Here is a 51090-nt window from a genome sequence, read left to right on the forward strand (position 1 = left end):
TCACCCAGACCACGTCGTACCCGAACAGTGACACCACGACCCTGCAAGTCACCGGCAACGTCAGCGGAACCTGGGCGATGCGCATCCGCATCCCGAGCTGGACCGCCGGGGCCACGATCAGCGTCAACGGCACGGCACAGAACATCGCCACCACGCCCGGCAGCTACGCCACCCTGACGCGCTCCTGGACCTCCGGCGACACGGTCACCGTCCGTCTGCCCATGCGGGTCATCATGCGAGCGGCCAACGACAACCCGAACGTCACCGCGATCACCTACGGCCCGGTGGTCCTGTCCGGTAACTACGGTGACTCCGGGCTCAGTTCCCTCCCGTCGCTGAACACGTCCTCGATCACACGGACCAGCGGCAGTTCGCTCGCCTTCACCGCGACCGCCAATGGCTCCACCGTCAACCTGGGCCCGTTCCACGACGCACACGGCCACAACTACACCGTCTACTGGAACACCAGCGGCACCGTCCGGCTCGCCAACGTGGGCAGCGGTCTGGTGCTGGGCATCCAGAACATGTCCACGGCCGATGGTGGCCGCGCTCTGCAGTGGAACGACTCGGGCACCGCCGACCACGACTGGCAGATGATCACCGACGGAAACGCGGTCCGCTTCCGCAACGCCCACAGCGGCAAGGTGCTCGGCGTCTTGAACATGTCGACGGCAGACGGCGCGACCGTCCTGCAGTGGTCGGACACCGGCACCGCCGACCACCGATGGACGCTGCTCGACCAGGGAGACGGAACCTACAAGATCCGCAACGAGAACAGCGGCAAGTTGCTCGCCATCGCGAACAACTCCACCGCTGTGGGTGCGTTCGCAGTCCAGGACTCGGACAATGGCACTGCCGACAACCGGTGGCGCATCGTGAGGAACTAGGCCGCCACGGAAGCACATCCTGGTCGGTCTCCGTCCTCCACCGCGCTCGACCTTTCGTCCTTCGTTCGATATCGAGAACAAAGGAGGTCGAGGCGCAGCACATCGACAGTCAGGACAGCCTCTGACGGGGCCGAACCGGAAACGCTCACTCAACGAATGAGGCCCGCATTGCGCAGACTACGTTTCAGCCGCAGACATCTGTCCGTGGTGCTCGCGGCCCTGGTCGCGTCGGCGGCGACGCTCGTCGCCAATCCGGCTCAGGCGGCCACCACCGGCGCCGTGCGCGGTGTCGGTTCCAACCGGTGTCTCGATGTACCGGGTGCCGCCCAGACCGACGGCACGAACCTGCAGATCTGGGACTGCCACGGCGGGACCAACCAGCAGTGGACGCTGACGGACAGCAACCAACTGACCGTGTACGGCAACAAGTGCCTGGATGTCCCGGGCCACGCGACCACGGCCGGTACCCGGCCGGTGATCTGGTCCTGCAACGGCGGTACGAACCAGCAGTGGCGGGTGAACGCCGACGGCACGATCGTCGCCGTGGAATCCGGGCTGTGTCTGGACGTCAGCGGCGGCGCTACGGCCAACGGCACGGCGGTGCAGCTCTGGAACTGCAACGGCGGCAGCAACCAGAAGTGGACCGGCCCGTCCGGGACGCCCAACTCGTGTTCTCTTCCGTCGACATACCGGTGGACGTCGACCGGTCCGCTGGCGCAGCCGGCGAACGGCTGGGTGGCGCTCAAGGACTTCACCACCGTGACGTACAACGGCCAGCACCTGGTCTACGCGACCACCTCTGACGGATCGTCGTGGGGCGCGATGACGTTCCGGCCCTTCACGAACTGGTCGGACATGGCCTCGGCCGGCCAGACCGGGATCAGCGGGTCCGCGGTGGCGCCCAAACTCCTGTACTTCGCGCCCAAGAAGATATGGGTGCTGGTCTCGAATGGGTGGGGCACCGCCTGGCCCTTCACCTACCGCACGTCCAGCGACCCCACCAACCCCAACGGCTGGTCCGCGCCGCAGGAGCTGTTCACCGGCAGCCTCCCCACAGGCGGCCCGATCGACCCGACCGTGATCGCCGACGACCAGAACATGTACCTGTTCTTCGCCAATGACAAGGGCAGCATCTTCAGGTCGACCATGCCGCTCGGGAACTTCCCGAGCAGCTTCGGCTCGTCGTACACGACGGTCATGAGCGACACGGAGGACAAGCTGTTCGAGGCGCCGGAGGTCTACAAGGTCCAGGGCCAGAACCAGTACCTCATGATCGTTGAGGCGAAGGGCGTGGGCGGCCGATACTTCCGCTCGTTCACCGCCTCCAGCCTGAACGGTCCGTGGACCCTCCAGGCCGGCAGCGAGAGCAGCCCCTTCGCGGGCAAGGCCAACAGCGGTGCCACCTGGACCAACGACATCAGCCACGGCGACCTGGTCCGCACCAACCCCGACCAGACCATGACCATCGACCCCTGCAACCTGCAGTTCCTCTACCAGGGGTACGACCCCGACATCCCAAGAGAAACCCCCTACCAGCGACTGCCGTACCGGCCGGGCCTGCTCACCCTTCAGCGCTGACCTGCGCGCACATGATCACAAGCTCGTGACCTTGCCCCTTGAGGGAGGCAAAGCAGCTTCCGCTTTGCCTCCCGGGAAGGACCTCCCATGGTTCCCATACACAGACGACTGCTGCGTCTCCTCACAGCCACTGCACTGACGCTCACCGCCACCGTCACCGCCTCCGTCGGCACGACCGCCGCGGCCGCGCCGGGCAGCCCCGCGCTCACCCCTCCGCTGGGGTGGAACAGCTGGAACAGCTTCGGGTGCGGGATCACCGAGGCGCAGGTCCGCGAGGCCGCCGACGCGATGGCGTCCTCCGGTATGCGGGACGCCGGCTACCGGTACGTGGTGGTCGACGACTGCTGGTTCGACCCGCAGCGTGACGCGGCCGGCAACCTGCGGGCCAACCCGACCAAGTTCCCCAGCGGCATGAAGGCGCTCGGGGACTACATCCACAGCAAGGGCCTGAAGTTCGGCATCTACCAGGCCCCCAACGAGAAAACGTGCGCGCAGGGCGTGGGCACCTACCCCGGCTCCACCGGCAGCAAGGGCCACGAGGCCCAGGACGCCACCACGTTCGCCTCCTGGGGCGTGGACTACCTCAAGTACGACTGGTGCTCCGGCAGCGGCACCCTCAGCGAGCAGATCGCCCAGTTCACCCTCATGCGTGACGCCCTGCGCGCCACCGGCCGTCCGATCGTCTACAGCATCAACCCCAACAGCTTCCACGCCCCCACCGGCGACAAGTACAACTGGGGCGAGGTCGCCGACCTGTGGCGGACGACCGAGGACCTGCTCGACATCTGGCAGAACAACAACACCAACAGCTACCCGATGGGCGTCGGCAACGTCCTCGACGTCACCGCCCCGCTCGCCGCGCAGTCGGGTCCCGGACACTGGAACGACCCCGACATGCTGGTCGTCGGCCGCCCCGGCCTGTCCCTGACCGAGTCCCGCTCCCACTTCGCCCTGTGGGCACTCATGAGTGCCCCGCTCATGGCAGGCAACGACATCCGCACCATGTCCGCCGACGTGAGCGCCATCCTGCGCAACCCGCGCCTGCTCGCGGTCAACCAGGACCCGCTGGGAGCGGGCGGACGCCGAGTCCGCGACGACGGCGACACCGAAGTGTTCGCCAAGCCCCTGTCCGACGGCTCCGTCGCGGTCGGCCTGTTCAACCGAGGCAGCAACACCGCGACCGTCACCACCACGGCCGCACAAGTCGGCCTGTCCGGCGGCGCGTTCACCCTCACCGACCTGTGGACCGGCGGCACGTCGACTACCTCCGGGCAGATCTCGGCCAGCGTCCCCGCGCACGGTGTCGCCGTGTTCAAGGTGACCGGCGGCAGCCCCCTGGCCTCCACCACCGCACGCCTGCGCGCTACCGGGTCCGGCCGCTGCCTGGACGTGGACGCTGCCGCCACCGCGGCCGGGACCAAGACGCTGATCTGGGACTGCCACACGGCCGCCAACCAGCTGTGGACCACATGGGCCGGCGGCGAGATCCGCGTCTACGGCGACAAGTGCCTGGACGCCTACAACCAGGGCACCACCAACGGCACGCCGGTCATCATCTGGTCCTGCAACGGCCAGAACAACCAGAAGTGGACCGTCGGTTCCGACGGGTCGATCCGCAACGTCCATGCCGGGCTGTGCCTCGACGTCAACGGGGCCGGCACCGCCAACGGGACCCCGCTGGTTCTGTGGACCTGCAACGGCCAGAACAACCAGAAGTGGACCACGCTCCCGTAACAGGCAGACGTCCGGTCGGAGGAGGGCAGTCCCACGACAGCGGACCATCCTGACACCGCCCATGTTGGCGTACCCGCCGGTGGCCGCGTTGGCCCGGATCCGTACGAACCCCACGCTACGGGCGGGCCATTCGGCCACCTTGGTGGCGAGGTCGCCACCGGGTGGGCGGCCGGCCGACGTGAACTTCGTCGAGCGGGGCTTCGGCAGCCGGGGCGCGCTGGGCGTCAGCCAGGCCTGCTCCGATGGAACGCCGTGCTGACCGACTGCGACACCTTTTCAGGTCCCACGGGCTACAGCTGCCGGAGGTATTGACGCATCCCGCTCCTCGCACTTAGCTCTGCCCGATCTTACGAACGCCGTTCGATTTATCGGACAACTCACCTCGGCGGACAGGGAATCGGACACGGAGGCTCCACCTCCCCGCCAGTGGAGACCGAGACCCCGCTCGCATCGACAACCGCTCGGTCGGCCCCCGCACCCCGACCGCCCCACTGGGGTGACAAGCGTGCCGTCACCACGGCGAAGCACACCGCCTACGGGAGACATGCGTCACCCGGAATCAGTCGGCCCCTTCCGCGCGCCCGGTTGTGGCCTTTGCAGAACGACAGGAGACATACATGTCCGCGCTTCGCGCCCGGCTGTCGGCGATACTGCTCGCCGCGTGCCTGCTCTTCACAGGCCAAGCCTTGATCACACCGGACCGGGCGGCCGCCGCCGACCCGGGCTACCTGATGACGCACTTCATCGGGGAGGGGTCGAACGGTCAGCAGATCTACTTCTCGTACAGCACGGACGGCCTGAACTGGACTGAGCTCAACGGCGGCGGAATTGCCCTTCGCTCCACGGTCGGCACGAAGGGGATGCGGGACCCCGCACTGGTGAGATCCCCGAACGGTGACAAGTACTGGATCATCGCGACCGACCTGTGCATCAGCTGCGGGCAGAACTGGGAGGCCGCCGTGTACAACGGCAGCCGCAACCTCGTGGTGTGGGAGTCGACGGACCTGATCCACTGGTCGGAGCCGTGGCTGCTCAACGTCGCCGGCGCGATCCCCGACGGCCGCAACGCCTGGGCGCCGGAAGCGATCTGGGACCCGGCCTCCAACGACTACGTCCTGCACTGGGCGACGAACAAGCCGGTCGACGGCGTAAAGAAGCACCGCATCTACTACGCCCACACCAGCGACTTCCGTTCCATCACCACCCCGCAGCTCTACATCGAGCGCCCCGGCACCCAGGAGATCATCGACACCCAGATCGTCGAGATGCCGGCCGGCGTCGGCAACTACCGCTTTGTGCGGGCCTCCGGCGACGGGCAGATCACCCTCGAAGGCAGCGACTCGATCCTCGGAACCTGGACCAATCTCGGCAACCTCTCCGGCATCGGCCTGACCGGTGCCCAGGTCGAGGGCCCGATGTGGATGAAGTTCCGCGACCGCAACGAGTGGGCGCTCTACCTCGACCAGTACTCCTCCGGACGCGGGTACATGCCGGTCACGACGACCAACCCCTCCGCCCCCGGCACCTACCGGATTCCGGCGTCGGGAACCTACTCCATGGGCGTCACGAAGAAGCGCCACGGCTCGATCCTGAACCTCACGGCCGCCGAGGAGTCCCGCGTGCTCGCACGCTGGAGCGGCATCCCGGCCAACCGGCTCCAGTCGTACAACTACCAGGACCGGTACGTGCGCCACACCAACTTCGACGTGCGCATCGACCAGAACATCACCGGCCCGGACGCCCAGTTCCGGCTGCGGCCCGGCCTGGCAGGCACCGGCACCGTCTCCTTCGAATCGGTGAACTACCGCGGCTACTTCCTGCGGCACTCCGGATACGACTTCCAGCTCGCCCACAACGACGGCACCGCCCAGTTCGCCGCGGACGCCACCTTCCGGCAGGTCGCCGGACTCGCCGACTCGACCTGGTCGTCGTTCCAGTCGTACAACCACCCCGACCGTTACATCCGCCACTACGCCTACCAACTCCGCCTCGACCCGATCACCACCGCGACAGGACGCAGCGACGCCACCTTCCGCGTGACGAACTGACCCGCACCGACAGGGACGCCGGCGCCTCCGCGAGAGGGCCGGCATCCCCTTCCTTCACGTGTGGCGCACGTACCGGTCCTGGAAGTTGTACGACTGGAGGCGCTGGGCGGGGGTGTTGGGCCAGCGGGCGAGGACGCGGCTCTTCTCGGCGGCCGTCAGGTTCATGATCCAGCCGTGGCGCTTCTTGGTGCCGCCCATGTTTTAGCTGGTCGACGGCAGTTTCTGGTAGGTCGCGGGATCGGACGGGCCGGTTGTCACGACCGGCATGTAGCCGCCCCTGGTGGCGTACTGGTCGAGGTAGAGGGCCCACTTGTCGGTGCCGTTGAACTTCATCCACATCGGGCCCTCGACCTGGGAGCCGGTGAGGCCGACGCCGGAGGGCGTCTCGATGATCTGGGTGTCGATGATCTCCTGGGTGCCGGGGCGGTCGATGTAGAGCTGCGGGGTGGTGATGGTGCGGAAGTCGCTGGTGCGGGCGTAGAAGATGCGGTGCTTCGTCGCGCCGTTGAAGGGCACGTTCGTCGCCCAGTACAGGACGTAGTCGTTGGTCTCGGGGTCCCAGATCGCCTCGGGCGCCCACAGGTCGGTGGCGATGATCCAGTACTTGCTGCCGTCGGGGGATCTCACGAATGCGGGGTCGCGCACCCCCTTCGTACCGACCGTGGAGCGCAGGACCATGCCGCCGCCATTGAGGTCGTTCCAGTGCAAACCGTCCGTGCTGTGGGACAGGTACATCTGCTGGTTGGTCGCCCCCTCCCCGATGAAGTGCGCCATCAGGTAGCCGGGATCGGGGGCGACCAGTATCGCCGCCAGCCGGGAGAGAAGCGTGCGCATGTACATCTCCTGTCGTTCTGCCACCACCGGGCGAAAGACGGTCCCGTACGTGATATCGAACAGCGTTCGCAAAAGCGGGCAGGCACCAAGGGGGCAAACAGGGCGCGTCAATACATCCGACACGGAGCAGCGCGAGCCTCACTTCTCGACGGCGGGAAGACGCTCCGGATACTTGTGTGACAAGTGTTGACGGAGAGAGGTGCAGAACTTATTTTCTGGCCGAGCTTACGAACGGTGTCCGATATATCGACCCGCCGTGAAGAGGCGTCCGCCGCACCACCAGCACCAGAGGGAGTACTCCGTGAGACCTGCGCTCACCCGTCGAACGGTCCTCGGCATGATCGCCGGCTCGGCCGCCGCCACCGTCACCGGTGTCTCGGCCGGTACCGCCCACGCCGCCGTGCCTGCCTCCCCCGGTGTGACGTACACGAACACCATCGCCGAGCAGCGGGCCGACCCGCACATTTTCAAGCACACGGACGGTTTCTACTACTTCACCGCCACGGTCCCGGCGTACGACCGGATCGTGCTGCGCCGGGCCACCACGATCCAGGGGCTCACGTCGGCCGCCGAGACGACCATCTGGACGAAGCACTCCACTGGTGAGATGGGCGCCCACATCTGGGCTCCGGAGATCCACTTCATCGATGGCAAGTGGTACATCTACTTCGCCGCGGGCGCCACCAACGACATCTGGAGGATCCGGCCCTACGTCCTGGAGTGCACGGCCGCGAACCCGATCACGGGCACCTGGGCGGAGAAAGGCCGTATCGCCCTGCCGCTGGACACCTTCTCCCTGGACGCGACGACCTTCGTCGTCAACGGCACCCGCTACCTGGCCTGGGCGCAGAACGACCCGGCCGTCGGCCGCGGCACCAACATCTACCTGGCGCGGATGTCCAGTCCATGGACCATCACCGGCGCACCGGTCATGATCAGCCGGCCGACCGCCGCGTGGGAGACCGCCGGAGGGGAGACGGTCAACGAGGGCCCGGCCGTGATCCAGCGGGGCGGCAAGGTCTTCATGACCTTCTCGGCCAGTGCCACCGACGCCAACTACTGCATGGGCATGCTGACCGCGTCCGCCTCGGCCGACCTGCTGAGCGCGTCGTCGTGGGCCAAGAGCACAGGCCCCGTCTTCGCCAGCTATGCCGCCACCAGCCAGTACGGCCCCGGGCACAACCAGTTCACGGTCTCCGAGGACGGCAAGTCGGACATCCTCGTCTATCACGACCGCAGCTACAAGGACATCAGCGGTTCCCCGCTCAACGACCCCAACCGCCGCACCCGCGTGCAGAAGATCTACTGGAAGGCCGACGGCACACCCGATTTCGGCATCCCGGTCGCCGACGGCCTCACACCGATCCGGCTCTCCTCGTACAACTTCCCCGACCGGTTCATCCGGCACTGGGAGTACCGCGCCAAGATCGAGCCGAACGTCTCCCCGCTCGCCGACTCGCAGTTCCGCGTCGTCGCCGGTCTCGCCGGCACGGGCACCGTCTCCCTGGAGTCGGCGAACTTCCCCGGCTACTTCCTGCGCCACAAGAACAACGAGGTGTGGGTGGAGAAGCACGACGGGACGTCGCTGTTCGCCGCTGACGCCTCCTTCACGGCCCGGGCCGGCCTCTCCGACTCCGCCGGGGTCTCGTACGAGTCGTACAACTTCCCGGGCCGCTACATCCGCCACTACAACTACCTGCTGTACGTCCAGGCTCTCAGTACGACGACCGACCGGGCGGACGCCACCTTCTACACCCAGTGAGCCGGCGCCGCCCGCCCGTCACTTCCGCTCTGTCGTCCAGACTGGGAGGGGCTCGGCCGAGCGCAGGTGCTCCCTCAGCCACTGCTCGGTGTTGCTCACGTGCAGCAGTGCGGCGGCCTGGCTGAGGGCGGCATCCCGGGTGGACAGCGCGTTGAAGATCGCCTGGTGTTCGGCCAGGGTGCGGCCGGCGGCCTTGTCGTCGACCAGACCGCGCCAGATGCGGGCGCGCAGAGTGCGGCCGGAGATCCCTTCCAGGAGAGTGAGGAGGGTCTCGTTGCCCGTGGCCGAGACGACGGCGCGGTGGAAGGCGGCGTCATGGGCGTTGAGCTGTTCCACGTCGTCGCAGGCCTCGCGCATGGCGTCCAGGTGCCGTTTCACTTCGGCCAGCTGGGCGTCGGAGATCCGGGTGGCGGCAAGGGCCGCAGCCATCGGTTCGAGGAGCCGCCGTACTTCCATGAGGTCCTGAAGGGCGACCGAGTCACCTTGGAGCAGCTCCACCGCGCCCCCGAGTCCCTCCAGGAGCAGGCTCGGCTGCAGGCTGGTCACATAGGTGCCGTCGCCCCGCCGGACCTCCAGGACCCGCGCGACGGCCAGTGCCTTGACCGCTTCCCGGGCGAGGTTGCGGGACAGCCCCAGCTGGGCGGCCAGATCCGGCTCCGGCGGGAGCCTCGCGCCGGGCGGCAGCGCACCGGTCCGGATCAGCTCACGGATCTGCTCGATGGCCTTGTCCGTCAGAGACACCGCGCATCCCTCCCCCACCGTGCCCCGCGAGCACGTCCGACCTGATCAGCCCCTGAGCACGGAGATCGTCCCAGAGGCCGTGGGGACGCGCTGATCATGGAGTTGCACGTTTCGTCCAGCCTGTTCCGCAGTCCGCAGTCCGAGGGTGACGTTGATGATACTGGCGTGTACGGGAAGGCGATCGCGGCAGCGGGCAGGGCGGTCCCGTGCGCCTCGCATACCTCGGCGATCGCCGAGCGCGGACCAGGGCAGGCGGGGCGTCCTGGTAGTCGTACTTCATGCCTGGGTGTTGTCGGTGGCGATATAGCCGGGGACGGTGATGCCGCCCTGGAAGGTGAGCAGCGACGCCGTGAAGATGACCTTCCCCTGGCCGCGGGCCACCATCGATGCGCCGACCGCCCGGGTCAGCGCGAACTGCGCGTTGAGATTGACCTGGAGCACCAACTCCCAGTCCACATCGGTGTGTTCGGCGGCCGGAGTGCGGCGGATCGTGCCCGCGTTGTTGACCAGGACGTCCACCGGTCGCTCGCGTCCGGCCAGGTCCGCGCCCAGGGCCCGTACGGCCTCGGGATCGGCGAAGTCGGTCCGGATCGCCTCGAAGGTGCGGCCCGCGGCGAGGACGTCGTCCTTCTCCACCGCGCTGCCGGGCTCCTCCAGCGAGGCGCTGACGCCGATGACGTCCGCGCGCCGGCCTCGGCGAGCGCGCGGGCCATGGCCCGTCCGATGCCGCGCCGGGCTCCGGTGACGACGGCGAGCTTCCCGGTGAGGTCGAAGGCGTTCCTACGGCGGCTCCCTGGGCGTCGTCGGTGCAGTCCACGAGGATCTTCATCGCGTCGCCGCCGCCCTCCAGGGCCTCGAAGCCGGCGGGTGCCTGGGTGAGCGGTACGGCCTTGCTGATCAGCCGCTCGGCCGGGATGGTGCCGTCGGCGACCAGGGTCACCGCCTTCTCGAAGTCGGAGCAGTCGTACAACCGGGCGCCGACCAGGGTGAGTTCGCGCCAGAAGAAGCGGTGCAGGTTGACCTCGCGGGGGCGGGGATGAATGGCGACGAGGCAGAGACGGCCGTGCACCGAGCACGTCGACCGCCGTGTTCACGCCGCCCGCCGCACCGGGCACCCGAAGGCGACGCCCGCGTCCGCGCTCCACTGCCGCACCAGCTCCGGCACGTCGACGTCGGCCGGGTTCCCACGCCATGAGTCCCAACTCCTCGGCGAGCAGCCGACGGTGGGCGCTCAGTTCCACCACCCGGACCTCGGCACCCGCGGCTCGCGCGACCAGCGCGATGAGGATTCCGACGGGGCCACCGCCGACCACGACGGCCCTCTCGCCCTCGGCGACCTCGGCCAGGCCCACGTCGTGCACGGCGACCGCCGTCGGCTCGACGAGCGGGGCCTGGTCCAGGGAAAGGGTGTCGGGCATCCGGATCGGGGTGGAGGCGGGCACGGTCCAGCGCTGCTGCATCGCGCCCGGCGAGTCGATGCCGATGAAGTCCAGGTGCTGGCAGACATGTTGGTGGCCGGCGCGGCAGGCCGGGCAGGTGTCGTCCCAGCGCAGCGGCATCACGGTGACCGCGCCACCCGGCCGCCAGCCCTCGACGCCCTGGCCGACGCGTACGACGCTGCCGGACATCTCGTGCCCCAGGACGGCGGGCGCAGCGACCCGGGCGTCCATGTCGCCGTGGAAGATGTGCAGGTCGGTGCCGCAGATACCGACATAGGCGGGGCCAGCTCCACCTCGCCGGGACCGGGTGGCGCGCTGAGTGCGGGCGCGCCGTGTCCAAGGTGCGGGCGGAGGTGTAACGGACGGCGAGTGCCATCGTGTCGTCAGGGTCCCTTCAGCGCGGACGCCGATGGTCAGCAGCAGGTTGGCGTACGTACGGGTGTCGGCGGTGACGATCGCCAGGGCCAGGTCCGGCGAACGGGCGGCGTCGTAGAACTCGAAGCGGCCGAGCGTGCCGACCGGGGCGGGTGCCGATCCGGGACGAATGCCGAACACCGCGAAGGCGCGAGATTCATCCCATCAATCATCGCCGATGGACGGTCCCAATCGGCCACGAGACCTCGACAGACATGCCATGTTCCGATGGTCTCAAATCGCACCAGACGATGTGCAAGTGGAGTCAATTACCAGGCCACAGAAGGCTTTTCATCCCCGTACGCCAGTTGACATCCCACGGAGACATGGCGGACCTTCATGCGTAACAAGCGACGCCCTGCATTCCCCTGTCCCCTCCTGCATCAGGGATGTCTCCATGTCGAGTTCGATCAACAGACGCCACTTCCTGGCCGGCGCAACCTGCGTTGCCGCGGCCGCCGTTGCCGGAGGTCTCTTCGGCGCGAACGTCGCCCAGGCGGCGCCCAGCACGTACACACCGGACTGGGACTCGGTCGACCAGCACCCGCCGGCTCCGGAGTGGTTCCAGGACGCGAAGTTCGGCATCTACTTCCACTGGGGCGTCTTCAGCGTTCCCGCCTTCGGCAACGAGTGGTACCCGCGCAACATGTACCGGGCCGGAGACGGCGCCAACGAGCACCACATCGCGACCTACGGCCAGCCGTCGGCGTGGCCGTACCACAGCTTCATCAACGGTGCTCAGGACCTGGCGGGCAACTTCGTGAAGTTCGCGCCGAAGCTGAAGTCGGCCGGCGGGAAGTTCGACCCCGACGAGTGGGTGCAGTTGTTCGTCGACGCCGGCGCCAGGTTCGCCGGCCCGGTCGCCGAGCACCACGACGGCTTCTCGATGTGGGACAGCCAGGTCAACGAGTGGAACTCGGTGAAGAAGGGCCCGGGGCTGGACCTGCTGACGCTCTTCTCCACGGCCATCCGTGCGAAGGGCCTCAAGCTGCTGGTGGCCATGCATCACGCGTACAACTTCACCGGCTTCTACGAGTACGTCCCCGCCCAGACGGACCCGAGCCTCAAGAAGCTCTACGGACAGCTGGACTCGACCGCGGCGAACCAGCTCTGGTTCGACAAGCTCAAGGAGGTCATCGACCGCGCCCAGCCCGACATCCTGTGGCAGGACTTCAACCTGGACGCCGTCGAGGAGCAACAGCGCCTGAACTTCCTGGCGTACTACTACAACCAGGCGGGCAGCTGGGGCCGTGAGGTCGTCGCCACGTACAAGGACGGCATGAACGGCAAGGGCGAGGTCTTCGACTACGAGCGCGGCGGCCCGGCCGACCTGACCTCCCCGTACTGGCTGACCGACGACAGCATCTCCAGCAGCAGCTGGTGCTACACCCAGGGCATCGGCTACTACACCATCCAGCAGATGCTGCACTCGTTCATCGACCGGGTCAGCAAGAACGGCAACGTGCTGCTGAACATCGCGCCGATGGCCGACGGCACCATCCCCCAGGCGCAGAAGGACATCCTGCTCGGCATCGGAGACCACCTGAAGCGCTTCGGCGAGTCGGTGTACTCGACCCGCGCCTGGACGGCATACGGCGAGGGCCCGACGAAGATGGGCGGCGGCTCGTTCACCCGGCCGACGGCCGGCACGGCGCAGGACATCCGCTTCACCCGGAGCAAGGCGAACACCGTCCTGTACGCCACCGTCCTGGGCTGGCCGGGCAGCTCGCTGACGATCAAGACCCTCAGCTCGGACCGGATCAACCTCTCCTCGCTGACCTCGGTCAAGCTCCTCGGCTCCACCGCCGGCACCTACATCGACCTGCCCACGCCGACCCAGACCTCCTCCGGCCTCACGGTCACCCTGCCCTCCTCGGCGCCCTACAGCGCGACCGCCTACGTCCTGAAGCTGGCATTCTCCGGCACGATCCCGGGCCTGCGGCCGCTCGCCGGCGCCATCGGCTTCAAGGACGTCAACTACACCGGCGACTACGCCCTGCTCCCCCTCGGCGACCACACCGCGGCCGACCTGACCGCGCTCGGACTGGGCGCGGGCACCCTCTCCTCCCTCCGGCCGGCCCCCGGCTACCAGGTGATCGGCTACTCCGGAGACAACTTCACCGGCACCTCCTGGACCTTCACCGCCGACAACCCCGACCTCAGGGTCACCGGCAACAACGACCAGATCACCTCACTGAGGGTCCAGTTCAACCCGGCGACGTACTTCCGGATCACCAACGTCACCAACGGCCTCGCCCTGGACAGCGGCGGCAACGTCGCCTCCGGGTCCAACCTCAAGCAGTGGACCTGGGACGGCAGCAGCAACCTGCAGTGGCACGCGGAGCCGATTTCAGGCGGCTACTACCGGCTGGTCAACCGCACGAACGGCATGGTCGCCGACGGCTGGGGCGCCACCGACAACGGCTCTCCGGCCCGACAGGCCGCCTGGAACGGCGGCACCAACCAGCAGTGGAAGATCACCCACCGCGGCGGCGACAGCTACTCGATCGCCAACCGCACCACCGGCCTGGTCCTCGACGGCGGCGGCAACGTCTCCTCGGGCTCCGTCACCAAGCAGTGGGCCGACGGCAGCAGCACCAACCTGATGTGGACCTTCACGGCCCTCTGATCCTCGGGACATGCGAGCGCTGCGGAGGCGTGACCCCCTACGCCTCCGCAGCACCGCCCCGCCCATCGGCGGTGCGCAGCACCAAGTCGTGATCACGTGTCAGCTGGGGTCGCAGCGACAGCCCGCCGCCGGCGCCCATGCTCCGGACGACGGGGAACACGCTCACGTCCTGACGGTCGGCGAGGTCCCCGGTCACCATCGCCAGGCGGATCTCCGGCCCGCCGTACGCGCTCAGGAGCAGGTCCCACAGCGCCTCTCCTCCGGCGTCGAGGTCCGCCACCACGTCGACCGGCATAGTGATATGGAAATCGCCGTGCGGATCGACAGGGCAAGGGGCGTCGATGAGGTGCCCGCCATCCGCCCGGAGGCGGGCCACGAAGCGATAGCGGTGCGCCCGTGCCCTCCTTCCATGGAGCGATCCCCTCAACCGGATCGCCTCGTCGCCGACTTCGACGGACGTGACCTCCGCATCGCGGGCCGGAGCCAGGCGCGCACAGCTAGACGCCCGTCCTCGGTGGCGTACGGGAACCATGTCCGCGCTCCCTCGTCCGCCGGCCCGAGGGCTGCGGGATCCAGGAGGCACGCGGTCTCGATGAGCCCTGCCCGACCGGTCATGACCGGCTGCCGCCGGCGCGTTGGAGGAGTACGTCGAAGTCGCCCTCGGCGAGTTCCCAGTGACGTGTGCCGAGGACGGCATGCACGCGGCCGTCGCCGCCCGTGTCGGGTTGTTCAAGCGGCAGTTGGGGAGTCGCGGCGATGGTATCGGTACGGGGGTGCAGGACCAGCTTCCAGCCGGCGGGCGCCGGTCGGCCCTCGGGCAACAGGAAGGCGAGCGAGCCCCCGGAAGCACCCGGCGGCCGACCGCGACCGGCTGACCGACTCGGGCAACTGTCAGGCCCAGCCGCCGACTTCGCAGCCGTGGACCGGCCGTGGGCTTCGACGTCGACCGGCTGCCGTGCCCGGGCCGAAGGGCGGTGAACAGGGCCTCGTACTGCGCGGCGATGTGCTCGGGCCCGGAGCGCTCGGCCGCTCCGCCGGGCCGCCGCGGCCATCCGCCTGCGCTCGGCGTCGTTCTCGATCACACGGCACAGCGCGTTGGCGAGCGCGTCCTCGACCGGGCCGTCGTCCGGGACCATGAGACCGTCCTGGCCATGCGTGATGATCTCGCGGGGCGCGTGGTCGCAGTCGGTGCTCACGACTGGGAGCCCGCAGCTCATGGGCTCCACGACGGACATGCCGGATGGTTCACTGCTGCTGGACACCACGGCGAGGGCGCCCCTGGCCCACTCGGGGTGCATGGGAGTGCGAACGCCCATGAGGAAGACGTTGTTGTACAGGCCGAGTTCCTCGATGCGGTGACGCAGCCGGTGCCGCTCCCGGCCGCGTCCGTAGATCCGCAGACTCCAGTCCGGGTGGACGGCCGCCACCTTGGCGAAGGCGTCCACGAGACGGTCGTAGCGCTTCGTCGGTGTCAGCTGCCCGGCGGCGAGTACGATCCTCGACTCGCCACTGGAAGGCTCGGCATCCGGGTCGGGGCAGCAGACCGGGATGCTCGTCACCGGCGTCCGCACGCCGACGATCGCCGTACGGTGGGCGCGCTCGTCGGCCTGGGACAGGGTGACGTAGCCATCGCGGCGAGAGACGGCCGCGCCCAGGTCGCTCAGCAGCGCGGGCCCGTGCGCGTCACGGCCCGCGTACTCCTGGCCGACGCGGCGGTAGTCGGTACGGCCGTGCTCGGCCAGGAAACAGACGAGGTACGGGCGCGTCGCGATCACCACGTCCGCGTCGGTGCTCCGCAGGTACGCGGCAAGGCGTGTTTCGCCGAGCCGGCTGGGCGGTGTCCAGCCGAGGTGTACGGAATCGTGCGGGCACACGATGCCCGGCGATCGCAGGTCCGCCGCCTCGACAGCCGTCCGCCTGGAGGCGCGACGCAGGTCCACCAGCGCCCGCGTCCTCACCCCGTCCGCCACCTCGAGCGGCATCTGGTCGACGGTCCGGTAGAAGGAGACGATCTCCACCTCGTGACGTGCCGCGAGTGCGGCGGCGAGGTTGGCCGTGGCTCGGACCGTGCCACCGACGGCGTAGGCGTTGTGCAGCAGAAAGGTGATCTTCACGGGTCTCGTCACTCGCCGGGGTGCCTGCGGAGCCGGGGGTGTTCCACCACGCCGCGTCGGCGGCGCGGCCCTCGGCGTAGGAGCGCTGAATGGAGAACACCTTTGTGTGGCCGTGCCCGTCGCGCTGTGCCTTGCGCAGCAGGGCGAGCGTGCCCTCCGGGTCGGCGATGCCGATCTTCCAGCCGCGCGGGTGCCGGCGGGCAGGAACTGCACGAACTCGTCCACGTGGCCGATGGCAAGCCATCCGGTGTCGAGCACCCGCGGGTCCTGTGCCTGCTGGGCCTTGAGGAAGGTGGTGTGCGCGGACAGCCGCGAGCCGTGCCGGCCGGTGATGATCCGGCCCGCCGGGTAGGACTGCTCGGTAAATCTGCGCTGGTCGGGATCCTGCCGGCCGCGGTCCACGACCATCGCCTGCTCGACGCGCTGAAGATGGTGCTGCGTCAGGACCGGGGCGGCACACCGCATCACCTCGTCCGTGGAGGTGCGGCCGCCGTCGGTGACGGTGAACCGTACGGTGATCCGGCCGTCCCAGCCCTCCCGTATGACGTCCCGCCCGTCCAGGCCCGGGACCGTGCGCAGGGGTGTCAGGTATTCCGGCGTCCGTACGACGTTGCCCTGGGCGTCGTTGCAGGCTTGGAGCCGGGCATGGGACAGCAGGCGGCCGTCCGGCGTCCTGGTCTTGCAACGCCGGTGCGTGTCACCGAGGTTGGGCAGGAAGATCGCACCTCGCCCGCTGTTCCACGCCGTTTGCCCGCGATATCGGAATCCCCGGTGACGTCGACCGCCCCGTCCTGGTTCACATCGGCGCGAATGTCCGCCCGTACGCCCCGGGTGTCGGCGGCCACGGCGGCCGGCACCGCGCCGGAGACGACTGCCAGGGCTCTCGCCCATGCAGGCGCCGTCTTGGGCCCGACTGTACTCATTCAGGCCGCCGCATCAGGCAGCACACCCGGCGTCGTGAGTGATCTCGACGCCGACCATCCGCGCTCCGCCGCGCTCTATGCGCCGGCGAAGGAGCCGCTCCTTGCGGCGTGACCGCCGATCGCGGCTCCGACCAGGCGGCTCTCGAAGGACCGCAGTATCTGTTCGAGATCCGTCGCCTCGAACGACGTCGCATCCGTCCCGAGACTGATTCCGGCCGTCTCTGACATGCCCCACACATCGAAGGAGAGGTTTCCGGAGTACGCGTCGACGGGTTTGGGGAATTGTCGGTAACGGCTGGATGCCATGGCTCGGTCGAGGTCCTGCGGTGCCCTGTCCGCGCGAGCCCGGATCAGCGTGCGGGGTGCTATGGGGCGGATGTTGACCACGTACGGGTTGTGTGCGGAGCGGCCCAGTTCGGCGGAGACCTCGTCCAGGGATCTGGCGTAGCGGCCGGGCTCTCGCAGGCTGACGGAGGAGGATCTGACGATCGCCGCGTCGACGGCTCGGCACAGCGCCGGGAACCGGTCGCTGCCCAGGGACGTGTCGACCGGGACGAGGGCCCTGCCGGCGATATGGGCCACCGCCTCGCGGGCGAAGGTGGTCTGCCGGTTGGGCATCACGGTGTTGAACACGCAGGTGCCGATGCCGAGGTGCTCGGCGAGCGTGCGCGCGTATGCGGCTTGCAGGACGGCGGCCGCGGATGTCCGGTACTGCTTCGCCAGACCGGCTGCCGCGAGGGCGACCGCCGCGGAGTCGAGGCATACGAAGTTGTAGACGGCGGCCCTGTGGCCCGGGGGCGCCTGGAGTTCGGGCATGGCGGACCGACGGAGCATGGCCCGGTCATGGGTGTCGACACGATGGGCGTGCCGCCGCCCCGAGGGGCTGGCTTCGAAGCTCGCGATCTGCCGCGGCTGCCACCCCGAGCCGAGGTCGGCGCCCGGATCGGCGGCCAGTCGGGCTATGTGTTCGGCCGCGATCCGGGCGCTCGTCGTGTCCGCCGAGAAGTGGTGCAAGGACAGCGCGATGTGGATGGGTCTGCCGTCCACGGTGATGACGGCGGCCCGCAACGGCAGGTCGTCCGGGGCGAATCCGGGCTCGGCCAGTCGGAGCGTGAAGGCGCTCAGCTCGTCGTAGGTCGGCGGGGCGTCGGAGGCGTACTCGTCGATCTGGAGCACGCCGGAAGCCACGACGACCGCGCGCGGGTGCCCGTCCGCGTCACGTGGATAGAGCGTGCGCAGCGCCTCGAAGTGAGCCATGACCGCGGCGAAGGCATGCAGCACCGCGGACATGTCGGGCCGGCCGTCCAGTGCCCGCCCCATCCGTACGTTCCTGTTGCGGGGTCCGTGGAGATGGGGGTGGCATCCTTCGCGTTCATGGGCCTTCTGCGACCAGGTCAGTTCATGCTCTCCGGCGGTGCCGGCGACGAAGACGACGTCATGGCGTGCGGTCTGTCGCATACCCGCCCCGGCCCTCCTCCGGTACGGACCCCGATCCTCCACACCGTCCGGCGGTACGACGCCGCGGCCGGAGCGCGGGCGCCCCCTGTTCAGGCAGAGGATAGAGCCGCGCGGGCCGCGTGCGTCAATGGTCGGAGAGTGTGGAACGCGGCGGCGGACTGTCTTCTTGCCGCGTCCCACCGCTCCTCACCACGTCCCGCCGGCGATCGCGGCCAGGTGGACACCGCCCCGCAGAACGAGATGCAGATCGTGCACCCCGGTCACCTCTTCCGGCATCCGCGCGCTGACCGTGCGCCAGTCGTACCGGCCGTCGGTGCCGGTGGTGACACGGAGGGCGGCGAGCAGGGTTCCGGCACCGGGAGCGCCGTCGGCGTAGATCTCGACGGTCGCGTCCTCCTCCGTCGCGCACGACACCTCGGCCGTGATGACCCGCGGCCCGTCTGCCGGGCTGCCCAGGTCGACTGAGCCGTAGCGCAGTGCGCAGTGGATGTCACCGGTCGCCGGGGTGACCGCCTCCCCCTTCTCCCGGGTGGCGTCGACGAGCGTGCCGCCCTCGCACTCGTCGAAGTCGACGGCCTCCAGTCGTCCGCCGAGGAGAGTGCGGGCAGGGAGCACCGGCCCCGTCACGGTGAGGGGCGCTGTCAGAGCGATGGCTTCGGCCGAGTGCCCGATCAGGATCTCGTACGGCCCCGGGTCCACGGCGAGGGCGCCGGCCGAGACGGACCAGTGGGCCAGGGCCGCGACGGGCAGGTCGAACTCCAGCCGCCGCCGTGCACCGGGGGCGAGGGAGACCTTGCGGAAGTCCGTCAGTCTGCGCCTGGGCGCGCGGTGGCGGGCGGCGAGCGCGCGGGTGTAGAGCTGCACGGTCTCGGTGCCCGTGCGCGTCCCGGTGTTGGTGAGCTCGACGCTCACGGCCAGGGTGTCGTCCTGCGCCGCTTCCCGGGCGGACAGCCGCAGGCCGGAGTAGGCGAAGCTGGTGTAGGACAGGCCGTGCCCGAAGGGGTACAGCGGTGCGGCGTCGTGGTACTGGTACGTCCAGCCAGCGCTGATGATGTCGTAGTCGAGGCGGCCGGGCAGCGGGTCGTCGCCGCGGTACCAGGTCTGCGGGAGCCGTCCGGAGGGTTCGGCCTCGCCGAGCAGGATCGCGGCGAGTGCCCGGCCCGTCCCCTGCCCGCCGTGGGAGGTCCACACCACGGCGGGCAGGTGCTCGTCCGCCCAGTCGACGGCGTACGGGTAGCTGCTCATCACGACCAGTACCGACTCGGGGCGCTCGGTGGTGACGGCGCGCAGCAGGGCCTCCTGCGCGGGCGGCAGTGAGATGCCCGCACGGTCCTCGGTCTCGCGGCCGTTGATGTGCGGGTCGTTTCCGAGGACGACCACGGCGACGTCCGCCGAGGCGGCGGCCGCGACGGCTTCGGCGATTCCGTCCCTGACGACCGTTCGGGTCCAGCGTTCCGCCTGCTCGGGGGCTTCGGCAGAGAGGGTGACGCGGCCGGAGGCGGGGTCCACGGCGGCGTAGCGGCCGTTGCTGATGTTGCGCAGCACTTCCGTGCCGTCCGGCTGGGGTTCCAGCCGGAAGGTCTCGTGGACGAACCAGCCGTTCGGCTGCGTCTGGTCGGCGGCGAGAGCGAGGTCGCCGTCCTTGAGGGTGACGTAGCGTTCCGTGCAGGCGTTGCGGAGGGTCAGCACACCTTCACCCCAGTCGAACAGGTCGTGGCAGGCGCTGTCGCCCGCTTCCTGCTCGTCCGAGTGAGCACCGGCCACCATGGGCCCGCCGGGGTCGAGCGCAGGCACGCGCAGGAGGCCTCCGGTGGAGGCGGCGCGCAGCGTGATCCGGTCGACTCCCTCCGCGCGGACCGCTTCGACGCCGCGCTCCTTGAGGGCCGCCTCCAGGCCGGTGGCAATGGTGATCCGGTACGGCATGGTGCCGCTGTACCAGTCCTCGAAGAGGGTGTCCGCCAACGGACCGACGAGCGCGACGCGCCCGCCGGGGGACGGTGACAGCGGCAGTGCGCCGTCGTTCTTCAGCAGCACCACCGACTCCGTGGCGGCGCGCAAGGCGAGCGCCCGGTGGGCGGGGCTGTCCACGACGACGTCGCGGATGCCGGCGTAGGGGTCGAGGTCCGGATCGAACTCGCCGAGGCGGAAGCGTATCGACAGGTGGCGTCGCGCGGCGCGGTCGATGTCGTCCTCGGTGAGCAGCCCGCGGTCGACCGCCGCGCGGAGCCGGTCGAGGGTGATGCTGCCGTCCTCGTCCAGTTCGGTGATGCTGTCGACGCCGGCGCGTACCGCCGCCGCGTGGGAGGTGGGGTGGTCGTCGAAGTAGTGCTCCGATTCGGCGAGGTTGGTCACCGCTCCGGCGTCGCTGCAGACGAACAGCTCGTGGCCGGTGGGCTCGGCCCAGCGCCGTACCTCGGTCTCGAGCAGTGGACTGACATGGCAGGGGCGGCCGTTGATGAGGTTGTAGGCCGGCATGACGCCGGTGGCAGCGCCGGACGCGATCGCCGGGCGGAAGGCGGCGAGGTCGTATTCGTGCAGCACCCTGGGCGGTACCACGGAGGAGGTGATGTCGCGCTCGTCCTCGTTGTTGTAGGCGAGGAAGTGCTTCAGGAGCGGTGCCGTGCGCAGATAGACCGGGTGGTCCCCGGCCAGCCCGCGGCAGAAGCTGACGGAGAGCCGGCCGGTGAGCAACGGATCCTCCGCGTACCCCTCCTCGTTGCGGCCCCAGCGGGGGTCGCGCAGCAGGTTCACCACGGGGGCCCAGACCTGGAGGCTGTGCCGGTGGCCGTCGGCGGCGGGGCGCTGGTGGAAGGCGCGGGCCTCGGTGCCGACGGCCGTGGCGACCTCGTGCAGCAGCTCCTCGTGCCAGGTGGCTCCCAGGCCTACCGCCTGCGGGAACACGGTGGCCGGCCCCAGCCAGGCCACGCCGTGCAGCCCTTCGGTACCGGTCTTGAAGGGGGCCAGTCCGAGGCGCGGGACTCCTGGTGAGTACTGGCAGAGCAGCTCGATGCGCTCGTCGAGCGTCAGCCGGGAGATCAGGTCGTCGACTCGCCGGGCGAGAGGTAGCGCGGGGTCACGGAACGGCAGGTCGGTGGTGGGCGGCTCGGGGGATGTGGCGGCGGTACTCACCTGAGAAGTCCCTTGCAGGAGGTCGACGGAGAAGGCGTGGGAAGCGTGGGCGACTGCGGAGCCGGGCGGCGTACGGCTTTTGTCGATCGCACTGTCGTGGGGTCGAAGCGCTTCGACGTTGACATGACGCTGAGTCGTGTGTCAATCACAGGTCGCCCAGCCGTCGCGAGCCATTCTTCCGGCGTCGGCGTTCCTCTTCGAGAGTTCACTCAGAAGGCCAGCTCACCTGGGGCAAAGCCGCATGGAGGGTGGTGCGTGCCCTCGCCCCCGACCGTGCCTGTTATCGAAACGTGACCTTAGCGGCCCGTTGTCGCCCCGGAAACACGGCCTTAGTCTCACCGAAACGTCGAAGCGCGTCGACTCGGTTGGCTGCCGCCCTCCGGACATGAGACCACCGGACGACGCAGCGTTTGCCCGCCCGCCGGTCGGATCGACGCAAGCGAAGGGCCGCAACGACATGAGCAGTGAGACGAACCGTCGAGTCGTCCTGCGAACAGCCGCCGGCGTGGCGGGCGCCGCCTCCCTCTCACCGCTGCCGCCCGCCGGCAACGAGGACTACCAGGCCGTGTCCCGGGCGCTGGGCACCACGATCAACATGCAGCCCGCCGGCGGGAACGCCTCCGGCGCGTCCGGCACCCTCGGCGCGCCGGACGAGGCCTGCGGAATTGCCCTCTGGAGCCGGCCGGCCGGACCGCGGCTTGTGCGCAGGCCCCGTACGGACCCGCACCCGAAAGGCAAGGACCCGTCATGACCCATGCCCCGCACCTCTCCCGCCGAGGCCTGCTGGCCGCAGGCGCGGCCACGGCCGCACTTCCCCTGCTCGCCCCCTCCGGTGCCTCCGCCGCACCGGTCACATCCGCCACATCCGCCCGCGTGGCCGAGAAGGTCCGGCACACGCCCTACACCTTCCGCAACGCCGAGATAGTCGGCGGCGGCTTCGTCACCGGCATCGTCTTCAACCAGAGCGAGCCCGGACTGGTGTACGCGCGCACCGACATCGGCGGCGCCTACCGCCTCGACACGGCGTCCCGGCGGTGGATCCCCCTCACCGACTGGATCGGCTGGGACGAGTACGGACACACCGGCATCATCAGCATCGCCACCGACGAGGTCGACCCTGACCGCGTCTACCTGGCGGCGGGCACCTACACCCTCCCCGACTGGGACCCGAGCATGGCGGCGATCCTGCGCTCGACCGACCGCGGCCGCACCTGGAAGACCACCCCTCTGCCGTTCCGGCTGGGCGGCAACATGCCCGGCCGGGGCATCGGCGAGCGGCTGGTGATCGACCCCAACCGCAACAGGATCCTCTACCTGGGAGTGCGCGGGGGCCACGGGCTGTGGCGCAGCACCGACCACGGCAAGACCTTCGCGAAGGTGACCAACTTCCCCAACGTCGGCAACCTCGTGCCCGACCTCACCGACCCCCACGGCTACAACGGCGACAACCTGGGCGTGCTGCAGGTCGTCTTCGACAAGCGCACCGGCAGAGCGGGCAGGGCCACCCGGACCCTCTACGTCACCGTCGCCGACAAGGACAACATCCTGTACCGGTCCACCGACGCGGGAGCGACCTGGGAACGAGTACCCGGGCAGCCCACCGGATTCATCCCGCACCACGCGGTCTTCGACCACGTCGGCGGCTACCTGTACCTGGCGACCAGCGACACCGCCGGCCCCTACGACGGCTCCAAGGGCGACGTGTGGAAGCTGGACACCGCCACCGACACCTGGACCCGCATCAGCCCGGTCCCGTCGACCAGCGACGACAACAAATGGGGTTACAGCGGCCTGACCATCGACCGGCAGAACCCGGACACCCTGATGGTGTCCACCCAGGTCAACTGGTCCCCCGACTGCATTCTCTTCCGCTCCACCGACGGCGGCGCGAGCTGGACCCGCGTGTGGGACCTGGGCCCGAATGCCGAGCGCACCCTGCGCTACGACATCGACATCTCCGCCGCCCCCTGGCTGACCTGGAACGCCTCGCCGTCGCTGCCCGAGATGGCCCCCAAGCTGGGCTGGATGATGGAGTCCGTTCAGATCGACCCCTTCGACTCCGACCACTTCATGTACGGCACTGGCGCGACGATCTACGGCGCGGACAACCTGATCGACTGGGACGGCGGCGGCACGGTGCACCTGTCCGTGCGGGCCCAGGGCATGGAGGAAACCGCCGTCATGTGTGTGATCAGCCCGCCCGTCGGCGCGGCGCACCTCTTCTCCGGCGTCGGCGACGTCGGCGGCTTCCGACACACGGACTTCCGCAAGGCGCCGAAGATGTACGACAGCCCGACGTTCGGCGGCACCCCGGCTCTGGACTACGCGGAGCTGGCGCCCCACACGATCGTGCGGGTCGGCCACCCCACCAGCGGCTGGACCCAGCACTTCGCGATCTCCACCGACAGCGGCGACACCTGGACGCCGTCGCGCAGTGAGCCGGCCGGCGTCACCGGGCCCGGAGTCGAGGACCAGGCCGTCGCCATCAGCGCCGACGGCAGACGGATCGTCTGGTCACCGGCCGGTGCGCCGGTCAGCTGGTCCGGCGACCACGGAGCGACCTGGACGGCTTCGGAGGGGCTGCCGACCGGGGTTTCGGTGCGCTCGGACCGGGTGAACCCGGCGAAGTTCTACGCCTACGACTCCGGCGCCTTCTACCTCAGCACGGACGGCGGCAAGAGCTTCACGGCCACGGCGGCGACCGGTCTGCCCACCGCGGGGAACGTCCGGTTCAAGCCGGTACCGGGCCATGAAGGCGACATCTGGCTGGCCGGCGGCACCACCAAGCCCACCACCCCCACGCCCTACGGGCTGTGGCGGTCGACCGACTCCGGATCGTCCTTCACCAGGTTCGACGTGGTGGACCAGGGCGACGTCGTCGGATTCGGCAAGGCCGCACCCGGCGCCCCGTACCCCGCCGTCTACACCAGCTCCAAGATCCACGGCGTGCGCGGCATCTTCCGGTCCGACGACGCGGGCCGGACCTGGATCCGCATCAACGACGACCGGCACCAGTACGCCTGGACCGGCAACACCATGACCGGAGACCCCCGGGTCCACGGTCGCGTCTACTTCGGGACCAACGGACGCGGAGTCATCTACGGCGACCCGAAGTGAGGTCTGACTTCCGGTCACCGCGCTCCGCACCCGCCGTCCCGAAGGGGAGAACGACGTGGCCCTGCCGCCGGGGCAGGACGACCGACTTCTCCTCTCCTGTGTGATCCCCCCACTCAGCACACATTCCGGAGGGCTGATGAAATTCCGTATCGGCTGGGCCGCGCTTCTCGCGGCTCTGGCTCTCGTCTTCACCCTGCCGAACTCGGCAGTGGCAGCGTCACAGACGTACTGGTTCAAGCACTACTCGACCGGCGGCAGCGCCTCGACGTGGTACGCCAACGACAACTCCTGGGGCGTGAACTCCCCGACCGGCACCGGCTTCGTCGCCATGGTCAACGGCAAGGACTGGGGCTGGTCGTCCCCGGTGACCACGCTCCCCAAGAAGATCGGCGCCGTGAGCCCCAACAACAACTCGTGGTTCAGCCAGTCGGCGTGGCCGAAGTCCGGCTCGCGCTACAACGCCACGTACGACATCTTCATCGACCCCTACCCCGAGCCGAACAACCGCAACTCCAAGACCGAGTTGATGATCTGGCTCAACTGGTCCAACACCCAGCCGCTGGCAGACCGCTACGACGGGAACGGCAACGCGATCCCGACCGCGACCAACGTCAGCCTGGCCGGCCGCAGCTGGGACATCTACGACTACCACTGGCCGAACGGCGACCACACCCTCAGCTTCCTGGACAGGAGCAGGTCCGGCTGGTGGTCCGGCAGCCTCACCCCGTTCTTCAACTACGGCCTGAACAAGGGCCTCTACACCAACGACCACTACCTCAACAGCGTCATGGCCGGCTGGGAATTCGGGCCGGGCGACTACACGGCTCACTCCTGGGGTGCCGTGGGCTTCTGACGCCGCGCTGCCCAAATGCGCCACCGCGCCGCACACCACCGTGCTCGCCGTCGAGTTCGACGGCGAGCACGGCCTGTACCGAGACACCGGCCCCACAGCCCACGAACTGCCGCCCGGCGGCTGCGCGGGTCCTGCGCGGCCACTGACCTGGAAAGGACACCATGGAGAACGAACAGCGGAGCTTCCGCTGGGGTCACGACGCCCTGCATCTCGAGTTCGTCCTCGGCGACGACGGCAGCGCCCGCCTGACGCATCTCGGACTGCCCGGCGAAGCGGGCAGCGACCCCGGTGCGTCCCTGCCACTGGTTGAGGTGACGGCCGCGGGTCACGGCCGTGACTGGTCGGCCAGCCGTCTGATCGGGACCGCTCTCGGCGGGCGGCTGCGCCACCGGGCCCACCGCGCGGGTCGCGACGGCGACTGGCACACGCTGACCGTGCATCTCCACGACCCGGAAACCGGGTTGGCCGCGGAGGTGACCTACCGATCGCCGGACGGCATCCCCGTGCTCCGCAGCGAAGTGATCCTGCGCAACGAAGGGCGGACCACACTGCACCTGGAGTCGGTCAGCTCGCTCGCGGTGGGCTGCCTCACGCCGCAGGACCCGGCGGCCGTCGACGCCGCCGACCTGCTGTGGGCGGACAACGACTGGCTCGCCGAGTGCCGCTGGCAGCGGCAGCCGATGCGCCGGACCACACCCGGCGTCAGCGGACGCGTGAAGTACGGGCACGGCAAGGCCGGCTTCGCCCTGAACGGCCAGGGCACCTGGTCCAGTTGCGGACACCTGCCCATGGGCGGACTGACGGACCGGCGTACCGGCCGCACCTGGGTGTGGCAGATCGAGCACAACGGAGGGGGCTGGCGCTGGGAGTGCCAAGAACACGACCGGGCCGCCTACGTGGCACTGTTCGGGCCCACCGACGCCCACCACGGCTGGCGTCATCCCCTGGAACCCGGCGCCGCCTTCCGCACCGTACCCGCCGCCCTGTCCTTCAGCGCCGGCGGCGGCCCCGACGCCGCGTTCGCCGCGCTGACCCGCTACCGCCGCGCCCACCGCCGCCCGCACGCCGACCACCGGCGTCTGCCCGTCATCTTCAACGACTACATGAACTGCCTGATGGGCGACCCCACCACCGACAAACTGCTGCCGCTGATCGACGCGGCGGCCGAGGCCGGCGCCGAGTACTTCGTCATCGACGCGGGCTGGTACGACGGCGACAACGGCGGCTGGTGGACCACCGTCGGCGCCTGGGAACCGGCCGCCTCCCGCTTCCCCGGAGAGAAGGGGATCCACGAGGTGCTGGACCGCATCCGGGAGCACGGCATGGTCCCCGGCCTGTGGCTGGAGCCGGAAGTCATCGGCGTCGACAGCCCCATGGCCAAGTCCCTGCCCGACGAGGCGTTCTTCCGCCGCGACGGCGTCCGCCTCACGGAGACCGGCCGGCACCACCTGGACCTGCGCCACCCGGCCGCCCGTGCCCACCTGGACCAGGTCGTGGACCGCCTGGTCGGCGAATGGGGCGTCGGCTATCTCAAGCTCGACCACAACATCGACCCCGGCTCCGGCACCAGCGCCCACCCCGGCGAGACCCCGGGCGCCGGCCTGCTCGGCCACAACCGGGCGCACCTCGACTGGATCGACGGCATCCTGGACCGCCATCCGCACCTGGTGGTGGAGAACTGCGCCTCGGGCGGCATGCGATGGGACCACGCCCTGCTGTCGCGGCTGCAATTGCAGTCCACCAGCGACCAGCAGAACCTGCAGCTCTACGCGCCCATCGCGGCCTCCGCACCCACCGCCGTCACCCCCGAGCAAGGCGCCGTGTGGGCCTATCCGCAGCCGGAGGACTCCCTCGACGAGGTCGCCTTCACCATGGCCGGCGCCCTCCTCGGCCGCATCCACCTCTCCGGCCATCTGCCGGAACTGGGGCCCGAGGCCCGCGCCCTGGTCCACGAGGCGGTCGCCGTGTACAAAGCCGTCCGCGCCGACCTGCCGGGGGCCGTGCCGTCCTGGCCGCTCGGCCTTCCCGGCTGGGACGACCCCTGGATCGCCCTGGCCCTGCACACCCCCGCCACCACTTACCTCACTGTCTGGCGCCGACCGGGCGGTCCGGCCACCACCACCCTCCGGCTGCCCGAACAGGCGGGCGGCGCGGCCCGTGCCGAGGTGCTGTACCCCGCCGCACGTCAGGCCGTTGCCGTCTGGAACCGGGACACCGCCGACCTCACCGTGACCCTGCCCACCGCGCCCTCCGCGGCGCTGCTGCGCATCACCCGCACGGAGCCGGACGCTCCCTGAGCGCCGTCCCTGCTGCCCACCCGACGAAAGGACGACCAGGGTGCCCGCCCAGAACCAGCCCTCCTGCGCCACCAACCCCGTGCTCCCCGGGTTCCACCCCGACCCGAGCATCTGCCGGGTCGGCGACGACTACTACCTCGCCTGCTCGAGCTTCGAGTACTTCCCCGGCGTACCCCTCTTCCACAGCCGCGACCTCGTGCACTGGCGGCAGATCGGCAACGCCCTGGACCGGCCGGAGCAGTTGCGCCTGCCGGCCTCCATGCCGTCCTCGGGCGGCATCTACGCCCCCACCCTGCGCCACCACGACGGCCGATTCTGGCTGATCGTCACCAACTGCAGCGAGGGCGGCGGCAACCTGATCGTCACCGCCACCGACCCCGCCGGACCGTGGTCGGATCCCATCTGGGCCCCGGGCGTGCCCGGCATCGATCCCGACCTGGCCTGGGACGAGGACGGCACCTGCTGGTGCACGGTCGCGGGGGTGTCGCAGGTCCGCCTCGACCCGTCCACCGGCGAGACGTACGGGACACCGCACGAACTCTGGTCGGGCGGGCCCGGCGCCAAGGCCCCGGAGGCGCCGCACCTGTACCGGATCGGCGACTACTGGTACCTGCTCATCGCCGAGGGCGGCACCGAGCGCGGCCACGGCGTGTCGATCGCCCGCGGCCGCACCCCCCAGGGCCCGTTCGAGGCGTGCCCCGCCAACCCGATCCTCACCCACCGCGGCACCGACCACCCCGTCCAGAACACCGGCCACGCCGACCTGGTCCAGGGCCCCGACGGCTCGTGGTGGATGGTCTTCCTCGGCGTACGGCCGCGCGGCGGCACCCCCGGCTGGCATGTGCTCGGCCGGGAGACCTTCCTGGCACCCGTGACCTGGGCGGACGGCTGGCCCGTCGTCGGCGAGGTCGCCACGGACCTCTCCGCGCTCCCTTGGCCGCTCTCCCCCGCTCCCGCGGAGGAACGGCGCGACGACTTCGAGCTCAGCGAACTCGGGCCGACCTGGCTCTCCGTGCGGGACCGCCCCACCGAGCTCTGCACCACCAAGGAGCGCCCCGGATGGCTGACGCTCCACGCGCGGGGCGGCTCCCTGGACGAGCCCGACGTGGTGTTCACCGGCCGCCGCCAGCAGCACCTCACCTGCCGGGCACGCACCCTGGTCGACCCGGGGCAGGGGCGCGGCGGCCTCGCTGTCCGCCTCGACGAGCGGCATCACTACGCGATCGAGGCGTCCGGGACGGAGGTACGGGTGATCGCGCGCGTCGGCTCCCTGCGCACGGTCGTGGCCGAACAAGCCGTACCCGCCGGGCCACTGGTCCTCGCCGTCACCATCTCGGACCCACCGCCTCCGCACGGGCCGTGCACCGGGCCCGACATCGTCTCCCTCGGCATCGAGCAACCCGACGGCACGTTCACCGAGCTCGCGACCCTCGACGGCCGCTACCTGTCGACCGAGGTCGCCGGCGGCTTCACCGGCCGCGTCATCGGCATGTACGCGGCTGCAGGCACCGTCCACTTCGACTGGTTCGACTACGAGTCCCTCGAAGGCTGAGCCGACCGAAAGGCACGACCCAACCGAAAGGGCCCACACATGCAGGACCTACGGCAACCCGCGCACCACCGCAGCCGCGGCACCAGCCGCCTGGCCCCCCTGTTCCTGGTCCTCGCCGTCATGCTGGGTCTGGCCGGCGGCACCTCGACCGCCGCGACCGACCACACGGCAGAGCCGACACGGTCCGCCATCAGAGTTCCGGCCCGTGCCGTGGACGCCGTCGCCGCGATGCAGCCCAGCTGGAACCTGGGCAACACCCTGGACGCCATTCCCCACGAGGAGAATTGGGGCAACCCGAAGGTCGCCCGGGACCTGTTCACCACCATCCGCGGGGAGGGTTTCCGCAGCGTCCGGATCCCGGTGACCTGGTCCGACCACCAGTCCCCCACCGCCCCCTACACCGTCGACGCCACATACATGAGCCGTGTCAAGGAAGTCGTCGACTGGGCGCTCGACGAGGGCCTGTACGTCGTGCTCAACGTCCACCACGACTCGTGGCAGTGGATCAAGAAGATGCCTGCCGACCACGACGGAGTGCTGGCGCGCTTCGACTCCACGTGGGCCCAGATCTCCAGGACGTTCCGCGACGAGCCGCGCACCCTGCTCTTCGAGAGCGTCAACGAGCCGCAGTTCGAGAACGCCACGGCCGAGCAGAAGGCCAAGCTCCTGCACGAGCTGAACACCTCCTTCCACAAGATCGTCCGCTCGTCGGGCGGCAGGAACACCGACCGCCTGCTCGTGCTGCCCACGGACGGGTGCACGCCCTCCCAGAACTTCATGGACGACCTGTACACCACGATCAAGTCGCTGAACGACCGCCATCTGATCGCCACCGTGCACTACTACAGCTGGTATCCGTTCAGCATCAACATCGCAGGCGGCACCCACTACGACGAGGTCGCCCGCAACGACCTCAACGACGCCTTCGCCCGCATGCGCGATACCTTCGTCGCCAGGGACATCCCCGTCTACCTCGGTGAGTACGGCCTGCTCGGCTACCCCGACCACAACCATCCTTCCCGTGTCGAGCGGGGCGAGGCGCTGAAGTACTACGAGCACTTCGGACACTCGGCACGCCTCGCTGGAGTCACCACCGCGCTGTGGGACCCCGGAACTTGGGCCTACCTGAACCGGGAGACCCTGAAGTGGACGGACCCGGCCCTGATCGCCTGGATCAAGGCCGGCTGGACCACCCGTTCGGGAACGGCCTCCTTCGACAAGGTCTTCGTGCCGAAGTCGGAACCGATCACGGCCAAGGGGGTCACCCTGAATCTGAACGGGACCAAGTTCCGGGGGCTGTGGCACGGCAGGACGGAGCTCGTCGAGGGACGCGATTACACCCTGTGGGACAAGACGCGGCTCGTCCTCACGGCCGGCGCGCTGACCCGGCTGACGGGCGACCGCGAGTACGGAGTGAACGCCACGCTCCAGGCCCGGTTCTCCCGCGGACTGCCCTGGCAGATCGAGGTGGTCACCTCCGACGAACCGGTGCTGTCCGACGCCACGGGCAAGACCGACGCGTTCACCATCCCCACCCGGTACAAGGGTGACGTGCTGGCAACCATGGAGGCCAGGTACGGCGACGGCAGCAACGCCGGCCAGACCGACTGGACTCCGTACCAGGAGTTCAACAAGTCCTTCAAGCCGGACTACCCGAACGACACGATCATCCTGACCCCCGAATTCCTGGACGCGCTGCGCGACGGCGAACTGGTGACACTGACCTTCCACTTCTACAGCGGCGAAAAGCTCATGTATCACGTCAAGAAGTCCGGAGACTCGGTCACCGGCACTCGCGTCACACCCGCCTCCTGACCGACCGCCCCGCCCTCACCCTGGTTGCCGGGCTGGCCGAACAGCCGGCGGCTCTCCCGGATCCGCTGTCTCCGGCCGAACCACCTGGTCACTTGCGTGCGCTTCCCGTGGCGGTGCAGGGCAGTGCCGTTGAGGGTGTAGAAGCTCAGGGGCGCGGAATTGCCGTTGTGGGCTGCCTGGAATCCGATGTCGACCGAAGCGCCGGGAGCGATGGTGGCGTTGTGGGAAGCGTTCCTGGCCGTCACCCGGCCGGAGGCGGGAGAATAGTCCGCGTTCCAGCCGGAGGTGACGGTCTGACCGTCGGGCAGGGTGAAGACAAGGGACCAGCCGTCGATCGCGGTCGTGCCGGTGTTGGCGATGGTGATGTTCGACGTCAGGCCCGTGTTCCAGGCCCTGACGGTGCTGGTGACCCGACAGGTCGCCGTCTTGGGCGGTGGGTTGGAGGTCTGGAACTGCGTGACGAACTTCCAGACCTCTTGCGGCACCCAGGTCCGGGAACCGCTGTCACCGGGGCCCCGTCCCGCGAAGCTGCGATGTGTCCTTCGTCGAACGCGGCCCAGGCGACCGGATATCCGGCCGAGCACCCCGAGTAGGTGGTGACCCGGTACGTCAGGCTGCCCTGCGCCGGCTCCGGCAGGTTTCTGAGGGGGTGCAGCCGTTGTTCCTGACGAACCTGTCTCGCATCGCCCGTCCGCCGGAGATACCGAGGACGCTGTCCCTGAGGCCGTGCACGCCGAGGTAGGCGATCGGCTGGGTGCCGCCGCCGCATCCGCTGAGCTGTCCGCCGCCCAGGACCGCGACCGCGCGGAAGACCGTCGCCCGGGAGCACGCGAGCGCGTACGACATGGCGCCGCCGTAGCTGAAGCCCGTGGCGAAGCGCTGTGTCGTGTCGACGCACAGGTCCGCCTCGATCCGCCTGATCATGTCGTCGACGAAGGTGACATCCTCCCCGCCAGCATTGGCTCAGCCGTTGTTGAGGCCTTGGGGCGCGACGAAGACGGCGCTGTTGCCGGCCAGTCACTGCAGCCCGCAGTAGGCCCAGGTGCCCGTTTCCACGGTGCGGCCCGTGGCGACGTCGGTGGCGCTGCCGCCCGGCCAGTGGAACCCGAAGAGCAGCCGGTAGGCGCGGTTCCGGTCGTAGCCGTCCGGGATTCGCAGGATGAAGCTCCGGTTCTTGCCGCCGCTCTGGATCGTGTGAGTACCGCTCGTCAGGGTGGGGCTTTGCCGCATCCGGAGGTCGCGGCAGCAGTGCCGACGGGTGCGGCAGCCGTGCCGGAGGCCGTGAGCGTAGTGTGCTCGGCCTGGCCGCGGCCCAGTGCCGTGCCGCCCATGCTCAGGCTTGTCCTCGTCATCGTGCAACTTCCCTTCTGAAGCTGCGGTTGTTCACACACCGGTTCACCGTGCTCCCGTGACATCGCACGGGAGAGAAATCGAGTCGAAATTTCGCATGCCATTCGGAAACTCCCAGTGCCGCGGATGACAGAGAGGCTTCAGAACATGTCAACATCACGCGCATCCATCTCGTATGGGCCATTGACCTGCAGCGACCCACCCTGCCGGGCCGAATGTTTCGATGCTTCAGCCGAATAATGCGAGAGGCATTGACGGCACTCACGGGCTCCCTATCATCCTGGATGCCCGGAATATCGATCTGCGTTCGAAATATCGAATCAGGATGCAGTCGCTCCACGCGGGCGAAACAAGGCACTTCCAGGTAGCGCCACCACGCAGCGGCCGAGCAACACAGAGAGAACGCCATCATGGATCTGTCATGCCCTCATCAAGCGTTGTACCGTCGCCGCGCCCTGACGGTCGCCACCGGCCTGGCCGCCGGGGCTGGGCCAGCTCGATCAGGGACGCGAACACACTGCGCGGCGTGATGAACAACCGCATCACCACCGTGATGAACCGCTACAAGGGCCGGATCCACTCCTGGGACGTGGTCAACGAGGCCTTCGCCGACGGGCCCAGCGGCCAGCTCCGCAGCTCGGTCTTCCGGGACGTGCTGGGCAACGGCTTCATCGAGCAGGCGTTCCGCACGGCAAGGACGGCCGATCCGGCGGCCAAGCTCTGCTACAACGACGGTGATCTGAAAGAGTTCCCGGCTCGCGGCAACCCTTTGCGCAGCCTGTGACGACAAGGAAGCGGATCCGGCCAGTTCCGGGGCCGGGATCCTGCTTTCCGTTGTTGAACAGTATGCAAGGAGAACGCCTCCCCATGAACAACCCCACGAACGGCGGGCGCCGCGGCCGGCACCGCCGTCGCTGGACCACCACCGCTGTGCTGCTCGGCGTGCCCGCCGCGGTCGTGCCGTACCTCCTGTTCGCGCAGGAGGACTCGCAGGCCGCGACGGTCGACGGCGATGCCTACTACCGGCTGGTTTCCGTGCGCAGCGGCAAGGTGCTGGACGTCAGCAGCTTCTCCACCGCCGACGGCACCCGCATCCAGCAATACACCGACCAGAACACCGCCAACCAGCAGTGGAAGCTGAGACCCACCGGGGACGGCTACTACGAGCTGGTGAACCGCAACAGCGGCAAAGTACTGGGCATAGCAGGCAATTCCACCGCCCAGCGCGCCGCCGCCGAGCAGCAGACCGACAGTTCCGCCGCCTCCCAGGAGTGGCGGATCAGCGAGGTGAGCGGTTCCGACGCCGTCACCTTCACCTCCCGAAAGAGCGGCCAGGTCCTGGACGTCTCCGGAAGCTCCACGGCCCAGGGCGCGGCAGTCATCCAGTATCCGAGCCGGGGCAGCACCAACCAGCAGTGGAAGCTGGTGAAGACGGCCCAGACCCCGGCGGCCGGCACTGGCGGCGCGCAGACCACGGCCGCGGCCGGACCGTACAGGTGGAAGAACGCCCAAGTGGTGGGCGGCGGTTACGTCACCGGTCTGGTGTTCAACCCGCGCGAGAAGGGCCTGCTGTACGCCCGCACCGACATGGGCGGCGCCTACCGCTGGGACACCGCGGCCGAGCAGTGGATCCCGCTGACCGACTGGGTCAGTGAGAAGGACTGGAACCTGCTGGGCATCGACTCGCTGGCGACCGACCCCGTCGACCCCAACCGGCTCTACCTCGGAGCGGGCACCTACACCAACGAGTGGGCGGGCAACGGCGCGATCCTGCGCTCCACCGACAAGGGCCGCACCTTCCAGCGCACCAACCTGCCCTTCAAGCTGGGCGCCAACGAGGACGGCCGCGGCGCGGGCGAGCGGCTGGTGGTCGACCCCGCGAACAACGCCAACCTGCTGCTGGGCACCCGCAAGAACGGCCTGTGGCGCAGCACCGACCACGGCGTCACATGGAGCCAGGTCTCCTCGTTCCCCGTCAAGAACGGGGCGAGCAGCGGCGGCGGCATCTCCTTCGTGGCGTACGGCCCGGCCGGCAGCAAGACGATCTACGTCGGTGTCGGCGACAGGTCCACCTCCCTGTACCGCTCCACCGACGGCGGCAGCAGCTGGCGGGCCGTCTCCGGGCAGCCCACCGGCCAGCTGCCGCAGCACGGCGTGCTCTCCGGTGACGGCTCGCTGTACCTGACGTACACCGACAACCTCGGGCCCAACGGCGTGACGGGGGGCTCGGTGTGGAAGTACACGCCGGGCAGCGGGGCGTGGAAGAACATCTCCCCCTCCCAGGGCAGTTACGGCTTCTCCGGTCTGGCCGTCGACCCGCGCAAGCCGTCCACGGTGATGGTCACCACCCTGGGCCGCTGGTGGCCCGAGGACGAGATCTACCGCACCACCGACGGCGGCACGACCTGGAAGGCACTGGCCGACAAGTCGAAGCGCAACGCCGCCGCCGCTCCTTACGTCGGCACCCACACCGGGCACTGGATGACCGCCCTGGCCATCGACCCCTTCAACTCCGGGCACGTGCTCTACGGCACCGGCAACGGCATCCTGCGCAGCACCGACGCAGGCGCCTCCGACAGCGGCGGCACCAGCCACTGGAGCATGGGTGCCCGAGGGCTGGAGGAGACCGCGCTGCTGGACGCGATCGCCCCTCCCGGCGGCGCCACCGTCATCACCTCGATGGGCGACCAGGGCGGCTTCCGGCACGACTCCCTGACCAAGGTGCCCTCCGGGCGGCTGGGCAACCCGATGATGGCCAACAGCACCGACATCGACTTCGCCCAGTCCAAGCCCTCGATGATGGTCCGCGTCGGCCGTGGCGGCGCGCAGGACGGCGCCTACTCCACCGACGGCGGCAGCAACTGGACCGGCTTCAAGGCAGAGCCGGTGGCCAGCGCCCAGGACGGCCGTATCGCGCTCGCGGCGGACGGCTCCACCATCGTCTGGACCGAGGCCGGCCAGGCCCCGTACCGCTCGACCAACAACGGGGCCAGCTGGTCGAGGGTCGGCGGTCTGGGCAACGACGCCGCAGTCGTCGCCGACCGCTCCTCGGCCAGGACCTTCTACTCCCTGTCCGGCGGCACGCTCTACGCCAGCACCGACGGCGGCGCGACCTTCACCGCCCGCGCCACCAACCTGCCCGACGGCCGGCTCACGGCCGTCCCCGGCATCGCCGGGGACCTGTGGATCGCCGGCGGTGACAAGGGGCTGCTGCACTCCACCGACGGCGGCCGCACCTTCACCACCCTCAACTCGGTGAAGTCCGCATCCGCCCTCGGCTTTGGCAAGGCCAAGCCAGGCACCAGCTACCAGGCCCTGTACCTGATCGGCACCGTCGACAACGTCACCGGCGTCTTCCGCTCCACCGACAAGGGCACCACCTGGCTCCGCGTCAACGACAAGGCCCACCAGTGGGGCAACATCGGCGGCAGCGGCGTCATCACCGGCGACCCCGACACCTACGGCCGCGTCTACATCGGCACCAACGGACGCGGCCTCCAATACGGCGACCCGTCCTGACCCACACACCCCAGCGGGGCCGCAGGCACAACCGCCTGCGGCCCCGCCATGGCTCACGGCCTCCAGGCCAGGAACCCGTCCCTGAGCGACGAGAACCGCGCCGGCCTGGGCGATCCTGCGGGCATGGAGGCGTCGAGGCCTGGGAGTACACAAACCGCAGGTTGCCGTAGCCCACCGTGAGGGAGTCGCCGATGAACTCGATCTGACGGCTGCGGGCGGCCGGTTTGCTCAGTACGGCACTACCGGGCGCGGCGACGAAGCCTCCGAAGGTGCTGGTGGTTGGCCCCGTCGTGGCAGGCCCACTGATGGACGGCCGCCCCGTCGACGGTGCTCGCGCCGGACACGTCGAGCGCCCTGCCGCTGCCCCGGTTGACCAGCACCTACGACGCGTTCGTAGCCACGGTGGCCGCCTGCGCCGTACCCGCGGAGCCCAACCCGGTCAGAAGCGCCACCAGCAGGGCGGTCGCCGCGGTGAGCAGCGCCGTACAACTCCCGACGAGGGTGAGACAGATAAACGCAGGGAGTACTGTCGAAGCGTTTGACCTGCGTCAAAGGCGAAGGCCGTCCTCCACCTTCTCGAAGAAGAACTCGTGCTTCAGGAAGGAGACGTCGTACTCGTGACCGGGCTGCGGGGGCAGCAGTTGGGAGGTTGCTACCGTCGGCGCCCATGATCACGCCTTCGCCTCAGCACCGGATGACGCCCCGCTCACGGGCTGCTGAGCACGGACGTGCTGAGCACGACTACGCGCGGATCACCGTCAGAGCCAGCGACACCGACGCAAGTTGAAGCTCCGGGCCTCGCGCCGCATGAAAAGCGCATGCTCGGCGTGAGGCGCTGCTCAGGCCGAGGCCCCGGGACGGGGCCTCGACCCAAGCGCCAAGCGCGTGTTCTGGATCGTCGACAACGGCCGGATCGGCTCACCGCAGCGTTCCCGAACACGGTCGTGGTCCACACCTGAAAAAGCGATCAAGGTCGGCCGGTAGCCCTCAGCGAGTGTCGAAGCGCTTCACTTCGTAACTCGAGTTAATGAGAATTCCCTGCTGAAACAGAGAAATGGAGGCGACGCGGCCTTGCTTCCTGCCAGGCATTGACACCACTCCCAGGACAGTGGCAGCGTCGAAGCGCTTCACCGCTCGGTCACCCCCCGGCCGCGCCGGATTCCAGAAAGGGCAGCGTCATGTCCCGGAAGTCCAGGAAGAGAAGCGTCACAGATGTACTGGTAGCCCTGCTGATGGCGGTCTCGCCGCTGATCGCGGCGCTCGTACTGACCGGCGCCTCGGCCACCACCGCGTCGGCCGCGTCACTGACCGAGGTGACCAACTTCGGCAGCAACCCCGGAAACCTGCGGATGTACGTCTACAGGCCCGACAGCGCTCCGGCACGTCCGGCGGTGGTGGTGGCAGTGCATTACTGCACCGGCACGGGGCCCACGTTCTACGCCAACACGGAGTTCGCCCGCCTGGCCGACCAGCACGGGTTCATCGTCGTCTACCCGGACGCGAACGTCAGCGGGCATTGCTTCGACGTCTCCTCGCCCCAGGCGCTCAAGCATGACGGGGGCAGTGACCCCACGAGCATCGCCCAGATGGTCCGGTACACCCTGCAGAACATGAACGCCGACCCCGGCCGGGTCTACGTCACCGGCGCCTCGTCCGGCGCGATGACGACCAATGTCCTGCTCGGCGACTACCCCGACCTGTTCAAGGCCGGCGCGGCGTTCATGGGTGTGCCGTTCGGCTGCTTCGCCACCACCAACGGCTCCGGCTGGAACAGCGACTGCGCCACCGGCAAGATCACCAAGACCCCGCAGGAGTGGGGCGACCTCGTCCGGGGCGCCTACCCGGGGTATACCGGCGCCCGGCCGCGGATGCAGCTGTGGCACGGTACCGAGGACGAAGCGCTGTACTACGCGAACTTCGGTGAAGAGATCAAGCAGTGGACCAATGTGCTCGGGGTGAGCCGGACTCCGGTCTTCACCGACTCCCCGCAGTCCAACTGGACCCGCACCCGCTACGGCTCCACCGGCGCGCAGGCACCGGTCGAGGCGAACAGCTTCCAGGGTGTCGGGCACTCCCTGCCCGAAAGCGGCATGGCGGCCCGGGCCATCACCTTCTTCGGACTCGACGGATCCGGCGGGACCACCACAGGTCCGGTCCGCGCCACCGGTTCGGACAAGTGCCTGGACGTGCCCGGCTTTTCGCAGACCAACGGCACCCAGACGCAGATCTGGGACTGCAACGGCGGCACCAACCAGACCTGGACCCGCACGTCGACCAAACAGCTCACCGTCTACGGCGGTGCGAAGTGCCTCGACGCGACCAGCACCGCGGCCGGCGCCAAAGTCGCGATATGGGACTGTAACGGCGGCACCAACCAGCAGTGGAACATCAACTCCAACGGCACCATCACCGGCGTCCAATCGGGCCTGTGCCTGGATGTGACCGGTGCCTCCACCGCCAGCGGCTCACTGGTCCAACTGTGGGACTGCAACGGGGGCAGCAACCAGCAGTGGGACCTCGGCTGACACCACCGCCCAGGGCTGAGAGGACTTCTCGAACGTATCGGTGTGTGTCCGCCGGTCACGTCGGCACAGCGGGGTCGATTGCGACAAGGCTCCCGCCTCCGACGCCGAGAAGCTTCGGGGCAGAACTGGGTGTGACGCCGAGTACACGTCGAAGGATGCCGAGAGGCACGGGTGGCCTCATGAGCGAGGGCCTCCGAGGGCTTCCGCAGTGATGGTATGGCCGTCGTCGGCCTCTCGGACCACGTCGCGCTCGGCTCGCTCAGGATCAGCCAGTAGACAGGGAGCGGCCCTGATCCATGGGCCACCTTGTGTTCGATTCATTCGACTCCTAATGTCGTCATCGCTCCTGCGGATGTGCCCTGATCTGCGGGGTTGCCGACGCAAGCGCTTCCCCGGCCGTATGCCGACCGGGCCCGTCGACTACGCGCACGTCCCCGCCGTTCCCTCCCGATGGTTTCTGAAGGCTGGAGATGTCATGCAGTTGTCACGCCGTGGTGTTCTGATCCTGGGCGCAGCCGGCGCGGCCCTTGCCGGAGGCCTTCCCGCGGGCTCGGCCCGGGCGGCCGAGGCCGGGACGGCCGACGGAACGGACGCTTCCTCGCGCACCGAGCGCCTGTATCTGTCCGGCGAGGACGCCGACCACCCGGTCGACTGGGACTTCCTGTGCACCAGCGGGCGGCGCAGCGGCAGTTGGGGCAGCATCCCGGTTCCGTCCAACTGGGAGTTCCACGGATACGGCACGTACAACTACGGGTGGAATCTGCGCCCGGAGGAGAAGGGCCGCTACCGGCACACCTTCACGCCGCCCGCCCACTGGAGTGACAGACGCGTCTTCCTCGTCTTCGAGGGGTCGATGACCGAGACCGAGGCGTGGATCAACGGCGAGCCGGCCGGGCCCGTCCACCGCGGTGGCTTCTACCGGTTCCGGCACGAGGTGACCGGAAAGCTGCGTCCGGGCCAGGACAACCTCCTGGAGGTGACGGTCAGCAAGGAGTCCACCGACGACTCCGTCAACCGGGCCGAACGCCTCGGCGACTACTGGAACTTCGGCGGCATCTACCGCCCCGTCCACCTGGAGGCGTTCCCGCTCCAGCACATCGAGCGCATCGCCGTCGACGCCCGCGCCGACGGCACGCTGCGGATCGACGCCCATCTGTCGGGTACCGGTTCCGCCGACCGTCTCGTCGCCCGGGTCACCGACCCCTCCGGGCACCCGGTCGGCGCCCCGTTCACCGCGGCCGTCGCTCCCGGCGACACGGCGGTGACCCTCAGGACCGCTGTCGACTCCCCCCGCCAGTGGACGGCGGAGACCCCGCACCTCTACCGCGTCGAGGTCGCGCTCCGCGCCGGCGACCGCCGCACCGTCCACCGCGTCGAGGAGAGATTCGGCTTCCGCACCGTCGAGGTGCGCCCCGGCGACGGCGTGTACGTCAACGGCGTCAAGATCCTCCTCAAAGGAGCCAACCGGCACACCATCTGGCCCACGTCCGGCCGGGCGACCAGCGCCCGCATCAGCCGCAAGGACATCCTCCTGATGCGGGAGATGAACATGAACGCGGTCCGGATGTCCCACTACCCGCCGGACCCGCACTTCCTCGACCTCGCCGACGAACTCGGGCTGTACGTGCTCGACGAACTGGCCGGCTGGCAGAAGTCCTACACCGAGGAGGCGGGCAGGCCCCTCGTCGCCTCGATGGTCACCCGCGATGTCAACCACCCGTCGATCCTGTTCTGGTGCAACGGCAACGAAGGCGGCTGGAACACCGCCCTCGACGACGACTACGCCCGCCACGACCCCCAGCAGCGCACCGTTCTGCACCCCTGGGCGAACTTCGGCGGCATCAACACCGACCACTACGAGACGTACGACAGCACACGCCGCATCCTCCAGGAACAGGGCGACGTCTTCATGCCCACCGAGTTCCTCCACGGCCTCTACGACGGCGGCGCCGGCGCGGGGCTCGACGACTACTGGAAGCTGATGGGCCGTGAACGGCTCTGCGCCGGAGGCTTCCTGTGGTCACTGATCGACGAGGGCATCGTGCGGGACGACCTCGGCGGCGCCATCGACGTGGCGGGCAACGCCGCACCCGACGGCATCCTCGGCCCCTTCCGCGAGAAGGAGGCCAGCTACTACACGATCAAGGACATCTGGTCTCCCGTACAACTCGCCGAGCCGGAGCGGTTCACCTCCGGCCTGCCGGACGACTTCGACGGACGGATCCACCTCACCAACCACTACGCCTTCACCAACACCCGCACCTGCCACTTCACCTGGCGGCTCCTGAACTTCCGCACCCCCTCGCAGCGGCGGGACGGCCACACGCTGCGCGCCCAAGGCACCGCCTCCGCTCCGGACATCGAACCCGGCGCGCAAGGAGTGCTGCGCCTGCCCCTGCCGTCCGGCTGGCGACGCTCCGACGCCATCGCGCTCACCGTCACCGATGCCGACGGCCGCGAGATCCGCCGCTGGACATGGACCATCACATCCGCCGCCGAACAGGCCCGACGGCTGGTACGGACGGGCCCGGGACCAGCCGTACGCGGCCGGCTCGCGGACGACAGGCTCACCCTCGCATCCCGCCACACCACGGTCACGCTCGACGCCACGACGGGCATGCTGGCCGGCGTCACCCACCGAGGGACGGACTTCGCGCTGTCCCGCGGCCCGCTGCCCACCACCGGAACGGCCGACCTCACCCGCCTGACGCACGGGCCCGACGGCAACGGCTACACGGTGCAGGCCGAGTACTCCGGCGTCCTGCGCCACGTCCGGTGGCATCTGCACCCCAGCGGCTGGCTGCAGTTGGACTACCGCTACCACCTCACCGGCGAGCACGACCTCTTCGGCATCGGCTTCGACCATCCCGAATCGCAGGTGACCGGCGTGACATGGCTCGGCCACGGACCCCACAGGGTGTGGAAGAACCGGCTGCGCGGCGTCGCGACGGACGTCTGGACGAAGCAGTACAACGACACCGCGACCGGTGCCGACGGCTGGGTGTACCCGGAGTTCAAGGGCTACCACGCGGCCGTCCGCTGGGCGTCCCTGCACACCACCGCCGGACGCATCACCATGGTCTCCGAGGACGAGAACCTCTACCTTCGCCTCTCCACCCCCCGGTTCGGCCCCGACCCCCGCCACACCGCGCCGCCCTTCCCGAAGGGCGACCTCTCCTTCCTCGACGCCATCCCGGCCATCGGCACCAAGTTCGACCCGCCGGCCGCCCTCGGCCCCAGCGGCGCCCCCACCACGGCGACGGGCGACTACGCCCGAACCCTGCACTTCTCGTTCTCCCAATAGCGCCTCCACCCCCTCGCCGACGCCGCACCATGCGGCCGACCCCCTGCCGACCGGCGCTTCCCACAGGTGCTCGACCCCACCTTCCCGAGGCGGCGCCTGCTCCCACGACCGTGACGGCCAGTGCCGATATGAGCCTGGTCCGCCGAGGAGGAGCCCGGCGCACTGGTCTTCCTCTGCGAGAGGGTGCCCTTTCGGCGCCGGTCCTACGAGCAGGCATCCCTCAGCACTCCGACACCCACAGGCCGCAAGCAGCGGTCTCATGGCCCGTTGTGGTGCGCGCCCTCCGCCCCCGGGTCAGACTCCTCGAAACGCCGTCGTTCGCGACGGACGCGGCGACCCGGGACGAACGCCAGTCGATTCATGGCGAGTTGGTGGACGCCGACCAGGCAGAGTTCGACCAGGTTGTTGTTCCGCTCAACACCGACCGCAGCCGGTGCCGTCCCCACCGCGACCCGGCACCGGTGTCCTCCCGGGATCTGGGCCCGGAGAGGGCTCAGATCCCGGCTCGGGGTTCATCCGGCGGTCAGAGTGGTCCACTTCTGGTTGGAGCCGCCGTTGCAGTCCCACAGCACGAGCTGCGTGCCGTCGGCCGTGGAGGAGCCCGGAACATCGAGGCAGCGGCCGGAGGCGGGGTTGCGGTAGCCGCCGTTGTAGGGCTGCCAGACCTGGTTGGCGCCGCCGTGGCAGGCCCAGAGCTGCACCTTGGTGCCGTTGGCGGTGGCCCCGCCGGCGGCGTCGAGGCACTTGCCCAGGGAGCGCAGGGTGCCGCCGGTGTATGCGGACCAGTACTGGTTGGCACCGTCGCCGCAGCTCCACGTCTGGACGGCGGTGCCGTCGGCGGTGCCGGCACCGTTGACGTCCATGCACTTGCCGGCGATGCCGGACTGCACGCGGGCGGGCGCGGGGGCGGGGTTCTTCAGCCACCCGGCGCTGTCCGCGGACTGGACACCACGGTGGAAGGCGTCGGCCATCTTCTGGTAGCCCGAGTCGTTGGGATGCAGGGGGTCGGCCAGGTCGGCCGTGGTCAGACTGCTCATATCGACGAACGCGACGCGTTTGCCCGCGGCCTGCGCGTCGCTGACGATTTGCCGGGTGGCCTGGTTGTACGTGCCCCGGAACCGCTCCTCCGAGCTGCTGGTGGACACGACCAGGGAGGCGACGAGGACGGTGGCGTCGGGGACGTCGGCGGTGATCTGGTTGACCAGCGACCTCAGCCGGGCGATGGCGCTGTCGACCTCGGAGGCTCCTTGGAGGTCGTTGGTGCCGATGTGCAGCGTCACCACGTTGGGCCGGTAGCGGGTCAGTGAGGCGTCGGCGAGCGCGGCGATCTGGTCTATGCGGTACCCGGAGTGGCCTTCGTTGTCCGGATCGGACATCGAACCGTTCCGCACCGTGCCCACGAAGTCCAGCGGATGGCCGTCCGCCGCCAGCCGGTTCCACAACGGCCCCCGGTAGCCGTTGCCCGTACTGCTTCCTACGCCCCAGGTTATCGAGTCGCCCAGCGGCATGACCCGCAAAGGCGTGTCGGAGGCGGCGGAGGCAGGGGCCACACCTGCCGCTGTCCCCCCGAACGCGGTGGCGACAAGCGTGATCAGGGGTAGAATCCAAGACTTTCTCATGCAGTTTCCTCTGTTCTGTGAGTGATTGCTCAATCAGCGGGGCTGATCGCCGCCCGGCCGGACCAGGGTGTGATGCGTGACGACGCCCCTCTCGGCATCCGGCTCTCCGAACACGTGCAGCCGGCCCATCCAGGGCGGGGCGATTGAGGTGGGGTGGCGAGGACCACGCCGATGCCGCCTGCCTGCATCAGCTCCGGGAGCCTGCCCAGCCAGCCGAACTCCCGTGCGCCTGGGTGAGGTTCGAGCTTCGCCCAGGTCGGGTATCAGGCGGGCTCCCCGTACTGCACTCCGCGTCCGTTGGTGGAGACGTAGACCCGGCCGTACACGCGCGGGTCACCGGTGATGGCGGCTCCGGTCCAGCCCCACTGGTGCTGGTCGTCGTTGATCCGCGTCCAGGTCTTCGCCTCGTCGTCGGAGCGGTAGACGGCGTTGAAGCTGTCGACGGCACCGACCATGTAGATCGCCGGGTAGGAAGCGCCCCTGGCGGCCTTGCCGAAGCCCAGGGTGTGTGTGGCGTGGCAGCTGCTGACCTTGGCGAAGGTCGCGCCTGCGTCGGTCGAGCGGTAGAGGCCGTTCCCCTTGAGGCTGAGCCACAGGTCGCCGGTGCGGCCCGGAGCAGCCGTCAGCTGGAACTCGCTGTCGCCCGTGCTCAGGCCGGTGGCCCGCGCGGTGAAGGTCCGGCCACTGTCGGTGCTGGCGAACACCATGCCGGTCGTGGTGTCGAAGGCGTAGAAGCGGGTCGGGTCGACGGGATCCGCGATCGGGGCGGCACCCGTCGGGAAGGAGGCGACCTCGGACCAGGTGGCGCCGTTGTCGGCCGAGCGGTATCCGGGGTTGGTCGTGCCGAAGGACCACAGCAGCACGCTGCCGTCGGCGCTGGTGGCGATCGGCCCCGGCGCGTCCTTGGCGACGGCGGGCTGCGCCCCGAAGGGGGCCCAGGTCCTGCCGCCGTCGTTCGAGTAGGCGCCGTTGCCGTTGTCGCCCCAGCCCGCCCGGACCACGTACGACGGCTTGGCCGCGGCCAGCGACAGGCCGGTGGAGGTGCCGAACACCGGGTTCGACGCCATGCCGCGCGACGGCGACGCCGTGAGCCGCTCGTGGTACATCACACCGATGTCCCCGGACCCGCTGAGCAGGTGCGCCTCACCGGTCGGCGGCGAGACCAGCTGGCGGATGGACGCCTCCTCCAGGCCGCGGATCTGCGGGGCCCAGTGCTTGAGGTCGCGGGTACCGTAGATGGTCGCGCCGGTGCCGTAGACGACGTGCTCCGAGTCGTACGGGTCGAGGGCGAGGGCCTGGATCCACCAGCCGAACTTGGGCTTGTTCCCGCCCCACTTGAGGTAGGGGGTCTCGGAGACGTCGAGGACAGCCCTGTCCTTCAGGGACGTCCAGGTGCGGCCGCCGTTCGTGGAGCGGAAGACGGTGTCGATCTCGGCCCACCGGTTGTTCGTGGAAACAACGAGCGTGCCGGGGCGGCGGGCGTCGACTGCGACTCCGCCGTAGCCGAAGGCGTCGGTCGACCCGTCCGTCGCGGTTCCGCCCGGCTTCACCGGGGTGACCTCGGTCCACTTGCCGTTGACGGTACGCAGTTTGTGGACGCTGCCGTCGGACTGGCCGTTGGGGCCGGGCGCGTTGGCATACGTCACGTACAGCTCTCGCGTGTGCCTGTCGTAGGCGGCGCGGATCGGCACCTTGGCCGCGGTGCCGGTGGGCTGCCCGGGGACGGCCTCCCAGGTCGTGCCGTCGGAGGTGCGGTACAGGTTGGGCTTGCCGGCGGTGCCGTCGGAGTCGCCCCAGCCGGCGTGGACGGTACGGCCGACGGCGACGAGGAGCGTGATGCCCTGGCCGGTGGCGCTGGGGGCGGCCGGGAAGCTCATGGCCTGCCAACTGGCGCCCCGGTCTGTCGACTTCAGCAGCCCGTCATGCCGGGTACCCAGCCACAAGGTGTCACTGTCCCGCGGATCGACGAGCAGCCGCTCCCCCGCGCCCCGCCCGTCCTCGTTGGCCCCGAGCTTGACGCTGAGATCGGTACGGGACCAGGTGGCGCCGCGGTCCTCGGAGCGCAGGACGGCTCCGTTGCCGGCCCAGGACTGGGTGTACGCGCCGAGGGCGAGATAGAGGCGGTCGGGGTGGGCCGGGTCGACGGCCATGGCCTCGACGCCGAGGAGGTTCCAGTCGTCCCAGCCGAGGTGATCTGTCAGCGGGATCCAGCGGTCGGTACGGTCGTCCCAGCGGTAGGCGCCGCCGATGTCCGTGCGGGCGTAGGCGAGGCCGCGACAGGACGGGTGGAAGAGGATGCCGGAGACGAATCCCGTGCCTCCCTGGACGACGGTGCGCCAGCGGTAGGCGGGGGCGGCGGTCTCGGCGCCGCTACCGGCGGCTTGCGCACGTCCCTGCAGGACCGGCAGGGTGGCGACCGCGGCGGTGGCAGCGGTCCCGGCGAGTACACCTCTTCTGCTGAGGTGGAATGCGTGCATGACTTTCCTCTTTCTTACGCCGGACAAAGGGGAAGGTGACGCGTGACGCCCTCAGGGGCGCGGGGCGGTATCGCTGTGCAGCATCGCCGCGTGGGCACGACCAGCCACACCAACGCGAAGCCACGGACAGGCGACCGACGGCTCTACGGGCGGGCCGGGGCAAGGGCGTCAGCCCTTGATCGCGCCGGTGAGCATGCCCTTCTTGAAGTGCCGCTGGACGAAGGGGGAGGCGACCGCGACGGGGATCAGTGCGAGGACCATGACCGCCATCTGCAGTCCCAAGGAGGAGAGTTGGCCGGTTCGGACCGCCTGCTGAAGGCCGGTGGGGGCCTCGGTGTTCTTCTGGACCAGTTGGATGAGCACGTTCTGCAGCGGCATCATCTGCTGGTCGGTGAGGTAGATGGAGGCGTTGAACCAGGCGCTCCAGTAGCCGACCGCGTAGAACAGGGAGATGACGGCCAGTACCGCGCGGGACAGCGGCATGATGATGGTCAGCAGGATGCGCAGGTCACCGGCCCCGTCGATGCGGGCGGACTCGGTGAGCTCGGGGGAGATCCCCATGAAGAAGGCCCGCAGGACGAGGATGTTGAAGACGCTGACCGCGCTCGGCAGGATCAGCGACAGGTAGGTGTCGGTGAGGCCCAGTGACTGCACCAGAAGGTACGTCGGGATGAGCCCGGCCCCGAAGAACATGGTCGCCATCATGGTCATCAGGAAGAACCGGTGGCCCAGACTGCCCGGCCGGGACAGGCCGTAGGCCGCCAGCACCGACACCGTCATCGAGAACAGCGTGCCGAAGAGCGTGACGCCGACCGAGACCATGATGGCCCGGCTGACCTGGCCGCCGCTGAGGAGTTCGGTGTAGTTGACGAAGGTGATGCCCTGGGGGATCACGACGAGGCCGCCGACCCGGTCGATCACGGGCTTCGGGGAGAGGCTGGTGACGATCACGATCCACAGCGGACCGAGCACCCCCAGGCAGCAGAGCACGAGGAAGCCGGTCTTGGCGGTGAGTCCGGCCTTGCTCGGGGGCTCCTCCCACACAGGGCGGGCGGGCGCCTTCAGGCTGCGGATGAGCTGCGTGTTGAGGCTCATTTCTTGTACACCCCCTGCTCGCCGAGCAGGTGCGCGAACTTGTTCGCGCCCAGGACGAGACACACTCCGATGGCTCCCTTGACGAGGCCGACCGCGGCCGCGTAGCTGAAGTCGCCGTTCTGGATGCCCATGTTCCACACGTAGGTGTCGAGGACTTCGCTGGCTCCCGCGCCGACCGCGTCCCGCTGGAGCAGGAACTGCTCGAAGCCGACGCTCAGCGCGTCGCCCACCCGCAGGACCAGCAGCAGCGCGATCACCGGGCGCAGCGCGGGCAGCGTGACGTGCCACATGCGGCGCCAGCGTCCGGCGCCGTCCATGGCCGCGGCCTCGTACAGGTCGGTGCTGACGGCGGACAGAGCGGCGAGGAAGACGATGATCCCCCAGCCGGCGTCCTTCCACACGGCCTGCCCGATGACCAGAAACTTGAAGAGGTCCGCGTCGGTCATCAGGTCGAAGCCGCTCCACCCGTGGTCCTCGAGGGTCTGGGCGATGATGCCCGCGCCGCCGAGGATCTGCTGGAACACGGTGACCACGAGGACCCACGAGAAGAAGTGCGGCAGATACATGATCGCCTGCGCCACGGCCCGCACGCGGGGCCTGATCACGCTGTTGATGAGCAACGCGAGGGCGATGGGGATCGGGAAGAAGAACACCAGTTGGAGCACGAACAGGACGATGGTGTTCCTCGTGGCGCTCCAGAACAGCGGGTCGTCGAGCATCCGCGAGAACTGCTCCACGCCCACCCAGGGGCTGTGGAAGATCGCCGTGATGCCGTTGCCGGCGGCGTACGGGTCGTAGTCCTGGAAGGCGACGACGTTGCCGAGCAGCGGCACGTAGTTGAAGAGAAGGAGCAGGAGGATGACGGGCAGTGTCATCAGGATGAACGCGCGGTCGCGGCGCCACCGGACCCGCAAGGGAACCTTGGCCGCCTTGCCGGCCCTGCCCGGCACCCGGTCCTTCGCCACCGCGGTGGCGAAGGACGCCGTCGGTCCCTCGACGGCCGCGGGGGGGACGGGCCCCGTCGGGCCTGCTTCCGGCCGTGAGGGACATCAGTTGCCACTGCCGTTCTTGTCGAGGAGCTGCTTGTACCAGTCGCGCAGCTTGTCGCCGCCGGAGGACTTCCAGGTGGAGATGGCCGCCTGCACGTCCGACAGCTTGCGGTTGCCTCGTACGTAGTCGATCTCCAGCTGCTCGAACTGGCTGGAGAGGGTGGCGTAGCGGGGCGGCTCGACGATTTTCATGCCGTAGGTGGCCGTCTTCTTCACGAAGGCACCCTGCCGCTGCTGCCACTCGACCTGCTTGCGGGCGATCTCGGGGAAGTCGGGGTGGGCGGTGTAGGGAGCCGGGGCCGCCAGCAGCACCCAGGCATTGTTCACCTCCTGGATACCCCGATCGTTCTTGACCGGGACACCGTTCTTGACCGTGTAGTGGGTGCCCTCGACGCCGTAGTCGACGAACATCCGCTCCCTGGTGCCATAGGGTGCTGCCGCGAAGTTGGCGGCGGCCAGTGCGTTCTCGATCGTCTCCTTCGAGGCGCCCTTGCGGATCATCGACCAGATGCCGGCGGGCTGCGTCGCGTACAGCGTCGGGTTGCCGCCGTCGGCGGCGAAGAAGTCCATCCCCTCGATCTGGAAGTCCGGGTTGGACTGGGCCTGTTCGGTGGTCTTGCCGTACCAGGCGGACATGTCGCCGTTGAAGACCAGGATCTGCCCGGCGGTGAACCGCTGGCTCGGGTCGCCCGTGTTTGCCTTGTCGTCGGGATGGACCACGCCCGCGGCGAACAGCTTGCGGACCCACTCCAGATGTTCGAGGTACTCAGGATGCTCGATGCGGTAGGTCAGCTTGCCGTCGTCCCCAATGTTCCAGCCGAGCGGCCCGGCGGGCTGGACACCGAAGAAGCCTGCCGCCGACCACCTCATGTCGCCACAGGCCCACACCTTGGCCTTGGCACTGGTGGCCTCCTTGGCCCAGCTGAGGAACTCGTCGGCCGACTTGGGTACGGTGTAGCCCTTCTTGTCGAAGACGTCCTTGCGGTAGAAGGGCACGATGCCGGGCGTGGAGGCGGCGGGCATCGGGATGCCGCGCAGTGCGCCGCCGAAGATGCTCATGCGCCAGGCGTCGGAAGGGATCGCGGCCAGGTTCGGGTACTTCTTGACCTTGTCGCCCGCCAGGTAGGGGCCGAGGTCCATGAACTTCGCGGTGACCGCGTTCGGGATCTTGCCAACCAGTTCCCAGTCGGGCACGACCACCATGTCGGGTATGGAGCTGGAGGCGAGGACGGCACCGAGCTTCTCACCGTAGGTGTTGCCGTCCTGGTTATGCCAGGTGATCTTGGTGCCCGCTTCCGCGTCGAGTGCCTTGTAGTACGCGCAATCGGGCTTCGGCGGAGTGCCCCAGAGCGGGGACATGATCTTGAGGGGAGCGCCGGTGCCGAGCTTGTCCGGCACCGAGGAGGCGAAGGCCGCGAGGTCGACCTTGCTGATGTAGCCGGCCGACGAGCCGTTCTTCGACGGAAGGTCCGGCTTGGCGATCGTGCTGGCGACGTACGTCGGGAGCAGCTTGTCGGCGGCATTGCCCGAGGTGGTGCCCTCGCGCGACCCGCTGTCCGACTCACCGCAAGCGGTGAGCAGCGGCATCCCACCGGCCACGGCGGCGGCGACCGCCGTGGAGGCGAGGAAGCTTCTCCGGCTCGGTCCTGAGGATATGGAGGCGACGTTCGGCGTCATTGCGTCAACCCTTCATGGCGCACCCGGACACCCGGCGGTGGGCCGTCGGCTGCGGTGGCGTGGCTTTGAACCAGTTGAGCTGAAAGCGGACATCCCATCGCTGTCGACGTATACGCAGTCGAAGCGCTTCGATGTTGCTGCGAGGTTAAGTGAACGCCCATGGGCGCACAAGGGTCGCTTCAAAGATTCCTCCGAGGCACTAGAGGGGGTTCTCCATGTTCTCTGGCTTGATGAACCGTGTCGATCTCTTGACGCTCTCCTAGTGCCCTGGCACGCATCGAAGCGCTTCGAAAGCACTCTCCGATCTACCTCGGGGGAATCCCACGTGTCTGCACACACGGCGCACACACCGCCGCCGTTCCGCGCTCAAGGCTGGCTTTCTCGAAGCGCATCGACGACCTTCTGTCGCGGCTCACTTTCGACGAAAAGATGGGATGCCTGCATCAGTTCACGCCCGCCGTCGAGCGCCTGAGCATCGCGGCCTTCCACTACGGCCAGGAGGCCCTGCATCGCGTCGCCTGGATGGGCCAGGCCACCGTTCTGGCCCAGGCGGTCGACCTCGGTGCGACCTGGAACACCGATCTCGTACGGTGGGCCGGCGAGGCCGTCTCCACGGAGATCCGCGCGATGCGCGCCCGCGACGACCGGGTGGGCCTGAACCTCAGGTCCCCGAAGACACGCTCGGTCGATCTCTTCGTGGGTGACGGTCCGGTACTGGCAGTGCTCACGCTCTTGCCGGGTACGGCCGAGCCCCACGGCTGTCGGCGAGGCCGGCCAGTTCGAGGCGGACCGTCACCGTCGCGCCGCCCGCCGTGCGCAGGTTGAGGGCGGGTGCTCCCCACCTTGGTCATGTTGTCGGCCGCCAGCGGTGCGAACGCCTTCAAGCGCAGGCAGCGGGGGTGTTCCGTCAGCCGGGCATTCGACGTCTCCGCCTCGACGGTGATGAAGCAGGTGCCGCTGTTCGAGAAGAAGAACACGGCCCCTCCCAACGCCGTCTGCGCGCTAGACGCGTTCGTCTCCATCTCGTTCCCCGCCACGAACGCCAACTACAAGATTCTCACTGAACCTCTTTCATCCTGGGGTCTGAGGAGTGAAACAGGTTGGTCAGCGTGGTGGTGACGTGGCGAAGCCCCTCGTCGTTGGTGTGGTGA

At 69.1% G+C, this 51090-nt stretch carries 28 protein-coding genes and 8 pseudogenes; 18 read left to right on the forward strand and 18 right to left on the reverse strand.

Annotation, left to right across the window (positions count from 1 at the left end):
• From ACIA8X_RS45165 to ACIA8X_RS45180, 4 genes are all read left to right on the forward strand, one after another.
• Positions 1-887, forward strand: an 887-nt coding sequence (locus ACIA8X_RS45165; protein ID WP_393462255.1) for an RICIN domain-containing protein, incomplete at its 5' end; no start/stop codon positions are given.
• A 168-nt stretch (positions 888-1055) separates the two neighbouring features.
• Complete coding sequence (locus ACIA8X_RS45170; RefSeq protein ID WP_393462253.1) at positions 1056-2465, forward strand: non-reducing end alpha-L-arabinofuranosidase family hydrolase; 1410 nt, start codon at positions 1056-1058, stop codon at positions 2463-2465.
• 87 nt (positions 2466-2552) lie between these two features.
• The gene (locus ACIA8X_RS45175) at positions 2553-4199 is read left to right on the forward strand and encodes a glycoside hydrolase family 27 protein (RefSeq protein WP_393462251.1); all 1647 of its coding nucleotides are present in this window, start codon (positions 2553-2555) and stop codon (positions 4197-4199) included.
• 617 nt (positions 4200-4816) lie between these two features.
• Positions 4817-6247 carry a glycoside hydrolase family 43 protein gene (locus ACIA8X_RS45180; RefSeq protein WP_393462249.1) on the forward strand — a complete coding sequence of 477 codons (1431 nt, stop codon included), beginning with the start codon at positions 4817-4819 and terminating at the stop codon, positions 6245-6247.
• A 57-nt stretch (positions 6248-6304) separates the two neighbouring features.
• Here ACIA8X_RS45180 and ACIA8X_RS45185 read toward each other — a convergent pair.
• Positions 6305-7081: pseudogene (locus ACIA8X_RS45185) on the reverse strand (glycoside hydrolase family 43 protein); the annotation flags it as partial.
• Between the two features lie 337 nt (positions 7082-7418).
• Here ACIA8X_RS45185 and ACIA8X_RS45190 point away from each other — a divergent pair.
• Positions 7419-8843: a family 43 glycosylhydrolase gene (locus ACIA8X_RS45190; RefSeq protein ID WP_393462263.1), complete on the forward strand. Its 1425-nt coding sequence runs from the start codon at positions 7419-7421 to the stop codon at positions 8841-8843.
• 18 nt (positions 8844-8861) lie between these two features.
• On the opposite strand, the gene ACIA8X_RS45195 is transcribed toward ACIA8X_RS45190, so the two are convergent.
• The 4 genes and pseudogenes from ACIA8X_RS45195 to ACIA8X_RS45210 form a co-directional block, all read right to left on the reverse strand.
• Positions 8862-9584, reverse strand: a complete 723-nt coding sequence (locus ACIA8X_RS45195; protein WP_393462247.1) for a FadR/GntR family transcriptional regulator — start codon at positions 9582-9584, stop codon at positions 8862-8864.
• Positions 9575-9879: pseudogene (locus ACIA8X_RS45200) on the reverse strand (aldo/keto reductase); the annotation flags it as partial. The pseudogene ACIA8X_RS45200 and the gene ACIA8X_RS45195, both read right to left, overlap by 10 nt.
• Before the next feature lie 2 nt (positions 9880-9881).
• A pseudogene (locus tag ACIA8X_RS45205) lies at positions 9882-10396 on the reverse strand (SDR family NAD(P)-dependent oxidoreductase); the annotation flags it as partial.
• Positions 10369-11399 (reverse strand): annotated as a pseudogene (locus tag ACIA8X_RS45210) (zinc-binding dehydrogenase); the annotation flags it as partial. The pseudogenes ACIA8X_RS45210 and ACIA8X_RS45205, both read right to left, overlap by 28 nt.
• A gap of 435 nt (positions 11400-11834) precedes the next feature.
• On the opposite strand from ACIA8X_RS45210, the gene ACIA8X_RS45215 reads away from it, so the two are divergent.
• Entirely contained in the window at positions 11835-14066 is a 2232-nt protein-coding gene (locus ACIA8X_RS45215) for an alpha-L-fucosidase (RefSeq protein WP_393462245.1), read from the forward strand.
• Positions 14067-14103: 37 nt separating this feature from the next.
• On the opposite strand, the gene ACIA8X_RS45220 is transcribed toward ACIA8X_RS45215, so the two are convergent.
• A complete protein-coding gene (locus tag ACIA8X_RS45220; RefSeq protein ID WP_393462243.1) occupies positions 14104-14361 on the reverse strand; it encodes a hypothetical protein in 258 nt (85 codons plus the stop codon).
• Positions 14362-14677: 316 nt separating this feature from the next.
• A complete protein-coding gene (locus tag ACIA8X_RS45225) occupies positions 14678-16516 on the reverse strand; it encodes a glycosyltransferase (protein WP_399460718.1) in 1839 nt (612 codons plus the stop codon).
• Between ACIA8X_RS45225 and ACIA8X_RS45230 the strand changes: the two genes are divergently transcribed.
• On the forward strand, positions 16406-17215 hold the full coding sequence (locus ACIA8X_RS45230) for a hypothetical protein (RefSeq protein WP_393462265.1): 810 nt from the start codon (positions 16406-16408) through the stop codon (positions 17213-17215). The two genes, ACIA8X_RS45225 and ACIA8X_RS45230, sit on opposite strands and share 111 nt — an antisense overlap.
• On the opposite strand, the gene ACIA8X_RS45235 is transcribed toward ACIA8X_RS45230, so the two are convergent.
• Both ACIA8X_RS45235 and ACIA8X_RS45240 read right to left on the reverse strand, forming a co-directional pair.
• The gene (locus ACIA8X_RS45235; RefSeq protein WP_393462241.1) at positions 17179-18561 is read right to left on the reverse strand and encodes a condensation domain-containing protein; all 1383 of its coding nucleotides are present in this window, start codon (positions 18559-18561) and stop codon (positions 17179-17181) included. The genes ACIA8X_RS45230 and ACIA8X_RS45235 overlap by 37 nt on opposite strands.
• A 186-nt stretch (positions 18562-18747) precedes the next feature.
• Positions 18748-21690: a glycoside hydrolase family 3 C-terminal domain-containing protein gene (locus tag ACIA8X_RS45240; protein WP_393462239.1), complete on the reverse strand. Its 2943-nt coding sequence runs from the start codon at positions 21688-21690 to the stop codon at positions 18748-18750.
• Positions 21691-22147: 457 nt separating this feature from the next.
• Between ACIA8X_RS45240 and ACIA8X_RS45245 the strand changes: the two genes are divergently transcribed.
• From ACIA8X_RS45245 to ACIA8X_RS45270, 6 genes are all read left to right on the forward strand, one after another.
• Positions 22148-22441: a hypothetical protein gene (locus ACIA8X_RS45245; protein WP_393462237.1), complete on the forward strand. Its 294-nt coding sequence runs from the start codon at positions 22148-22150 to the stop codon at positions 22439-22441.
• A complete protein-coding gene (locus ACIA8X_RS45250; RefSeq protein ID WP_393462235.1) occupies positions 22438-24807 on the forward strand; it encodes a xyloglucanase in 2370 nt (789 codons plus the stop codon). Before ACIA8X_RS45245 ends, ACIA8X_RS45250 begins: the two co-directional genes overlap by 4 nt.
• Before the next feature lie 136 nt (positions 24808-24943).
• Entirely contained in the window at positions 24944-25660 is a 717-nt protein-coding gene (locus ACIA8X_RS45255; RefSeq protein WP_393462233.1) for a cellulase B precursor, read from the forward strand.
• 161 nt (positions 25661-25821) lie between these two features.
• A complete protein-coding gene (locus tag ACIA8X_RS45260) occupies positions 25822-27957 on the forward strand; it encodes an alpha-galactosidase (RefSeq protein ID WP_393462231.1) in 2136 nt (711 codons plus the stop codon).
• Positions 27958-27997: 40 nt separating this feature from the next.
• Positions 27998-29509 carry a glycoside hydrolase family 43 protein gene (locus ACIA8X_RS45265; protein WP_393462229.1) on the forward strand — a complete coding sequence of 504 codons (1512 nt, stop codon included), beginning with the start codon at positions 27998-28000 and terminating at the stop codon, positions 29507-29509.
• Positions 29510-29548: 39 nt separating this feature from the next.
• Positions 29549-31324, forward strand: a complete 1776-nt coding sequence (locus tag ACIA8X_RS45270) for a cellulase family glycosylhydrolase (RefSeq protein ID WP_393462227.1) — start codon at positions 29549-29551, stop codon at positions 31322-31324.
• A gap of 119 nt (positions 31325-31443) precedes the next feature.
• Here ACIA8X_RS45270 and ACIA8X_RS45275 read toward each other — a convergent pair.
• Positions 31444-32655: pseudogene (locus ACIA8X_RS45275) on the reverse strand (cellulose binding domain-containing protein); the annotation flags it as partial.
• A gap of 503 nt (positions 32656-33158) precedes the next feature.
• Here ACIA8X_RS45275 and ACIA8X_RS45280 point away from each other — a divergent pair.
• Positions 33159-33425 (forward strand): annotated as a pseudogene (locus tag ACIA8X_RS45280) (endo-1,4-beta-xylanase); the annotation flags it as partial.
• Between the two features lie 116 nt (positions 33426-33541).
• Positions 33542-36193 (forward strand): RICIN domain-containing protein, encoded by a 2652-nt coding sequence (locus ACIA8X_RS45285; RefSeq protein WP_393462225.1) that lies wholly within the window; start codon positions 33542-33544, stop codon positions 36191-36193.
• A 157-nt stretch (positions 36194-36350) separates the two neighbouring features.
• Here ACIA8X_RS45285 and ACIA8X_RS45290 read toward each other — a convergent pair.
• Positions 36351-36470 (reverse strand): annotated as a pseudogene (locus ACIA8X_RS45290) (acetylxylan esterase); the annotation flags it as partial.
• Positions 36433-36573 carry an RICIN domain-containing protein gene (locus ACIA8X_RS45295; RefSeq protein WP_399460715.1) on the reverse strand — a complete coding sequence of 47 codons (141 nt, stop codon included), beginning with the start codon at positions 36571-36573 and terminating at the stop codon, positions 36433-36435. The gene ACIA8X_RS45295 and the pseudogene ACIA8X_RS45290, both read right to left, overlap by 38 nt.
• Positions 36574-37371: 798 nt before the next feature.
• Here ACIA8X_RS45295 and ACIA8X_RS45300 point away from each other — a divergent pair.
• Both ACIA8X_RS45300 and ACIA8X_RS45305 read left to right on the forward strand, forming a co-directional pair.
• Entirely contained in the window at positions 37372-38718 is a 1347-nt protein-coding gene (locus tag ACIA8X_RS45300) for a PHB depolymerase family esterase (protein WP_399460716.1), read from the forward strand.
• Between the two features lie 475 nt (positions 38719-39193).
• Positions 39194-42022: a glycoside hydrolase family 2 TIM barrel-domain containing protein gene (locus ACIA8X_RS45305; protein ID WP_393462221.1), complete on the forward strand. Its 2829-nt coding sequence runs from the start codon at positions 39194-39196 to the stop codon at positions 42020-42022.
• A gap of 512 nt (positions 42023-42534) precedes the next feature.
• On the opposite strand, the gene ACIA8X_RS45310 is transcribed toward ACIA8X_RS45305, so the two are convergent.
• The 6 genes from ACIA8X_RS45310 to ACIA8X_RS45335 all read right to left on the reverse strand — a co-directional run bounded on the left by ACIA8X_RS45310 (position 42535) and on the right by ACIA8X_RS45335 (position 49939).
• Positions 42535-43641, reverse strand: a complete 1107-nt coding sequence (locus ACIA8X_RS45310) for a ricin-type beta-trefoil lectin domain protein (RefSeq protein ID WP_393462219.1) — start codon at positions 43639-43641, stop codon at positions 42535-42537.
• Positions 43642-43670: 29 nt separating this feature from the next.
• The gene (locus ACIA8X_RS45315; protein ID WP_393462257.1) at positions 43671-43850 is read right to left on the reverse strand and encodes a hypothetical protein; all 180 of its coding nucleotides are present in this window, start codon (positions 43848-43850) and stop codon (positions 43671-43673) included.
• A gap of 54 nt (positions 43851-43904) precedes the next feature.
• A complete protein-coding gene (locus ACIA8X_RS45320) occupies positions 43905-46118 on the reverse strand; it encodes a WD40/YVTN/BNR-like repeat-containing protein (RefSeq protein WP_393462217.1) in 2214 nt (737 codons plus the stop codon).
• Positions 46119-46286: 168 nt separating this feature from the next.
• Positions 46287-47213, reverse strand: coding sequence for a carbohydrate ABC transporter permease (locus ACIA8X_RS45325; protein ID WP_393462215.1), 927 nt, complete (start codon positions 47211-47213; stop codon positions 46287-46289).
• The gene (locus ACIA8X_RS45330) at positions 47210-48178 is read right to left on the reverse strand and encodes an ABC transporter permease (RefSeq protein ID WP_399460717.1); all 969 of its coding nucleotides are present in this window, start codon (positions 48176-48178) and stop codon (positions 47210-47212) included. The genes ACIA8X_RS45325 and ACIA8X_RS45330 overlap by 4 nt, the downstream gene beginning before the upstream one ends.
• A gap of 84 nt (positions 48179-48262) precedes the next feature.
• Positions 48263-49939, reverse strand: coding sequence for an extracellular solute-binding protein (locus ACIA8X_RS45335; protein WP_393462211.1), 1677 nt, complete (start codon positions 49937-49939; stop codon positions 48263-48265).
• Positions 49940-50264: 325 nt separating this feature from the next.
• On the opposite strand from ACIA8X_RS45335, the pseudogene ACIA8X_RS45340 reads away from it, so the two are divergent.
• Positions 50265-50611, forward strand: a pseudogene (locus ACIA8X_RS45340) (sugar hydrolase); the annotation flags it as partial.
• Between the last annotated feature and the right edge of the window lie 479 nt (positions 50612-51090).

This window comes from Streptomyces sp. NPDC051738 (assembly GCF_044453205.1).
Taxonomy (GTDB): Bacteria; Actinomycetota; Actinomycetes; order Streptomycetales; family Streptomycetaceae; genus Streptomyces.

Coding starts and splice junctions, on each gene's coding strand:
- ACIA8X_RS45235 (WP_393462241.1), bottom strand. CDS start 18,561: ATGCGACAGACCGCACGCCATGACGTCGTCTTCGTCGCCGGCACCGCC.
- ACIA8X_RS45325 (WP_393462215.1), bottom strand. CDS start 47,213: ATGAGCCTCAACACGCAGCTCATCCGCAGCCTGAAGGCGCCCGCCCGC.
- ACIA8X_RS45260 (WP_393462231.1), top strand. CDS start 25,822: ATGGAGAACGAACAGCGGAGCTTCCGCTGGGGTCACGACGCCCTGCAT.
- ACIA8X_RS45180 (WP_393462249.1), top strand. CDS start 4,817: ATGTCCGCGCTTCGCGCCCGGCTGTCGGCGATACTGCTCGCCGCGTGC.
- ACIA8X_RS45255 (WP_393462233.1), top strand. CDS start 24,944: ATGAAATTCCGTATCGGCTGGGCCGCGCTTCTCGCGGCTCTGGCTCTC.
- ACIA8X_RS45310 (WP_393462219.1), bottom strand. CDS start 43,641: ATGAGAAAGTCTTGGATTCTACCCCTGATCACGCTTGTCGCCACCGCG.
- ACIA8X_RS45335 (WP_393462211.1), bottom strand. CDS start 49,939: ATGACGCCGAACGTCGCCTCCATATCCTCAGGACCGAGCCGGAGAAGC.
- ACIA8X_RS45300 (WP_399460716.1), top strand. CDS start 37,372: ATGTCCCGGAAGTCCAGGAAGAGAAGCGTCACAGATGTACTGGTAGCC.
- ACIA8X_RS45190 (WP_393462263.1), top strand. CDS start 7,419: ATGATCGCCGGCTCGGCCGCCGCCACCGTCACCGGTGTCTCGGCCGGT.
- ACIA8X_RS45220 (WP_393462243.1), bottom strand. CDS start 14,361: ATGCCGGTCGACGTGGTGGCGGACCTCGACGCCGGAGGAGAGGCGCTG.
- ACIA8X_RS45305 (WP_393462221.1), top strand. CDS start 39,194: ATGCAGTTGTCACGCCGTGGTGTTCTGATCCTGGGCGCAGCCGGCGCG.
- ACIA8X_RS45245 (WP_393462237.1), top strand. CDS start 22,148: ATGAGCAGTGAGACGAACCGTCGAGTCGTCCTGCGAACAGCCGCCGGC.
- ACIA8X_RS45270 (WP_393462227.1), top strand. CDS start 29,549: ATGCAGGACCTACGGCAACCCGCGCACCACCGCAGCCGCGGCACCAGC.
- ACIA8X_RS45250 (WP_393462235.1), top strand. CDS start 22,438: ATGACCCATGCCCCGCACCTCTCCCGCCGAGGCCTGCTGGCCGCAGGC.
- ACIA8X_RS45215 (WP_393462245.1), top strand. CDS start 11,835: ATGTCGAGTTCGATCAACAGACGCCACTTCCTGGCCGGCGCAACCTGC.
- ACIA8X_RS45285 (WP_393462225.1), top strand. CDS start 33,542: ATGAACAACCCCACGAACGGCGGGCGCCGCGGCCGGCACCGCCGTCGC.
- ACIA8X_RS45175 (WP_393462251.1), top strand. CDS start 2,553: ATGGTTCCCATACACAGACGACTGCTGCGTCTCCTCACAGCCACTGCA.
- ACIA8X_RS45320 (WP_393462217.1), bottom strand. CDS start 46,118: ATGCACGCATTCCACCTCAGCAGAAGAGGTGTACTCGCCGGGACCGCT.